Here is a 57,671-nt window from a genome sequence, read left to right as displayed (position 1 = left end):
GGTCAGCAGGACAGCTGCTGCCAGCAAGCACAAGACGCTGGCTGAAATTCTTAACTTATCACGCATCGAAGTCCCACTCCGCTAAACTGGACAAGACATGCGTCGGTTGGATAGGAAGGTTTGGCACCTCTTCTGGCAGGGTAAAACCTGTTGTGACCAAGAGGGTCGGAATGCCATTGTCGATTCCCGCTCGAATATCTGTCAGATAGTTATCACCCACCATGACCACTTCTTCACGCGCCAGTCCTAGATGCTCTATGGCTTTTTCCATAATGATGGCATTAGGCTTGCCGATAAAGGTTGGCTCAACCCGAGTAGCGGCTTCCAAGAGGGCATTGATCGCGCCAGCTCCTGGCTGCAGTCCTCGCTCAGTCGGAATATTGAGATCAGGATTGGTTCCGATAAAGTGAGCACCCTTTTGAATGGCTAAAGTTGCTATTGTTAGCTTCTCATAGTCCACTTCCCAATCCAGACCCACTACCACATAGTCAGGATTTTCTGTATCTTCTATATAGCCAGCTTCTTCAATGGCATGTTTAAGTCCAACATCTCCGATAACATAGACTTTCTTGCCCAGATTTTTCTCCTGCATATAGTCAATGGTAGCTAAAGTAGCTGTGTAAATAGTCTCTAGTGGCGTCTCAATATTGAAATTTTCAGCCAGCATGGTCTGCACTGCTTCTGGCGTGCGTGTAGTATTATTGGTCACAAAAAGGTAGGGAATCTTGCGCTTCTGCAACTCATGTACAAAAGCTTCGCCAGCCGGAATTCGGCTCTTACCCTTATAAATGGTCCCGTCTAAATCAATCAAATATCCTTTATAAGTCATTTCTACTCTTCCTAACTTTCCTGATTAAACTCTTGCCAGGTAACCAAAGCCTGAGCATTCACTTCACCTTCACTGGAAATCTGGTGATTGCTCTGTAAACCTTCTAGGTCATAGCTAGAAGCAATCATACCGCCTGGACGAACTTCTTTGACATACTTGAGATGGATTTTCTTAGGAATATACTTCATGAGGAAATCTGCTCCCATGACCTCAAAAATCCAGTCCAGATACTTGCTATTATTGACATGGCCGTTCATATCTAAGTCGTAAAAGCGCACATGATAGTCCTTGCTGACAGGATTCTCCAAAGCTGGATACTTAGGACCGCGCAGTAATTTCTTGGAAAAATCAGACTGATAAGGAGCGACAATCTCAGGTTCAACTGCGTGAACCTTGCGGCTATCTCGATCCATAAGGACAAAGGTCGCCATCATCTGGATAATGGCCTCACCTGCTTCATCAAAAATCGTAAAGCGACGGTAGCAAAAGAGCCTATTGTAAGTCAAGGCTTCTGTCTCAATAGTGATTTCCTCTGCAAAGCTAGGCAAACGTGTCACATCGATATCGTAATCCGTGATAATCCAAACTAGGTTATACTGATCCAGCATATCCTTGTCACTAACGCCAAGCTCGATTGACTGCATCCCCGATACCTGCAAGGACAGCAAAATGACATCCGGTAGCTTGATATGGCCATTCATATCCGCCATATCGAAAGGAATTTTCATTTTCATTTGATAAGTTAAGCCCATGATTTACTCCAATATAAATTTCTCAGCAACCGTATCGCCCAAAAAGAGGCCTTGTTTGGTCATACGCACAATATTTCTGTCAGGCACTAGCAAGCCCTGGTCAGTCAGTTCAGCCACAATAGCTCCATACTGTTCTTCAAAGGATATGCCAAATTTTTCCTCGAAGCGTTTTTTTGAAACACCTGACTTCTTTCGCAAGCCCAGAAACATCTCTTCTTCCATCTTTTCTTTCAGCGTCAGCACTTCTTCCTGCACACGGGTATTGCCTGCTTCCACCGCCTGCAGATAATGACGAATGGGCCCGTGGTTTTTATAGCGAACACCATCGACATAGCCAGACGCTCCCGCTCCGATACCATAATACTCCGCATTGTCCCAGTACATGAGGTTGTGACGGCTCTCAAAGCCTAGCTTAGAAAAGTTAGAAATCTCATAATGCTCAAAACCCGCCTTTTCCAGCTCAGCTATAATGTATTCAAACATCTCTGCTTCCAAATCTTCCTTGGGTAGAGGCAACTTCCCCCGCCGCATCCGATTCATGAATACCGTATGATTTTCCAAAATCAAGCTGTACAGACTCATGTGAGGAATGTCCAGGGCAATAGCCTTGGCTACATTGGTTTTCACATCTTCCATAGTTTGCTTGGGCAAGGCATAAATCAAGTCAATTGAGATATTGTCAAAGCCCGCTTTTTTGAGATTGGCAATATTCTCATAGATGTCTTTTTCTAAGTGACTGCGGCCAATCTGCTTGAGCATGCGGTCGTTGAAAGTCTGTACGCCCAGAGAAACCCGATTGACAGGCGAGTCTTTGAGTACAGCAATCTTCTCCTGATCTAAGTCCCCAGGATTGGCTTCAATGGTCAGCTCCTCAAGATAAGACAAATCAAGCTTATCCGTCAGCTTTTCCAGTAAAAAAGCCAACTGAGGCGCCGATAGAGCGGTCGGAGTCCCTCCACCGATATAGAGGGTACGGAGCTTTTGGATATCGTACGAATGATACTCCTCAATCAAATGCTCCAGATAAGAATCTACAGGCTGGTTTTTGATAAAAACCTTGGAAAAATCGCAGTAATAACAAATCTGAGTACAAAAAGGAATGTGCACATAAGCAGAGGTTGGTTTGGTTTGCATAGTACTTATTATACCATATATTATAGACAGTTAAGGGAGAAAGTTATCTTATATTTTGCATTAGAAAAAGTAGCAAGCTATTTATTTGCTACTTTTCTAATTACGATGTGAATTTCCTGTTAGCTAAGATATTTCTTTAACTTTCCGTATCTATCCGCCAGCTGGCAGCTGTTTTTCTTTCTTGGATAAACTTACTGTAGATACCTTTTTTAGCTAGTAAATCTTGGTGTTTACCCTGCTCGACAATGTGGCCTTGATCCAGCACCAAAATCTGGTCTGCATGCTCAACCGTCTTGAGTCGGTGGGCAATCATGATAATGGTCTTATTGCGAGTCAAAGCCTGAATAGCCTGCATGAGGGCTTCTTCGTTTTCTGGGTCTACATTGGCTGTTGCTTCATCCAGAATGATAATAGGTGCATCCTTGATAATAGCCCGAGCAATGGAAATGCGCTGACGCTCACCTCCAGAAAGGCTGGCACCTCCTTCACCAATCTTGGTATCATAGCCATCAGGTAGTGAGAGGATAAAGTCATGACAGGCAGCTTTCTTGGCAGCCTCTATTACTTCTTCCTGACTAGCCTCCGGCTTGCCAAAACGAATGTTATTAGCAATGGTATCCTCAAAGAGATAGACGCTTTGGAAGACAAAGCTGAAATTACGAATCAGGCTGTCATAGCTATAATCTCTAACATCATGTCCGTCCAGACTGATACTTCCCTGGTCCACATCCCAGAAGCGGGCAATGAGGTTGCAGAGCGTTGTTTTGCCTGATCCAGAAGGTCCGACCAGGGCAGTTGTCGTTTTTTCAGGAATGATGAGGGAAACCTGATTGATAATCTTTTTATTTCCATAAGAGAAGCTAACGTCTCTCAGCTCAATCCGGCTGCTCTTAGGCTCAATATCCTGACCACTGATGTCCATCGGCTGGATAGCCAAAACTTGATTGACCATATCAACTGACAAATCAACAATGCGCAGGAGAGAAGAGAAAGATCCAACGCCGTCTAGATTTTCATAAATCATAAAACCACTGACAATCATCATAATGGTTACCAGCAGCTCCATACTGCCATTGAGATAAAAGTAGATAGAGAAAAGCCCCATAAAGAGACCGGTCAGCTTGGTCACCATGCCTTGGAGGGCAATGTAAGGTGAGGTCACGAGTGTCATTTTGGTATCTAGCTGACTCTTGCCTTCAATAGCCTTGGACAGCTTCTTGGCAGAACGGTTGACCAGATTGTAGTTCTTAACTTCAGCAATCCCTTGGCTGTACTCTAAAACAACGGCTACTAGGTTCATATCCGCCTGATACTTGTCATCAGAAACCTTGCCAACTTGCCAACGCATGAGGGTATTTGGCAGGAGAAAGAGGACGAGCCCCACCAAGAGAACCAGACCAACCCGCCAGTCATAGAGAAAGACTAAAACGGTGATGAGACCAGTCGTCAGAAAGCCCTGCACAGTCATCATAACCACTCGCGTAGCTACATCAGACAGTCCTTCCAGCGTATTGGTCGTAACACTGGTAATCTTGCCTAAGCTATTTTGATTAAAGTAACCCATGGGCAGATAGCGCATGTGCTCCGCAATTTCAATCCGCTTCTGAGCACAGGTATGATAGCCCGCTTCCGTCTGAAGCATGGTTATTTTCAGGGTAATCCAGACGTTTAGCACAGTGGATACCAACATGATACCCAGAGCCAGCCAGAAGGTCTGCATAGAGAGATTCTTCTCAATCAGTCCCATAAGGACTAAGCCAATTGCTGGAATACGTAGAGCGATAATAAAGGACTTGATGATACCCAGATAAATAGATTGATAAAATTTCTTACGATCTTCTGCCGTACAGAAATCAAAGAATTTCTTCAGTATATTAAGCATGAGTCAGCCCTCCTTCCATCTCACTATTATCCCTAGTAGCAATATGGGCTCGCCACATGGAAGCATAAAGCGGACTTGCTGTCAGCAATTCTTCATGTCGTCCTCTAGCTTCGATCCTGCCATCATTAACTAAAACTATCTGGTCTGCACTCATAATCGTAGACAATCGGTGGGCAATGACAATCAAGGTCCGTCCTTCAATCAGACGAGCTAGACTGGCCTGAATCCGTGCTTCATTTTCCGGATCTGTATAAGCAGTCGCTTCATCCAAAATAAGAATCGGCGCATCCTTAAGCATGGCACGAGCGATAGCAATCCGCTGACGCTCCCCACCAGATAGATGACCACCACCAGATCCGACCTGAGTCTCAAAGCCGTCTTCCAAGTTCATGATAAAGTCATAACAGCCACAGCGACGGGCGATTTCGATGACCTCTTCATCAGAAGCTGCTGGATTGCCCATCAGGATATTGTCCATAATAGTCTCATCAAAGAGATAGTTATCCTGGGTCACGTAAGCAATCTGCCGACTGTAATAGTCTAGTGGAAGCTGGCGAATGTCCAAGCCACCATAGGTAATCTGGCCAGAACTGACATCCCAGAAAGAAGCTAGAAGCTTGGCAATTGTAGACTTACCTGAGCCTGATGGCCCGATCAAAGCATTGATGCTACCAGCCTTAATATCTAGCGAAATGTCGTGCAGTACTTCCTCTTCATCTGTATAGCCAAAGCTGACAGCCGTCATGACCAAATCTCTTCCTTTTGGAAGTTCTCTCAGCTCCTGAGGCCTTTTCAAATCAGGCTTTTCCAGAATATCAATGACTTGACCAAAAATAGTGCCGATTTTCCGTAAATCATCCATGTAACTAGCCACTAAAATCAGTGGAGTCAGAAGACTGAGCGAAAGAATAATCATTAGAATGAAATTGACGGCAGTCAAACTGCCTTGCAGATAGAAATAACAGCCAGCCGGCAGCAAAAAGAGCAAGCCTGATGGCAGAAAAGCAGTCACAATGCCCATCTCTAGATTGAACTTGCGCATCCACTCAATAAAGCAATCTGCTCCTTCTCTAGCAGCCGTCACAAACTTATCATAAGAGAACTTTTCCTTGCCAAAGACCTTGATGACCTCAATCCCATTGATGTATTCCACCGCTGTATCATTGAGCTTTTTGGTCTTGACCAGAGTATTTTGATAGTCCGCTTCGCTATTGACAGCCATCCGTATATAGGCCAGCGCCACGATGGGAATAGTCAGGAGAGACAGCAAGGTCAGCCGCCAATCGATGACTAGCATGGCAATGAGAACAATAATAGGACCAAAAATCCCAGCGGTAAACTCTGGAATCAGGTGTGCCAAGGTCGTTTCGGTCGCATCCACCCGCTCAACGATAATGTTTTTATAACTGCCTGATGACTGACTGAGCACTGTACCCAGAGGCAGCCTAGCTAGCTTGTCTGTCAGGCGACGCCGCATTTCCGCTAGAATCTTAAAAGTAGCCGTATGTGACAGCATGGTGGAAATACCGTGAAATCCCCAGTAGCCAATCCAGGCCAGACCTGCCCACGCTGACTGCTGCAGGTAAAAATCCCAGTTTTTATTGCCAGCCAAGAGCTGATTAATCATTCCACCAATAAAGAAATAAGGCAGAAATCCTGAAATCACAGAGGCAAAGGCAAAGATCAGACTGAGCACAAAATATATCTTATGAAGGGAGACAAAGTCCCAGATCCAAGCAAGAACAGATTTTTTCTTCATAGAATTTCCTTCTTTCTATCAAAAACCTAGCAAACCTCCCCAGTCAAACAAGTCCATGATGGAATGGCAAAATTCCAGCGCCTGCTCTTGGGGCCAGTCTTGAGCCAAGGCCTCAAATACAGCTGTGTAATAAGCCGTCATGCACGATCGCAGAAACTCGTATTTGACCAAATGGCTGATCTTCCCCTCTTTGTAAGCCAGCTCCAAATAGCGATAAGTCTCGTCTGCAGCCAAATGAGGCAGACACATCCTGAAGTCCGCTTGCGAAGATCCCTGAGATTTAAAGAGCAAGAGCTGCATAATATCCTTATGCTCATAGAGAATCCGCATCAGGGACTGGAGATCCTCCAAGCGATGGGCCCACATGGCAGACAGGTGCCCCTCTTCTAGGAAATCATAGTCACGTCTCTTCTGCTCTTGTCCATACTGGTCTAAGGCTGTCAGAGTAGGCTCAAGCAGGGCAACAAAGAGACTGTCCTTACCCTCATAGCGCTTATAAAGAGCCCCAGTCGTCAAGCCAGCCTCGCGACAAATTCTCCGCAGTGAAGCATCCTGATAGCCATAAGCCAAGAACTCACTCCTCGCGCTTTCCAAGATTTTTTCGTTTAACTCATCTGTTTCTTTTTTCATGTTTTTAATTCGATAACACTGTTATCACCTTTCTTCTTTTATTATAAATTCTGACAATTTAACTGTCAAGGAAAAACAAAAGAGACCGAGAAATATTTTCATCGGTCCAGTACTATTCCTTTTCCTCTTGTAAACATAACAAAAGAGGCTGGGACAAAAGTCCTAGCCTCTAAATTGTCTTTGGATTGTCGAGCAAGACGCAGTGGTTGAGTGGGCTCTACTACGCTGATTTCATCAGCTTTTACAGCCCTACTCAACTGTGCGGAGGTGGGACGACGAAATCGAATTCTAACGAATTACCGATTTCTGTCCCACTCTCTCTAGAATTTTATTTTTTATTAGGTGCATAAATCATGCCAGTACAGTCGAAATCTTCTTGTCGGCGAAAGCCGAGCTCTTGATAAAAAGCTAGATTTTTATCTGACAGCTCCGTTGCCAACTGGATTTGGTAAACATCTTTAAATCGTTTCAACGTCTGCTCAAGAAGGCTCCGGCCAATCCTCTGACGCTGATAGTGTGGATACACCAGCAAATCCTGAATAAAGACAATGGTAAGCCCATCTCCGACCGCTCGAATCAAACCAACCAACTTATCTTCATCATAGGCCGCCATGACAAACAAGGACTGATGGAAGGCCTGCTCTAACCGCCGAGGATGATTGGTGTAATTGCTCCACCCCACAGAATCATAGAGGTCTAGTACTGCCCCAAAATATAGCTGTGGATTGCAAACATAACGGATCACACCAAACACCTCCTTCAAACTATGATTGACCTATTCTTATAATTGATCCAAGGCGATTCTCAAATCTTCAATCAAGTCATCCACATTTTCCAGACCGATAGAGAGACGGATTTGATTTGGTGTAATGCCTGCTGCCAGCTGATCTTCTGGCGACATCTGACCGTGAGTTGTCGTAGCTGGATGGACAACCAAGGACTTAGCATCGGCTACATTGGCCAAGTCAGAGAAAATCTCTAGGCTGTCAATAACCTTACGAGCTTCTTTCTCTCCGCCATTGACATTAAAGGTGAAGATAGAGCCCACGCCTTTAGGGAAATACTTTTCTGCCAAAGCATGATAAGGACTATCAGCAAGCTTGGGATAATTGACCTGCTCGACCTTAGGATGCCCTGCTAGGAAATCTACAATCTTCTCCGCATTGGACACATGGCGCTCTACGCGCAAAGAGAGAGTTTCCAACCCCTGCAAGAAGAGAAAGGCATTGAAGGGGGACATGGCAGCGCCTGTATCGCGCAAGAGCTGGGTCCGAACAGCAGTAACAAAGGCTGCTGCTCCGACATCGCGCGTATAACTGATATCATGATAGCTCGGGTCCGGGTCAACAAACTGCGGAAACTTGCCAGAAGCTTCCCAGTCAAAACGACCGCTGTCCACAATCACACCACCGATACTAGTTCCGTGACCGCCGATAAACTTGGTCGCAGAATGCACCGCAATGTCCACTCCGTGAGAGAAGACATTGATCAGATAAGGAGTAGCAAAGGTATTGTCGGAAATCAGCGGAATTTTATGAGCATGAACCAACTCTGCCAAAGCATCAAAATCCGGGATATTAATCAGCGGATTGCCCAAGCTTTCAATCAGAACCAGCTTGGTATTGTCCTGAATGGCCGCTTCTACTTCAGCCAGATTTTCAATATCGACAAAAGTCGTGGTAATGCCATAGCGAGGCAGGGTTTCCTTGAGCAGATTAAAGGTACCACCGTAGATGGTAGAGGCTGCTACTACATGGTCGCCAGCATGGGCCAAAGCTAGAATGGTGTAGGTCACAGCTGCCATACCAGAAGCTGTTGCTAGAGCTCCGACTCCACCTTCCAAAGCCGCAATCCTCTCCTCAAAAGCAGACAGAGTCGGATTGGTAATCCGAGTGTAGATATTGCCCGGCTTACGTAAGGCAAAGAGATCTTCTCCTTCCTGAGTATCGTCAAACACATAGGAAGTTGTCTGGTAAATAGGCAGAGCCCGTGACTTGGTTGTCGGGTCCACTGTCTGTCCGGCATGAAGCTGCAGGGTTTCAAATTTAAATTCACGTGTCATAAGGTCACCTCACTATAGTTATCTGATAAGTCTACCACTAAACGCCCCACTTGACTAATAGAATTTTCTTATCAAAAGAAATAAAGAGAAGCTATATCTTATAGCTTCTCAGATATCATCTCAAAAGTCGCTTGATTGCTGGGCCAGTACAACTGCGACGAAACTTTGTCTAAAGCTACCCACTGAGCTCCCACATGCTCATCAGAAATCTGGATTTCTTTCTGATCTGTCAGAACTAGAAAGAGATTTTTGTGTATAGTCAGATTTTCATCAATCTTTACTGTTAAATCTCCAAGACTCGTCAGGTTTGAACGATGTAAGACCAAGCCAGTCTCCTCTTTTATTTCACGAAGGCAGGCCTCTTCTGGACTCTCACCGCTCTCAATCCCACCAGTAATGGGCTACCAAAAGGAAACAGGATCATCCTCAACTTTCAAGAGCAAGATTTCTCGTTCCTCTGGATGATAGATCCAGGCTTCAATCGACTGCCTCATCATGATTTTTTCTCAATCGGCGCTATGCTGGCCAGCACTTTCTTCAGTCCTACTTCTGGGAAATTAATCTTAAGCTCTTGACTGTTTCCGCTGCCAGAGACTGCCAGAACTGTCCCATCGCCCCATTTCTTATGGTGGGCAATATCTCCGATAGCCCAAGCAACTTCTGGCTTAGATGGCTGGCTCTGACTGCTCTTTCCAAAAGGCAGACTGCCTGTAGAAATGGAACTTGGTGCCGCCTGACGCTTCCGCTCCTGTAGAGCCTGTGCTAGACTCATACCCTGGCCGAATTTGCTAGTATCGCTATTGGTATAACTGACCTTAAAGGAGCTGTTTGATGGCCTAGCTAGTCCCTGATAGTCTAGCAGGTCTGAGCTGATTTCTCTCAAGAAGCGAGTAGGTTGATTATAGTTGGTTTTACCATAAAGCATACGGGAATTGGCATTAGTCAGATAGAGAATCTTCTCTGCTCGGGTAATGCCGACATAGGCCAAACGCCGCTCCTCTTCCAGCTCATCCTCATCTTCAGACGCCCGACTTAGAGGGAAGACATTTTCCTCCATACCAACCAGAAAGACGACTGGAAATTCCAATCCCTTGGCCGCGTGGAGGGTCATCAGAGTCACTTCAGAGCTCTCCTGATCACCATCATCTGTGTCCGCAATCAAGGCTAAGTCATTGAGAAAACGGCTAAGCTTATCAAGGCCAGACTCATCACTAGAATTATCTGGACTTTCATCAAAGTTCTTGGTTACAGACAGGAATTCTTCGATATTTTCAATCCGAGCTTGGCTCTCCAAGGTCGCTTGGGCTACCAAGGCTGCTGCATAACCTGTCTTTTCCAATACAGCCTCTACCAGCTCCGTCACTGTATAATCATCCAAGTGCTCCCGCAAATCAAGAAGCATATTGGCAAAATCATAGACTGCCTGAGCCGCCTTTCCCTTGACCGGCGACAGCAGGATATTGGCCGACGCATCTAGTAAAGAGATTTCCTGACTGGATGCAAAATCTCGAATTTTCTCCATCGTTCCTGGTCCAACACCACGCTTGGGCTCATTGACCACGCGCTCATAACTGATATTATCGCTAGGATTGGCGATGAGATTGAGGTAAGAAATAACATCACGGATTTCCTTGCGGCTGTAGAACTTGGTGCCCCCGACCATGGTGTAGGGAATATTGGACTTGAGCAGGGCTTCCTCCACCGTCCGTGACTGGGCATTGGTCCGGTACAGAACTGCAAAATCCTTATGACTGTAGCCTTCTCGGCTCAGCTGATCAATAGTCCGAGCGACAAAGAGAGCTTCGTCCTGCTCGTCATTAGCCCGATAGTAGACAATTTCCTCACCGTCTTCGTTTTGAGTCCAGAGATTTTTAGGAGGCCGGTTGCGGTTGTTTCGGATGACCTCATTAGCCGCCTGAAGAATGGTCTTAGTCGAGCGATAGTTTTCCTCAAGCAAGACTACCTTAGCTTCAGGATAATCCTTTTCAAAGTCCAAAATATTCTGCATATCGGCTCCCCGCCAGCCATAGATAGACTGGTCAGCATCCCCGACCACACAGATATTCTTAAAGCGAGAAGCTAAGAGCTTGACCAGCTGGTACTGGGCATGGTTGGTATCCTGATATTCGTCCACATGAATGTACTGGTAACGTTGCTGATAGTAGGTCAGGACGTCAGGATTTTGATCAAAAAGTCGCAGGGTCAGCATGATTAAGTCATCAAAGTCCATGGCCTCAGACTGGCGTAATTCCTTTTGATAGGCCGTGTAACACTTGGCCACAATCTCCGTGTACATATCACCAGCTAGATTTGCATAGGCCACCTCATCAATCAGGTCATTCTTAGCATTGGAAATAGTTCCCAGAATGGCGCGCTCGTTCCACTTTTTAGGGTCCAGATTGAGATTTTTGAGAATCCGCTTCATCAGAGTCCGCTGTTCGCCCGGATCAACGATGGTGAAGTTGCGGTTGTAACCAATATGGTCTGCTTCTCGCCGCAGGATTCGCACACACATGGAGTGGAAGGTGGCGATTAAGCAATCTTGGGCCTCTGTTTTAAGTTTTTCAGCCCTTTCTCTCATCTCCCGCGCCGCCTTATTGGTAAAGGTAATAGCAAGGATATTCCAAGGATTGACCATCTTCTCATCAATCAAATAGGCAATACGGTGGGTCAGGACACGGGTCTTACCCGAACCAGCCCCCGCCATTATCAGCAAAGGCCCTTCTGTTGTTTGAACCGCCTCAGCCTGACGGTCATTCATACCGTTTAATAAAGGATGCATTTTTCTTCCTCTTTCAAAGTCAATGTCACTATTATACCAAAAAATACCTCCGAAGGGTGTACAAAGTCAGCAGAATAAAAAGAGAAATAAGCAAGAAAGTTGCAACATTCTCCTAGCTCTCTATATATAAGCTCCTCCTACCAATGTTTATTTGAAAAAAAATCAAAAAAAGGCTATAATGTACTATCTGAAAGGAGTAAGCATGAACAATCCCTCAAAAAACCTCAAACTGGCAGAACAGGGTGCCTTACTAGCTATTGTCACCTATATTCTTCTTTCTACTGCTAAGCTGATTGCAGGCTCTATGCTCCATTCTTCTAGTTTGACTGCTGATGGTTTCAATAACATTTCTGACATCGTCGCTAATATTGCAGTTCTTATTGGTCTGCGAATGGCTCGAAAACCAGCTGATATGGACCATAAGTTTGGTCACTGGAAGATTGAAGACCTGGCAAGCCTAGTCACTTCCCTGATCATGTTTTTTGTTGGACTGGACGTCTTATTTGAAACCGTTCAAAAGATTATTTCCAAACAAGTCACAGCCATCGATCCTCTAGGTGCAATCGTAGGTTTTATTTCAGCCATCATCATGACTGGGGTTTATCTCTTTAATAAAAAACTTGCAAAAAGAGCCAACTCTAAAGCCCTAGAAGCAGCAGCAAAAGATAATTTATCAGATGCTATCACTTCCCTTGGTACTTCAATTGCTATTATAGCGAGCGCCTTGAACTATCCCCTAGTTGACCAGCTGGTAGCCATTATTATTACTTTCTTCATCTTAAAAACTGCTTATGATATTTTTATGGAATCCTCCTTCAGTCTTTCTGATGGATTCGATGAAAGCCTCTTGCAAGATTATAAGCAAGCCATCCTTGAAATTCCTAAAATCACACAAGTTAAGTCCCAGCGAGGTCGCACTTATGGTAGCAATATCTATCTAGATATTATTCTTGAAATGAACCCAGACCTTTCCGTCTATGAAAGTCACGAAATTGCTGATCAAGTTGAAGAGATGTTAATGGAACGATTTGGCATTTTCGATATTGATATTCACATTGAACCCGCTCCCATACCAGAAGATGAAATTCTCGATAATGTCTATAAAAAACTCCTAATGCGTGAACAACTAGTTGACCAAGGAAGTCAGTTAGACAATTTACTTTCTGAAGAATTTTTCTACATTTCCCAAGATGGCCGTCAGCTAAATAAGGCTGAATTCCAGGCTGAAAAATCCTCAGAAAAAAAGATCAAAAATTTTGAACTGATTTCTATCAGCCACAAAACCAAACTTATCCGTTATCAAATTGGCGACGTTCTTCACACAAGCATCTGGAGACGTCATGAAAACTGGCAAAATATCTTCCACCAAGAAACCAGAAAAGGAGATTAAAGATTTCCTAAGTGACATAATCCTAGGCTTTAACTCAGGTTGACTTGGATAAGACCTAAATACCCAAAAAGAAGAGGCCTAAGCCTCTTCTTTTTTGTTTTCTACTTATTCTCAATAAAACCAAACTTCTTTAATGGGGAAATTCTGAATGAAATGACTCCCTGAATCTGCTTGCTTGAAATTAGACCAAACTCTCGACTATCTCTTGTATTCTGTCGATTATCATTTAATATCAAGTAGGAATCCTTCGGAATCTTACGAGTTTTTGAATCAGTCAGCGTCTGCAAGCTAAAGTCATGCGTAAAATAACCTGAGTTACCAGGTGTTGCCAGGTATTTTTCCTTTATACTAGATAAGTAATTCTCAGTTTTAATCTTATTATTCAGATATAGGACGTCATCCATATAGATGAATGAATCATTTCCTTTGGCAATCACTCGTCCTACATATTCCTTACCATCTACTTCGTAAAGAACAAAATCTTCCCTCTGAATCTTTTCTCCTCTAATCGCTAAAACAAAATCATTCTCAGTAAGATAGCGGTTTGAATCTTGTGATTTTATTGTATAGGGAGTAAAAACTAATAGACGCAAGGCAACAAAAATGAAAATTGCTATCACAAGGATCAGCAAATTGCGAATCAAATCTCTCTTAACCATCATCTCTCCTTTTTCACCCTATTATACCATTTTTTACAGAATAAAAAAAGCCAATGATTACAAGAGAATCATTGGTTTTATATATTTGTTTAGCGAACTGTACGAATGCGCATTGTATTTGTACGAACAGCTTCTCCAACTGGTACACCAGCAACGATAACGATATCATCACCAGATTGTACAAGACCTGCTTCAACTGCTTTACGTTCAGCAATTTCAAACATGTCATCAGTTGATGATGGAGTGTCTGTCAACATCGGGATAACACCCCAGTTCAACATCAATCCACGCTCTGTTAATTCGTCAAATGTCAATGCCAAGATATCAGCATTTGGACGGTATTTAGAGATCAAGCGGGCTGTGTGTCCAGTCTTAGTAAGTGTTACAACCAATTTGATATCCATTGAGTTAGTAGCATCTTTAACTGCTGAAGCCATAACTTCTGTTTTAGAGTTACGTTCAAATGAATCTGAGTTCAAACGTCCGTATTCGTTAAGAAGAGTTTGAGCGTTCTTGTCGATTGTAGCCATTGTAGTTACTGACTCAAGTGGGTATTTACCATTTGCAGACTCACCTGAAAGCATTGTTGCATCAGTTCCGTCGATAACAGCGTTAAATACGTCTGAAACTTCTGAACGAGTTGCACGTGGTTTTTCAGTCATTGTTTCAAGCATGTTTGTAGCTGTGATAACAACTTTACCTGCAGCATTCACTTTAGTGATGATCATTTTTTGGTAAACTGGAACCATTTCAAATGGTACTTCAATACCCATGTCACCACGAGCAATCATGATACCGTCAGCCGCTTCAATGATTTCATCCAAGTTGTCGATACCTTGTTGGTTTTCGATTTTAGCGAACAATTGAACGTGACCATTACCAGTTTCTTCACAGATTGCACGAACTTCGTCGACGTCTTTTGCAGTACGTACGAATGAAATCGCGATGAAGTTGATTCCTTGCTCAAGACCGAAGCGGATATCAGCATTGTCGCGCTCAGCAAGTGCTGGGAAAGGAATTTTAGTGTTTGGGATGTTTACACCTTTCTGCTTAGCAATGATACCGTCATTTTCAACGACTACTTCAAATTCACGAGTTGCATCGTCTTTTGCGAAAACACGAAGACCAAGTTTACCATCGTCAACCAAAACTTGGTGACCAACTTCGACATCGTCGTAGATGTCAAGGGCACCAGCAACGTTCAAAGCAATCACTTCGCGAGTTGATTTGATTCCTTGTTTAGTTGCAACACGGATTTTTTCACCAGTTTTGTATGAATATTCTTTTGCGTCACCTTCAAACAATTCTGTACGGATTTCAGGTCCTTTTGTGTCAAGAAGGAAACCAACTTTTTGTCCAGCAATTTCTTCAGCAAGTTTAACAGTCGCCATACGCTCACCTTGTTCTTGGTGGTCACCGTGTGAGAAGTTGAAACGGAAAGTGTTTGCTCCTGCTTCAATCAATTTAGCAATATTTTGAGCTGAAGCTTCAACGTCAAGTTTTTCACCCCAGTATCCGTCTTCACCGAATTTTTTACCACCACGGATTTCAACCGCAGGACCTAATGTTGCAACAATTTTTACGCGTTTGTTCATGATCTTATGAAACTCCTTTTATATATTTGGCCATTCTGACCTTTATAACAAATTAAATAGAAATACTACGATTTAGACTAGACAAAGCAAGATCTGCCTTGTGCGGATTGTTGACGATAATCTTACCATCTTCCGCCAAGCTAAAGAGTGCTCCCTCTTCTGCTGTTCCAAGAATTGGATTTTCAACCATTTTCTCATTGCGGATACCAACGGCTACACCACCGATCCCTTTTTTAAGCAATTCAACAGCATGTGCTCCCATGCGAGAAGCAAGAACACGGTCACGAGCGGTTGGAGAACCACCACGTTGAATGTGACCAAGCTCAGTTACACGAAGGTCACTTGTATCACCAGCAGCTTTTAATTTTTCACCAAATTCATCAGCTGACATAACACCTTCTGCAAGAACAATGATATTGTGCTTCTTACCTTCCTCATATCCATGCTTGATGCTAGCCACAATCTCTTCAAATTTGAAACCTTCTTCAGGAACAATAATCTCATCTGCACCAGTAGCAATACCTGCCCACAGCGCAATATCTCCAGCATTACGTCCCATTACTTCAACAACAAAAGTACGACGGTGACTAGATGAAGTATCACGAATCTTGTCAATCGCATCCATTGCTGTTGTTACTGCTGTATCAAAACCAATTGTAAAATCAGTACCAACGATGTCATTATCAATGGTTCCTGGTACACCAACAGCCGGGAAGCCATGCTCTGTCAAACGCATAGCACCGTGGTAAGAACCGTCACCACCAATAACCACGACACCTTCAATTCCATGCTTTTTCAATTGCTCAATTCCCTTAAGTTGCCCTTCTTTTTGCGCAAACTCAGGATAACGAGCAGAGTGAAGGAAAGTACCACCTCGAGAAATGATATCTCCTACCGATGCAGCTGTTAATGGTTGAATCGAACCAGCAACCATACCTGCATATCCATCATAGATACCAAATACTTCCATTCCTTCAGAAATTGCTTTACGAACTACTGCACGGATGGCAGCATTCATTCCAGGGGCATCTCCACCACTGGTCAAAACAGCAATACGTTTCATTCGTTTATGCTCCTTTTTCTTTTAACATTCTAACTGATTATACCACAATCTTGGGGAAAATTCTTCCTTTTTTAGCGATAAATCGTTTTCATTGTAAATTTTTGTAAATCCTCTTGTAAATCCTTTGATTTTTCCACTTGGAAATGAGGTGTAGCAATTGTTTTACCGTCACTTTCATAATGTAGAACAACAGGAATCGGTCCCGAAAATCGTTGGAGGATTTCTGCAATCTGAATATCATATTCATGGTTTTCTAGCTGAATCCAAAACCGTTCTGAACTAGCTTCTACCGCCTCAGATAAAATCATTTGCAAACGACCATCCCTTTCCTGAATACGCCCCGTTAAAAAATAAATACCTTTTTCTTTTATACGATTCGCTAGTAACTTATAAGTTTCTGGGAACAGGGTCACATCCAGTTTCTTTTTGGTGTCAGTGACCTGCAAAAAAGCCATATTCTCACCATTTTTCGTCCGAATAACTTTGATAGACTGGACTTGAGCAAGAATTTTTGCCCTGCTGTTTTCAGCTAGATCTCCTATCCAAGAAAAGGATTCTGTTGTCGCTTTGGCAATGGTCATTAAAGGGTGATCCGATAAGCCAACACCAAGAATAGATTGCTCCAGCTCAAACTTTTCAGCCTGACTATAATCCTCAGCCTCTGTCCATGAATAACTGCTATCAGCAAAAAGACTTCCCAATTCTTCCACAAAAATGAATAGGTTCGACAAATTAGAGATTATCTTTTGACGGTTAGGCTCAAAACTGTCAAAAAGGCCAATCTGAACCAGAGGAATCAAAGAAGACTCTTTCCGATACTGGGATGGTAAGCGTAGCAGAAAATCCTCAATTCCAGTAAAAGGTCGCTCTTCAATAATCCAGTAAGCTAAATCGCGAGGAAGCCCCTTAATATTTTTCAGACCTAGAAAGATTTGATTTTCCTCAAATTTATCGTGATAAGGGACTGTATTAATGGTCAAGGGAGCAAGCTTAAATCCAAAGCTAAGTGCGTCCGTAATATAGTCACTGCTAGAATAATTTAAGAGAACGTCAAAGAAAACTTCTGGATAATGAGCCTTGAAATAAGCCAACTGAAAGGCTAAGGCAGAGTAAGCATAAGCATGACTGCGGTTAAAGCCATAGCCAGCAAATTTCTCCATGATGGCAAAGACTTCTTTAGCTTTCTTTTCTGAGTGTCCAAGCTTCATTGCGCCTGAGACAAACTCTTCCTCCATCTTATGCATTTCTACGGCATTTTTCTTCCCCATGGCTCGACGCAAGATATCCGCCTTTCCTAGACTGAAGCCGCCAAAGCGCTGGGCAACTTGCATGACCTGTTCCTGGTAGAGCATGATACCATAGGTTGGAGACAGGATATCGTCTAGGCTTTCATCAATTGAAACAACAGCTTCACGACCATGCTTTCTCTTGACAAAATTGTCAATATAATCACTAGCACCAGGTCGATTCAAGGAGGTTGTAGCGACTACTTCTTCAAAACAAACAGGCTGAACTCGCTTGAGTAAACTGATAGCCCCTGGCTGTTCAAATTGAAAAATTCCTTTTGTATCACCAGTAGCGAAAAGTTGTAAGGTTTTTTTATCTTCCAAATCAATGGACTCGATTTGGATGTCTATCTCATATTTCTTTTGGACAGCTTCTTTCATTCGCTGGACAAAGGTTAAATTGCGCAAACCTAGAAAGTCCATCTTGAGAAGTCCATTGCTCTCGACTCCGTGGGCGTCATACTGAGTAATGTACATATCTTCGCCATATTTGAGTGGGATCTGGTCTGTCAAATCATTGTCACTCATAACAACACCTGCAGCATGAATGGAGGTCTGGCGGGGGTTCCCTTCGATTTTTTTAGCGATGTCAAAGGCCTTTTGATACTCTAACTTACTATTGATAATCTGTCGGAATGCAATATTCTTTTCATAGGCCGTATTCAAACTATCACCAAAGCGAATTTTCTTAGTGATGTTGGTCAGCTCATACTCTGCGACACCAAAGCGTTTGAAAACATCACGAATGGCCTGCTTAGCTCCAAAGGTCGAATAAGTCACGATTTGAGCTGCATGCAGTGTCCCATAACGATCACGGACATAACGAATAAATTCTGGTCGGTATACATCTGGAATATCGATATCAATATCAGGCATAGTAAAGCGTTCTAGATTTAGAAAACGTTCAAAAAGCAGATTGTTCTTGACTGGATCAATCCCTGTGATTTCTAAGGCATAAGCCACCAGACTTCCTACTGCAGAACCTCGCCCCATTCCCATGTAATAGCCCTGACTACGTCCAAAACGCAACAAATCCCATACTATGAGGAAATAATCATCAAAGCCCATCTTATGAATAACAGCAAGTTCCTGGTCAAGGCGTTCCTGATAGAGAGAGCTTGTTAAGCCTCGCTTTTTCAGGCCAGCTTCTGAGCGCTCTCGTAGCTCTTCCACTGCTGGACGTTCTGGATTAAAACGTGGCAATTTTAACTCTGTATCGATATCATAATGGACATCCTGGACCAGCCTTTCAAGATTTTCCAAACTCTCTGGAAAGGTCTGCTCAAAAGCGTCCCTAAGTTGCTCGGGTCGCAAAAAATGCTGACCGCTTGGCAAATCTCCTACTTCTCTCAGACTAACATTCTCTCGAATAGCCCTCAGCATCTGCAAGGTTTCCAAGTCTCCTGTATCAAAATAGCGGACAGTATAAAGAGGTATCGTAGGCCTTGAAAAATCTTGAAGAGGAGTCGTTGGAGAAACCCCAATGTAATAATCTCTTCCCAAATCTAAATCATCAATTCCAGGATAAGCAGGAACAATCAGAGCCAAACCTTGCATCAAATGCTGAATATCTGACCACTCTTTTTTGTCAAGCATGATGAGAGTTGAAACCTTCATCAAATTCCGATAACCTTGGCTGTTTATCGCCAACAATCGTAAGGACAAAGGCTGTCCATCTTTGACTAAATTCAAGTCCAAACCTAAAAGCCCCTGAATTCCAGCTGCTTTTGTTTCTTCTAAAAAATGATAGGCTCCGTAGAGATTATCCATATCCATAATCCCTAAGTGACTATAACCAAATTCTTTTGCCTTTTCCACATATTTTTTTATTGAGACGAGGCTGTCCATAAAACTGTATACTGTTTTAGTATCTAACTGTGCAATCACTGGCCTCTCCTTCGCTTGTAATCTTTAGTTTCTATTATACTAGAATTTAAAAAAAGAAGAAACCAATGACAAAAAAAGCCTTAGAGAATCTATGGAATCTCTGAACAAATTTGATTTTTTTTTTAACAAACTATATAATATCTTAAAAGCATATTGATTTTTAGCCCAAATAATACTAATTGTACTGGCAACTAAGAATCAAATCTAATATCAATACCGCATGATGCTGTCTTGTTAGCTTTGTATCTTTTAGGAGGTTTATATGTCAACTTCATCTTTGCTTCGTTTGGAGCATGTTCAAAAGAATTATGGAAAGACTGAAGCTCTTTCTGGTGTTAACTTGGATATCCAACCTGGACGTATTGTTGGTTTGCTAGGACCAAATGGTAGTGGAAAAACAACTATCATCAAACTGATCAATGGTCTTCTGCAACCGACTTCTGGACAGGTTCTTATCAATGGAGAAAAACCTTCTCCTAAAACGAAAAAGGTTGTCTCTTATCTACCAGATACAACTTATCTTGGTGATAATATGAAAATTAAAGAAGTATTTGCTATGTTCAAAGACTTCTATTCTGACTTTGACGAAGAAAAGGCCAACCACCTTTTAGAAGATCTCAATTTAGACGAAAAAAGTCGTTTGAAGAATCTTTCAAAAGGTAATAAAGAAAAGGTTCAATTGATCCTAGTTATGAGTCGAAAGGCTGATCTCTACGTTCTTGATGAACCAATTGGTGGTGTGGATCCGGCAGCCAGAGACTATATTTTGAAGACAATTATTCAAAACCGTTCAGAGAATTCTTCTGTGTTGATCTCTACCCACTTGATTTCCGATATCGAAGATATTCTTGATGATGTCATCTTTATCAAAGATGGGGAAATCTTGTTACAGGAAGATGCTAATGAGCTTCGCAGAAAACATGACAACACTATTGACCATATCTTCCGTGATCAGTTTAGAATTTAAAGGAGAGATTTATGTTTGGGAAATTATTAAAATATGAATTTAAAGCAGCCGGAAAATTATATGGCGTCTTGTTCTTAATTCTGGCTATTGTCTCATCAATATTTGGTCTGATGCTGTCTAACAGTATATCTACTGGAATTACGTCAGATGATGCTGTCTCAGCAGTCTATTCATTCTTTACTATTGTATTCTTTTCAACCTGTACAGCACTTGTTATTTCTAACCTAGTCATTACCATTAGACGTTTCTATCAAAATATTTTTGGTCGTGAAGCATACTTGACTTGGACACTGCCCGCAAATGCCCACCAAATCATCCTTTCAAAAATGACAATGGCAACTATTTGGTATATTGCGAGCGTCTTGGGAATTTTCCTAAGCATCATCTGGATGGCTTTTCTTGTAGCTCTTGGTTCAGGGGTTGATGTCCTCAATAAAATTGGTCTTCTTCTTTCCTACATCCCATTGATTCCTACTCTTCAAATAGCCTTCTATTTGCTTCTAGGTTCGATTTCTTTTGTATTATTCCTATACTTGTCTATTTCTATTGGCCAGCTTTTCCAAAATCATCGCATTTTAATGTCCTTTGTAGCAGCCTTTGTTCTATGGATTATAATAGGAGTACTGAATCGTCAGCTTTATTTCACAAATCCTTTTATCTACGCGATTACCTATGCACAATATGTTGGTTCTTATTCCGAACCGCCTATTCAGTTTTCATTCCTGTCTGCTTATACTTATGAGATTATTAAACTTCTTCTTTTCTATTTTGGGGTTTACTACATTACTCGCACTAAGCTAAACCTTGAATAAAAATCTTAAATCATCAAAAGAACAATCAGAAATTTCTGATTGTTTTTTTACTCTAGTTTTCAGGGGCGCTTATTCGTGTTACAATAAGACTGTATATTTTATTTAAAGGAGTTGCTTTCATGCAAAAAGAAATCAAAGCTTCTGTTACGTCTTCACTAATCTGGGTCATTTTGGGGAGCCTTGGCCTGCTATTTCTGCTTTTGAACCTACCATCTGCTCTCCAAAAGAATGACACCATTGGACTTGTATTCTCTGGAATCTTTGGAATTATTCTTTTGGGGATCGTTATTGCTTTTGGCCACTTGGCTATAAAAGCTCCTCAAAATATCCGAGAAAAATATCAAAGCATTTACGAACGCTATCCTGAGCTTGCAGACCAGCACCAGCTCATCCAAGAAAAGGCACTCGTTAAAGATGATTTTAACTCTCTTTATCTCTACCGAGACGCTCTATTTCTCGTTAAAAAGAGACTTATTATGCCTGTTTACTTAGATGAAATTGAGTCCATCACTTTAAAGATCGAGTGGGTTCATGCTGGAAATGTAAAAACAAAAAATTTCTTCCTTTATACAAAGAAGGGAACAGAGCAGCAAAAGATTGGTTTGGGAATCATCGATCCCAACAAATACCAACACTTGATGGCTTTTTTTGAAAAGTTGCTAGAATTGAAACCTGACCTAGTTTTCCAAAACGAGGTTGAAAGTAAATAATATAAAACAAGTGACCGCATCTTTTATTGATGCCGTCACTTGTTTTTTTTGTATGCAAGTATTAAGTCAAACTTTTTTCAGACCAGCTTGAAATTCGCTTACTTAATCTTATGTTTATTCATCTTTTCTTCAAAAATGCTTGTCATAATGGCGCGCAATTCTTCTCTTTCCTTGTCAGGAAGTTCGCCTTGCTGCTTAGCGACAGCGTATAGTTCAGGATATTGCTTAGCAACTCGCTCAACAGTCTTGGTAGTCGCATGCCCTCTAACAAAGAAAGGAATTCTCTTAATCCATTCCTCAGGCACGAGTGCAAGAATCTTTTTATCAGCTTCCTTATCGGAAATTTCTGCAGTGCTGAGCCCTTGATTAATCTGCTCCTGCTCTTTTTCTGTAAAATCTTTTAATTCCATACGCTAAATCTCCCTCTTCTATTTTCTTAATACTAACTGAAGCACACTACTTACCCTCTACCCACTTATCATTGTCCATGATAAAGGGCTTGGCCAAACCTTCCCCTGTGTAGTCTTTATATTTGGTCTGCAAGTATTTGTAGACATCTTCCTTGGTCGCAAATTTGATTGCCTGATAAGGCTCTTCAAAGGTCAGCTTTTCGATAAATAAATATCCGTCTTTGTCTGGAACCAAGACACCAACATGGCCTACAAAGAGAGAATCACCGTCAAGATTATCGTGAACAATGACAGAGAGCATTCGTGCTTTTTCATTAAACTTGAACTGTTTAAAGTATTCCTCCATCTTCTTAGCATGGACTTTGACATCTTGAGTCGCTTCAGTCTTGACTCTTGAGAAAAGGATATTAAAATCTTCCTTATCCTTGGCATCAAAGAGCTTGCCCTTGTCAATCGAATCATTATCGATAAACAAGAGTTCATCGTCTTTTTTTATTTGAGGGATTTTGATGCTATTTTTCAGCAAAGTATAGGTATTGATCCGACAATTTGTCCCGATAAAATCGCCCTTCTTGGCCTGCCATAGAGGATTGATTTTTTCTACATCATATTCTGTTTTGGTAAACTTAGTGAATTCACCCCTTAATCCGGTCGATCCGACAAGGCCATTGTAGTCATTGACTAGATTGACAAAGTTACCCACACTGTCTTTATCCAAATGAGCTGATAACAAACTCTTCACTTCTTCGACACTCTTTTTATTGTTTAGATTTGAATAGGTAGATTCATTTTGTTTTGCTTTTTGATCTTTTTTGGTACCAGAACAAGCTACCAGCACTAAGGCTAAACCTAAAAAAATGCTGGACAAGATTATTTTGCTGTATTTTTTCATATTTTATTCTTCTCCATTACTTGGATACAATTGACTATTTTGCCTTACAATTTTTCTGATGAGCCTTCAATTTTTTTATGGCCCAATCATAATGGCTGGAAGTAGCACTTACAAAATAGGAACCTAGTACAGTCCCTCCGACCCATTTATAGACATTTTTTGAAAACAATTCTTCATTTGTAAATGTGTCTGCAAAGTCCAAAACATCTTGATGCGATTTCTGTAACATCTTCGTTGCCTCTTCAAGAGAAGTATTTTGATGTTTCTTCCAAAATTCCAGATTCAACTCTCCATAAGTCCTCCAGTTATAAGGTTCAGGAAGAAAGGGCTGCTCTTGACCCTTTTGATTGGAATGCACCCAATTCAACAAGAGCTGATGCCATTCATAGAGATGAATCAAAACATCTCTTAGATTTTTATCTCGTCTCCAATGGGCCTCTTTCTTCTTTTCATCCCCAGAAAAATCAAAGGGCGTATTTAACTCTTGATCAGACAATTTGGAAATGAGAGTTTGTAACTTCTCAAAGTTTTCCTTAGCAGCTAGCATCAAATCTTCTTTAGTTTTCGGTCTTGGCATGAGATTGCACTCCTTTGTGTCTTTTAGCTCTTGGAAATCATTTTGCAAATCATCAGCATTATAAGATTTTCTCAATTTCCTTTGCTATTTTACTCTTTTTCAATTTCCTATATCTGATGTATCTACATAAAACAGCAGGATTCAAGCTGTAGGACAATTGCAGTAGATAGTAATTTATCCACTCTATAAGAGCAAACATCCAAATCGAAAAAGAAATAATGAACGTGGAAACTTCTCCGTGATTCAATAATATCACAAAAATTCCAGTAGCTAGTAAAATAAAATCCAATTCCTTCAATATCTTATAAATCTTTCCAGTATACTTTGCAGCAAATCCTGGATTGGAAATCCTCTTGACTAAAATCCACCAAAAAACGGATCCTTGTATCAAGATAAAAGTTAGGAGAAACAAGGAGAAAGAAACAGAAATGAAGGCTTTAGTAGTGAGAATCCACTTTTTAAGCAGGAAAAAATTCATCCAAAATACTAAAACAGCTGCCAATTCCCCGCTAGCTAGATTAATCAACTTTTTCTTCAGAAGCTCTTTTGATTTCATCTTACACCACCATGAAAAAATTCTAACAATTTTAAAGAAGGAATTTTTAAGACCTTGTTTGTCCGAATTCCTTTGTTTCTACTCCATTACCTTCTAGACGCATCACAATAAACTACAAATCCCTTTGGTAAGATGACAAGTTTCTCGTCATCAGTTTGGCATTGACTCACCAAATCAGCTAAATCTCTGTCTAAGAGATAATTCTCTTTGGACTGATTAAAAACAGCTCGGATTACTTGATAATCATGTTCCCACTCTAAAGCCAGCACATCCGGCTCGATTTCTTCTAGGATAAATTTACCATACTGAATAATGTCCGCAACATCTTTGCGAAGCTGAATCAAGTTCTTCATAAAATTGAGCATATCATTGCTATTAGAAACCCGGTCCCAAGGCATGACCCGTCTACAATCCGGGTCCATACCTCCGCCCAATTCTAGCTCAGTCCCATAATAAATACAAGGCGTCCCTCTTTGTAAAAAGAGAAAGGCGAGTGCAGATTTGACAAGCTGGATATCTCCTTGAGCTGTCGTCAAGATGCGCTCCGTATCATGCGAATCCAAGAGATTAAACATAACCTCAGAAATCTGTTGCTTGTAGTACATGGACTGGCAGTTAATCTCAGCTATAAATTGACTGGTCTTCTTGCTCCTACTCAAAAAGTAGTCCTTGATACTATCCGATAGAGGATAGTTCATGACGGCGTGAAACTCATCACCATTTAGCCAAGGCTGAGAGGTATGCCAAACTTCTCCAAGAATATAAAGATCAGGTTTTTTAGCCAAAACGGCCTTTCGGAAATCTCGCCAGAATTGATGATCAACCTCATTAGCCACATCCAGCCGCCAAGCATCAATATCAAAATGTTCAATCCAATAGGTCGCGACGCTTAAGAGATAGTCTTTGACCTCAGGATTTGCCGTATTTAACTTAGGCATATAGCTGGCAAAGGCAAAGGTATGATAAGGCAATTCTTTTGGATTCACAAGCTTGTCATTCGTCACTGGGAACTCTTGAATATGGAACCAGTCTTTGTAAGCTGAATTTTTACCATGCTTGAGAACATCCTGCCATTGAGCGGATTGATCGCCTATATGATTGAAAACCGCGTCCAGCATGACCTTCATGCCACGCAGATGAGCTTGCTCCACCAGTTGGCGGAAAGTTTCCTTGTCCCCAAAGTGTTGATCAATTTCAAAGTAATCAGTCGTATTGTACTTGTGATTACTTGGAGAATCAAAGATAGGGCAAAGATAAAGTCCTGTAATCCCTAGGTCTTCCAAATAATCCAGATGGTCAATAATCCCCTGTAAATCTCCACCAAAGAAATCCGTAGTTTTAGGCGTGATTGACGAATCCCAATCTAGGGCTCCTTCTGGTGAAAGCTCGGCATTTCCATTGGCAAATCGTTCTGGAAAAATCTGATACCAGACCGTTTTTGAAACCCATTCAGGAACCTGGCAACCATCAATTTCGTGAATATAAGGGAGTTTAAAACCATTGCCTTCGTGATGAAGGTTTTCTGGACTATTGTCAGTGAAACCTTTATCTCCATACAAGATGCTTTGACCTTTTTTATCCTTAAGCTCAAACAGATACTGGATCCTAGCAAAGCGCACAGAGACAGCTACTTGCCAATAATCAAATAAGGCGTCAGAAGTCACCTTGACCATCTCTTTCACACCTTCATAAGAATCTTCAATAAAGATAAAGGGATCCCCATAGTGCAAAACGATTTTCTCTATATCCTCTTTCTTAGTCCTAATTCTGATATGCACTTGACGTTCTTTATAAAGGTAGGCATACTCCGACTCCGGTCTATGATAAATGGCTGTTAATTCCATACTTTTCATCTCCTAGATTTCTATGTTTAAACTCATCGCAATTTTATGCAAACGATTCCATAACTTAGCCCTAGTATACTATTTTAAAAAAATGATTGCAAGCCATTGTTCGATTTGGGGAATAGGAGGTATAGCAGAGAATATTTAAAAGCCTTGGAGACAAGGCTTTTAGTTATCCAAATTTTTAAAAAGATTTCTTACTTTTATAAATCAAGTCACCTAGCCCACTTTTACTGATAGTGACCATTATCGTCCTATAATGAAAATCCTTTATTAGCTAGATGACATTAAAACCTTTCTAAATATACATCATTATCAAAAGAATTCCTGTAGCATTGCCAAGAATATGAGAAAGTGCAGAAATCAAACAATTCCCAGACTTTTTATAAATCAATGCATAGATGATACTATCAACAAAAATCATGAAAATATCATAGCTTACAAGTTCAATACTTCCACTAGAAATATGAGCGATCGCAAACAATAAAGAAGACAGAATGGCACAAAGCCAAAATGGTAGAATTCTCATTGACTTACCAAGAAAGAAACCTCTCCATGCAATCTCTTCCCCCAAGGCTGCGATTACTATTTGAACCATAAGGATTGGTATTTTATCAAAGGATAACATACCATTCGCTCTTCCCAAAACATGAATAGCAAAAGCACCCTTAAATACCATATCGCCAATAAGCAATGTTGCTACAGCAGATCCTACAGGAAGCAAGACCAAAAGAATTACTCCTTGTTTTTTAAGATCATCGAAAAATGATTTAAAGCGCAAGCCCGATTCTATATGTGATTTTTTATCAAAATGTTCAAGAACAAAGAAAAAGAAAATACCAATCAGTACAGTGAGACCTGATAAAGAAAGTTCAGGTATTATCTTTGTCAAAGACAATACTGCCATTAGAAACAAACCAATGATAGTAGTATAAAAATACTTTTTATCTATTTTAGCAGAATTAGTCAAAACAATATTGCTCCTTGATTTAGTAAGACATCATCAATATTTTTGTATCGAACAATATAAATTCCAATTTCCTAATCGGGATCAATAGCTGCAAACCTTACTTTATAACCATTATTTGTATATAGAAATTCTATTTGAAGTGTCATATCAAGTAATTCAGAATAACAGGGCATTTGATAGCTATCGACAACCTTTTATTGATTAGGATTACTAGACTTATAATCCTCGATCCTGATTATATCATCATAATTATCTTCTGTAAATTTATGAGCAATTTCTATAATAGTGCAATTTTGGGAATAAATCAGTGCACGAATTTCTTGAGCATTCATATCATCCAATGAAGCAGTCACTTCATCAACAAGTAAGATCGGCTTAAGTCTGAGCAAGCATCTCGCAATTTCTAATTTCATCATTTGACCACCAGATAAGTTTTGACCATCAAGTTGAGTCTCAAGATTATTCCCCATCTCTTCTAGAAGGTTCACTTTCTGCAAAACATCACGTAAATTACTATCAGAAATTTCCTGAAATAATGTTAAATTATCTCTTAAACTACCATTAAATATATACGGTTTTTGATGTATTAAAGACACCTTGTTATAGGACGGTTCATAACAAGTTCCTTTTTCATTTTCAAAATATAAATTTCCGGAAAATTCAGTATCTTCACCACTTAAAATTTTAAACAGAGTTGATTTTCCACTACCACTTGCTCCTGACAATAAAATCTTTTTTCCAAAAGGAATGTCCAAGAATAATCGTTCAAAAATGAGCTTATCTTCAAATGACTTACTAAGATTTCTACCATAAATCCTCAATTTTTCCTTTGAAGTTTTAATTTCTATTTCTTCATCATCATTACTTCTCATATTTAAAATGAAAACCATCTTATCCCTAATAAACTTAGCTGACTGCAAGCTAGAGGTTCCTTCTAAAAGTTGTTGTAATGGAGAAATTAAATTCATGGATGCAGTCATCATGGCTAGTAAAGTTGTAAGTGTGATAGAAGTTGACTTAATAAAAAACAAACCTATCATTAGTGGAACCACTAAGCCAATTCCTTTTAGAGGACCCGTCCAAAACATGACCAGATTATGACTTGTAAAATATCGGTATTGTTTTTTCTCCGTATTCTTGATTTCGTCCAAAACATGGGATGAAAACTGTTTACTTGCTTGATTACTACGAATTGTATCTATTCCTTTTGTAAAATCTGTAATAGATGTCATACTATTTACTCTCGCTGTACTTAACTCCTCTCCTCTCTTCTGCAACATTTTATTAAATATAAACTGAGGTATAATCATTAAAAATCCCCCGATTGTAAATAACAGACCTACTTGGATATTTTGTGTGAGGAGATATGACACTGAAGCAAGAATAGATAATACGTAGATGGGATAAACTATCAAAGGAACTAAGTATTCCTGCCAAAACATTGGAATATCCTGTGTCAAAAAGGAGTTTAGCTCTTCAGAGGTATAATTTAATCTTTTTTGATAAAAATTTTCAATAGCCTTTTTAGAAATTAGGACATTAAAATCTTCAATTATTGCACGTACTAAGATATTATTTATATACATACATGCATAAACAAATATATATAACAGCACTCCTCCCAGTCCAAATACTAGAACCATCTGAGTATTATTCACGTCAATTTCCCCTGCAATCTGTATGAGAAAAGACGTGAGTAAGCCTTGTAAAGAATAGAGCATAGAAAATAGTATATAGACAAACAATTTTAATTTTGGGATATTCTCTAGAATTGTCTTCATATCATTCAACCTTTAATTCGTAGTTTACTTTATTAGATAAGATAGCGAGTTCAAAATTTTGTATAATATTTTGATGCATTCGTTTGCATTTTTCATCAAAGCTACGTTCGTTAAAAATATCACGCTTTGGACAAGCGCGTATTAATAATTTCATTTACAACCATGCTTCTTCTCCTTTCATTTTTAATGCTTCTATTATATAATGTTAGAAACTTAAGAAGGAGAAATTTCGGAAATCCGAACATGAATAATCGAGAAAAATTTAAAGCTATTCGAAAACAAAGAAAACTTTCCCTGAAAACACTCGGAAAAATTGCTGGCTCTGCAACAAGTATTTCTGACTTTGAAAACGGCCATACTAACCTTTCTAAAGATGTACTCTTTAAACTGTTAGGATTTATGATAGTTGAAATTAATGAATTTTTTGAGTGGAAGGATTTTCAAGATGATGATTTTTACAAAACAATACAACAAATAGAGGATGCTTTGAGTAATAACGATATTCAGACACTCTCTAAAGTAAAAACAGAGCTTTTGGAGTTATCTTCGAAAAAAGAGCAATATATTTATCTTATTATCTCACTCGTTCTTGAGGTTATGATCTGTGAACTACAACAGGAGACAGTTAAACAAGAGGCCATACTTCAGTTGACAGACTACTTTTTTTCATTAGAATATTGGACGAACCTTGACGTAGGATTATTTGGAAATCTCGTCCCATATTTCACAACTGAAGCTCTGCTAGTATTTACTAATACCATTCTAGACAATATTCCTCAATCACCAAAAAATAACCTTGATCGAATCAAAATTGATACAGTCCTAAACTGCCTTTCTGCTTTTATTGAACGAAAAGAGCAAGTAGCAAGTCAAAAACTTTTATGCTTACTGTTCCAAAAGAAATATCCAAACTACTTTTTATTTGAAAAGCTTTATCTACATGAACTTCAGGCTATGTTTGACTATCTATGGGGGAATAGGGAAAAAGCCATAAAAACACATAGTACAATCCTAGAAACAGTTAATATCATTCTCAGTCCCGAAATGATGAACGAATGGGATGATTACTTTAAAAAAATTACTAAGCAAAATTCTAATTTGGGTTAGTGAAGAAATCTTTTTAATTTCCAGCAATTATACTAGTTTTCAAGTTGCAATCTCCTCTGATCTATTCATAATCAGCATAAAATAAATAGGCTACACTAAACTAGACTCCATATAGAAAATGTTTTCCAATAGAATGGAAATTCTATGTCTAATAAAGTGTAGCCTATTCATATCCTATTCACCAACTTTCATAAAGGAGTGGCCTCTGCCACTCCTTTTTGCAAACTATGTATCATCTTATTTATCCAGTTTTATCACCTTATCATAGCGCTTCAAGTCCTCTTCGCTATAGTGATGAATCACTTCTAAGACTGCTTGTGGGAGGGAGAAGAGAAGCTGGCTGATTCTCTCTTGGTTTTTAAGGTCCAGATTGGCCTTGACCTCATCAGCCAGGATAAATTGGCGATTGTGATAGAGAGCACGGGCAATTTCTAGCCGCTGCTTCTCACCGCCTGACAGAGTTTGGTTGCTAGGTATTTTGCCTTGGAGAGCTTTCAAACCGGTTTGCTGCAGGATTTCTTCCATCCTTACAGAATCAAGTTCTTGCCCCAGAGCAATATTTCCCTCTAGACTCAAACCATCAAAGACATGACTGGACTGGAGAATGTAGGCTCCTGCCTGATAAAGTTCACCCGAGCTTAGCTCTTGTCCATGGTAGCGAATCCGACCTTGACTAGGCTTGATTTCTCCATATATGAGGTTCAGTAAGGTTGTTTTCCCAGACCCGCTTTCTCCGATAATGGCAATCTTTTCCCCTTTCTCAATGGTAAGGTCACAAGGGGCTAGGATTTCTTGACCATCACGCTCTACACTAACCTGCTCTAGCTGGATAGGAAAGACGGAACCTTCAAGAACAGAAGGCATCGTCAACTCATCTCCCAGCAAGTTTTGATATTTATCACAGAGAGACTTGGCTGATTTTCTAGTATTTATAAAGTAAGATAGCTCTTGAAATTGGTAGCCAATATTATGCGATACTAGGTAAATCCCAACAAAGCTGGCTGCAGATAGGTAGTTATAATAAGTCATGAAACCACCAATGACAATAGGCGCAACCGAGCAAAAGGCATCAATCCCATTGATAAAGAGACTGTTTAAAGTCCGTTGCTTTTCATAGGCGACTTCTTGCTCTAAAGTCTTGTGTAAATCTTTGGAAAACAGTTTGTAAAATAAGCTTTGTCCTCGATAATGCCGTATGGGACGAGCACCTGCAATCATATTGGTCACTTGAGAGACATAGCTTTGGTTAGCTATGGACTTCTGCTCAGAAATCGCATCCAAGCGTTTGGAACCTATGCTACTACAAAGGACAGGTATCGAATAAAAAATGATAAAGAGCAAACCCAGATAAAAATTAGTCCAGAGAGCATAACAGATAGAGACAGTTGTAAATCCCAAAGAAGAAATGATAATGACAGTAGGCTCAATATAATTATCTTCTAGCTGTTTCACATCATTTTCCAGGTCGGACAAAACCTCTTCATCCGCTATCCGACGGCTATATAAGAAAGTCTGAAAGATAGCCTGCTTAATCCCCGACTTAAAGTCCGTCAGCACTCGTGCATAGTAATAACGTTTCCCCGCCAAACCTAGTAAGAGAATCAAATTCCCCACAATCCCCCAAATCAAGACCTGCCACAGCAAATGCAACTGGTGATTGGTAAAACTAGAGACAATATACTGAATTAAAGCTGGTGTAATGACAGCCTCCAGCCAAGTAATCATAATCGCCACAAAATAGGAGAATAAATACTTTTTAGTTACATAAGATTTAAGCATAGCGTATCAACCTCCTGAAGTTATTTACCAACTTAGATGGGATTTTTTTATCTCTAGACAGGGATATAAGGGCTTAATATTTTGTATAAAATGTGTATGTAACACCAAAAGCCTTTATTATCCTCCTGGAATGAACTTTTTCCATCGGCTAATGACATCCTTTAACGGCTCATCTAGATAGGAATAGGCCTTTTCCTTGATCCAATCAGGAATACCATATGCTGCCTCAGCTATGCTCCCCGTTATTGCAGCAAGAGTATCACTATCGCCACCAAGGGAGATGGCATTTCTTATAGCATCTTCGAAGTCTCTACTTTCCAGAAATGCAATGATTGCCTGAGGAACTGTATCCTGACACGTTTCATTGAAACGATACGTAGGACGGATTTCATCTAGTGATTGAGAAAGGTTATACCCATACTCCTCCTCTATATGCTCCTTGATGAGTCTCTTACATTCTGAAGTGTTATCATTGATTGGTTGCTCATAATCCCCACAGTAGCCTCCAAAGTAATAGCGACACATAAAGATAGCATCCGACGTTGCCATAGCTCCCTTGATGCCCTCTGGATGGTTATGAGTCGCCTCAGCAGAAAGTCGTGCAAGAGATCTTCTAGAAGGCCAGGCTCCTGTTCTGGCACAAAAACCACAGTCCATAACCCAAGCACAGGGAGAAACACGCATAGCAGATCCATTTCCAAAGCTATTGTAAGGATCACGATTGTCACTATTGATCCAACTACTAAACCGAGCACCGTAGCCCGCATCGGGATACATTTTGCCATATTTCTTCATGGCGTCAATAAAGTCATCTTTCTGACCACCATTCATGATTGCTTCTGCGACGGCGCAGGTCATAACAGTATCATCTGTGAAAAAACAATCCTCACGAAATAAGGGAAAATCCTTCGTTTTAATATTGTTCCATTCGTAAACTGAACCTACAATGTCTCCAATAATTGCTCCTAGCATCAGATTCCTCCTTGTGAACTATTGGTTTCGACTGACATTTCTACTTGCCATACTCTTTTACTTTATCAGCATATTCGGTCAAAAGATTCTTTGAATAAATTTTTTCATTACTTGAATTTCTAACTTCTTTCCATAGAATAGAGGCTACTTTTAGTTTATTCGAGTAATTACGATTATTTTCGTCTGCACAGAAATCCTTTAAAAATTGATTCCATTGACAAACCGAATGATCATACTTGGCATAGTCTGAATTTCCATAATAAACTTTTAGCATATCTTGAATGGTAAAACTTAAATCATGTTCTCTTTTTACTTTTCTCCAAGCAGTAGCCATATCAGCAGTAAATTTGAATGGTGAAACATCTGTTAAAGTTGAGAAATATTCTCTAAAGTGTGCGTTAAAGGAGAATCCGCATTCAAGTAAGGACGTATCTAAGGTAACGACTTCTACTCGTTTCTTCTTGCTTTTTATTGATGATTTTTTAATCAAATTCCCCTTAAAGTACTGCTCAATAATATCATTGAGTTCTTGTTTTGTACCTCTATTTTCAAGTCCTAATGACTTGCATATCTGTGAAAGTTCATCACGATACCAATAGTATTTATTAAATTCATCAAAGGATGTGATTTTATCAAACTCAGGTCTGATCTCTATCAATATAACACCTCCTTAAAGTCAATTTAGGTTTTCATCTCAAAATAATGGAGTTTTAGTTTCTTTATTCTGAGGATTAGCTACGTTTCACTAACAAACTCACACACTCAGCGGTTCGGACTTACCGTATCATCTGTAAAAAAGCAGTCTTTCCGAAATAAAGGGAAATCCTTTGTCTTAATATTATCCCACTCATAGACAGAACCTACAATGTCTCCAATAATTGCTCCTAGCATCAGATTCCTCCCTATTGAATATCAGATTTATTAAACATTTCCAATGAATTTCTGTTTAAAAATAGCTCAACCAAATCAATCCACTCTTGAGGCAGATAAGCCGATAAATATCCGTGGTTATAGCCCTTTGCTTCATACAAAATTGTATTTGAATGTAGCTGATGAAATAATTTCGCTGATTCTTTCACACAGTTCAATTCTTTTTCACCATAGATATACAGAACCTGAGCCTTGCTAGCAGAAATCATATCTTTCAGCTTGTAACATCCCATATAGTTTTTGTAAATGGTCACCAATGTTTTGACAGGCGTCCTTGGCAAATCCTCTAAATAATAAGCTTTTATTTCCTCTGGATAAGCCAGTTTAGGATAGAGTTTGTTCATCATGCTTAACTGAAGTTTGCAAGAGAATTTATTGAACATCAGTTTACCAAATAGAGACACTAGAAAAATGCTGATTTTAGCTAACCTTGGTTGAGGAATACAGAGGCTTCCATCTATGATGGCCTTCTCAGCAATTTCACTGTCTAAAGACAAAAGCTCCATGGCAATTTGACCACCAAGTGAAACACCACCGATTGCAAACAATTTCCCACCACAGTTTGCTTTGATATAGTCTAGAATCTCCAAAGCAGAATCTTCAGTAGAAACATAATCAAGTTGATATTCTTCGCCGTGACCATTCAAAGTAGGTAAAATAACACGGTATTTTTCTGACAAGATACGTGCTTGACGAAGGTAATTCCACCAAGAACTGCCACCACCGTGTATTAGTAAGATAGGAGGCAAATTCTTATTACCAAATTCATGGAATTTCATGTTTAAACTCCTTACTGTAGGACTTTCACTAGCTAATTTCCCTTGTTCAATCAGCTTGTACAAGCAGTGATACTGCCTCAACGTGATGCGTCTGTGGAACTCAAAAGGTTCGGGGAGTTCAAAGCTCCAGTGGAGCTTTGAAGCCTCTCGCCCTAAAATGAAAAAGCGAGAGAATTAGTTACGTTTCTCTAACAAACTTACACACTCAGCGGTTCGGACTTACCGTATCATTTCGTCGGTTGCTCTCCTCATTCTACGAGTCCTATCCCATGGGTGGAGCATCTACTTCTACTTCGCTGATACCTCAGCTCGTACAAGCAGTGATACCGCCTCAACATGGTGCGTTTGTGGAAAAAGATCAACCGGTTGGACTTTCTTCAACTCGTATCCTAATTCTTGATAGAGTTTGATATCACGCGCCATGGTTGCAACATTACAAGAGATATAGGCAATGCGGTCTGCTCCTGTTTGGGCGCTTGCCTTGATAAAGCTTTCAGTAAGGCCTTTTCTTGGTGGGTCCACTAGAATAAGACTTGGCTGGATTCCTTCTTTAAGCCAGTTCTTCATGGCATTTTCTGCTGTGTCACAGACATAGTGGGAGTTGGTGATTCCGTTGATTGCCGCATTCTTTTTGCTATTCTCAACTGCTTCTGGAATAACCTCAACACCATATACTTCCTTGACATGCTTCGCAACGGATAATCCAATCGTTCCAATTCCTGAGTAGGCATCAACAACCACATCATCTACTTTTAATCCTGCAAAGTCAATGGCTGTCTGATAAAGCTTTTCAGCCATTTGAGTATTGACCTGGTAAAAGGCTGGTCCAGCGATTTGGAAGTCGTTCCCCAACATTTGGTCAGTAATGTAATCTTGACCATACAATGTCCGCCACTCCTTGCCAAAAATCGCATTGGTATTTTGGTCGTTGATATTTTGTATGACAGACACAATCTCTGGGAATTGCTTGATGACTTGGTCAATCAATTGCTCCACTCGGAAAACTTTCGGACGAGTCGTTACCAAAATGACCATGATTTGTCCTGAATAGTGCCCACGTCGCACAACAAGGTTCCGAATCAAGCCAGATTGTTCCTTTTCATCATAAGGTTTCAAATCAAAACGACGGAGCAAATCTCGAAGAGCTACCACGACTTGGTCAATGACAGGATCTTGGATAAAGAAATCTTCAAGGGGCATAAGGTCATGCGAATTTTTACGGAAAAAACCAGTTTCCAAGACACCATTCACTCGACGAACAGGTACCTGCGCCTTGTTACGATACTTGACTGGATTCACCATACCAAGCGTTTCAGCGACCTCTACATCCGTAATTCCAGCAATCTTGTAGAGACTATCTTTGACTTGCTTGGTTTTAAACTTGAGTTGCTCTGGATAGGCAAGATGCCCCAAATCAGCAATCCCCGTTCGTAGATAAGCGAGGTCTAGGTCTTGATTGCGGTGTGGGGATTGAGTAAGATAGTCCTCAACTTTCCCATAACCAATCTTTTTATTGACCTTGAGGACTCGCATGAGGATTTTCTCAGTCGGTAGAGCATTTTCTACAAAGAAAACCAAGCCATCAACCTTGGCAACTCCTGCTCCCTCATGGGTCAAATCCACAATTTCAACTTCTACAATATCATTTTTCTTTAACATATTTTTCTCTTTCTGCTTTATCGCTCTGCCATTTTTCAAAAAGAAAAGGTAGAAACTTGTCCTACCTTCCATTATATCATAGATATCTATCTCAAGCCCATTTGCTGTAATTTGGCCTTATAGGCTTCAAAGTCGATCAAGAGACCTTGGCCACCGTACATGTCATAGGCATCTTGCCAGTCACCTAAGTCAGGAATGGTGACACGTTCAACTCCACCCGCTGCCCCACTCAAGAGAGACCAGCTATTGGTCAAAGGGAAAGTGTAAGGTAGATTTGTTGAGGTCATTGCATAGACCTTACCCAAAGCCTCTGAGCCTGAAAAGAGTTTCATTGGATTTTTGGATTGCTGGATCACGGCTGCCAATACTTCCTGCTGGCGACGAGTCCGACCGAAGTCACCTTCGTCGTCCTTACGAAAACGCGCATAGTTGAGCAAGGTTCTGCCATCCATCCGCTGCGGACCGACTTTAATGGTTTGATTGGGAACTACTCCATCCTTCATATTGAGGTCATCTGGGACTTCTACTTCCGTTACAGGCTGTCCATCAATCGTTGAAAATTGTGCATTCATCTCAACGCCTTCTGGAAAGAGTGTGTCAATAGCTGTCGCAAAGGTTGAAAAGTCTACCAAGGCATAATATTTGATATTGATATCAAAATTATCCTTGAGCATTTCACGCACCAATTCTGCCCCCTGGTGATTATTTTGCTCACCAATGGTATAGGCTGAATTGAGCTTCTGATCATACTCACCAGGCTGGCTGACACCTTCAATATTAACGAGAGTATCCCGCATGAAGCTGACTAATTTCAGTTTCTTGTCTTTGCCCCCAACATTGAGAACCATGATAGTATCAGTTCTCGTTTCGTCAGAAGTCTGCCCAACACGACCATCTGTCCCTAAAATAAGGATATTGGTTCCATTTGGACTATCTTCGCCATGAAAGACTTCAGCTGTCGGTTTGTTTTCAGCTGGTACTGACCAGACTCCTTTGATAAACATGACAAGCATTCCAGCCAATACGAGAACGATAAAAGTAAGCACCCATTTCAAGACACGACCAAAGGTCCATTTTTTCTTGCGTTTTTTGGGTTTCTTTTCCTCTCCCTCAGGACCTAGTTCAGTCTGACTTGGCTTTTCTATTCGCCGTTTTTTAGGCCTCTCAGCTTTTTCAGACTGTTGCCGATCCTTTCTGCGGTTTGTTCTATTTGGGTAAACAGGTAAAGAGTCTTCCAACTTGTCAGAAACAGGCTTTTCCTCTTCTCTGTAGCTAGGCTCAAAAATTTCTCCCTGAGCCTTACGCATCAGATAGTTATATTCTTCCTGTTCCCGCTCATTTAAGTAATGAAAGTTTTTATATAAATAATCTAAACGTAATTGTTCATGATGGCTCAGATTGTCTTGTTGTTTCGCCATATTTCCCCCGACATTTATGAAATAAGATGGACACTATACTGTCCTAAAATTTTATAAGTAATTCCGATGGCTGTTAATTCTTCCAGAGCAAATTGGAGCAGAGACTCCTGTTCACCATTGACATCAATGATAAAAAAATACTCTCCCAGAGCTGTCTTTAGAGGTCGACTTTCAATCTTGGTCAAATCAATTCCCCGCCAAGCAAAGACAGACAAAGCCTTATAGAGGGCACCTGGTAGATTATCCGGCAAGGTCAAGCCCAAGGTCTTTTTGGGAGCAAGTTTTTCTAAAGCAAACTCCGGTCTCTTACAGCCTAAAACCCAAAAACGTGTGAAATTTTCACTCATTTCTTGGATATCTCTTGCCACAAGTTGCAAGCCATACTCCTCAGCAGCCGTTTCTGGTGCAATAGCAGCATAAGGCTTCTCTGGATGTTTTGCTACTAGACGCGCTGCTGCAGCTGTACTAGCAGTTACTTCCAACTTAGCGTATGGATAATGCTCCTGAATATAAGTCTTAGACTGAGCAAGAGCTTGTGGGTGAGAAAAGATTGTCTCTATCGGCCCATCAGTCTGACAGGCTAGGAGCTGCTGCTTAATTGGTTGAATCAACTCTGCTACAGCTTGAATCTGGGCCTGATGAAAGAGATAGTCCAAAGTCTCGTGAACACTGCCCTCAATCGAATTTTCAACTGGAACAATTGATAGGTCCACTTGATCTCTTTCATAAGCTTTGATGACTTCTGTGATGTTTGGATAGGACTCTAAATGTGCTTCTGGAAAAGCCTTCTGAGCCACTTGATGAGAAAAAGAGCCCTTGGGCCCAAGGTAGCCTACAAGCATCGAATAATCTCCGCAATTTCTTCTGGTGTTTTTCCTGCTACATCAATGATATGCGTAGCAATTTTCTCATAAAGAGGTAAGCGAGCTTCAAAAATTTTCTTAAATTCTTCTCGTGTGTTGTTTAAGTAGAGTGGCCGCTGCATGGCAAGATCATTCTCAATGCGCTGATACAGAGTATCAAAATCCACTCGTAGATAAATATTATATGGATTCTTGTCAAGCAGATCTCGGTTATGCGGATTGACCACAATTCCTCCACCTGGAGAGATGATTTTTGCCTGATTTGCTAATAAACTCTCCAAGGTTGCTGTCTCTATCTTTCGGAATGCCTCTTCACCTTCCTGAGCAAAGAAGTCATTAATAGACATCCCAATCTGATTAACAATCAGCTCATCCATATCATGAAAATTGGGATCCAGAAGGCGACCGACAGTAGTCTTGCCTGCCCCCATAAATCCTAATAGTATTTTAGTCACTTAACAATCCCTCCAAATGAGCAAAAAAGTCCGGATAGCTGGTATTGATTGCTTCTGCCCTCTCAAGCTCCACGTTTCCATCTTTTACTAAAAGTGCTGCAATGGCGGTCATCATACCGATACGATGGTCTCCATATGTATGAACAGAAGCTCCTTTTAAAGACGTTTTTCCTTGGATAATCATTCCATCAGCTGTCGGCTGGATGTCCGCTCCCATACTATTGAGTGCATCAGCTACAACCTGAATCCGGTCAGTCTCTTTAACTTTCAACTCCTCAGCGTCTCGGATCAGGGTTTGTCCCTCAGCTTGAGTCGCTAGCAGAGCAATGATAGGCAACTCATCGATTAAGCGAGGAATTAGTTCCCCACTGATTTCTGTTCCATGCAGGTCCGAGCTTTCAACAGTGATGGTTGCCGACTTGGCTACTTCATCAAGCTCAGACACTGATAACTTGCCTCCCATGGCTTGGATCACATCTAAGATGCCTGTCCGAGTCTCATTGATACCGACATTGGTTAGAGTAATTTTAGAGTTTGGAACAATCAAACCGGCTACAAGCCAGAAAGCTGCACTAGAAATATCTCCAGGAACAACAACTTCCTGAGCTTGCAGTTCTTGTTTACCAACTACTCGGATCTCTTTGCCGTCAACTTTTAGCTGACCGCCAAATTGTAAGAGCATATCTTCCGTATGGTTTCGTGTCAAATCTTTTTCGATAATCAGCGACTCGCCCTGCGCTTGCAGAGCTGCAAAAATGAGGGCTGACTTCACCTGAGCCGAAGCAATAGGCAATTGATACTGAATGGGTTTTAGGTTTTGATTGCCATGAATGGTCAAAGGAGGTAAATCCCGCTCTGTTTGACCAGCAATCTCAACTCCCATCTGTCGCAAAGGTAGGCTGATACGATCCATGGGTCTCTTAGATAAGCTGTCATCTCCTACCATCTGAGCAGAGAAGTTCTGACCAGCCAAAACGCCGGCAATCAAGCGCATAGAGGTACCTGAATTCCCCATATCAAGTGGACGCTGAGGTTCCTGCAAACCATCAAAGCCACAGCCATGGATTTCAACAAGATCCCCCTTATCCTCGATTTGAACTCCCATCTCTCGAAAAACCTGCATAGTTGAGAGGACATCCTCTCCACGCAAAATATCATGAACTTTGGTGACACCCTTGGCCAAGCTCCCAAAAATAATGGAGCGATGGCTGATAGACTTATCACCTGGCACACGCAAACTTCCTCTTAAACCTTTTGCATTTGTCCCTAGTTTCATAGAATACCTCGCACAATTGTTTCCTTTCATTTTAACACAAATAGAGCATGAAAACAAATGAAGATCAGCCTTTTCTAAAGACAAAAAAACACTCTAAATCTATTAGAGTGTTATAGGATTAGGTCTTTTTTTGACTGATTAAATATGTTCTGAAAACTTATCTTGAATAAATTGGGCCGAACGAGCTAATTTAGCTTCTTCCTCTTCTGTCAAAGTCAATTGCAACTGTTCGATAATGCCTGAACGACCAACAAGAGCAGGATAACTTAGATAAGTATCAAGCGGTGCATAGTAATTTGTCACAGGCAGTTCTTCATGGGCATCTGAAATGACAGCCAAAGCCAAACGGATAGCCGCACTAGCAATCCCGTAGGAAGTGTACTTTTTCCCGTAAAAGACGGTGTGACCACCCCTCATTGCTTCTGTAGCAATTTCTTCTAAAACTTCTTCTGAAGTCAGCTTGCTAATAGATTGCCCCTTAACTCGAACTTGGCTCCAAGCGGTAAACTGGGAATTTCCATGCTCGCCCAGATTATAGCCGTAAACGCTACGAGGATCGACTCCAAAACGGACTCCAACTGCTCGCTTCATCCTAGCAGTATCCAGCAAGGTACCTGTCCCAATCACTCTTTCTTTCGGAAGGCCTGTATAATGCTGGTATAGGCTGGTCACAACATCAACTGGGTTCGTGATGGCAATCAAAATCCCTTTAAAGCCTACTTCCTTGATTTTTTTGGAAACTTCAATCACCTCTTTTGAAGTGAAAGGCAACTCTGCAAATCGGTCAGCATTTGGATTGTCTTGTAATTTGATATTCCCCAAGGCTGAAATAATAACATCAGCATCCGCTAAGGCTTCATAAGAATTAACTGTGATATTAGCATGATGATTGAGATTGGCTGCAGCATCTTGAAAGTCTAATGCATCAGCCTTGACCTTAGCTTCATTGGTATCAATCAACACATAATCATCAAAAGCTCCTTGAGCAATCAAACCATGAGCAACCGCAGCTCCAACATTTCCCATCCCAATAATAGCAACTTTTCGTGACATAGAAATTCCTCTCATTTCCTTTTCGTTATGATTCATTATACTCAGAAAGCATCAAAAATCAAGTCTTTGAAGCAAAAAGCCTGTTGACTCAGAAGAGAAAACAGACTGTCAGCTTTTATTTCATCAAATCTTGAATTGGCTCAAAGACAATGCGTTCAATATCAGACAAGTAAACAGAAAGTTGTTGTTGCTTCGTGAAGAACTCCGTCACAATTGCATTGGCTTGGATTTTTTCTCCGAATGACTTCATTTCTTCTTGCAACTCTGGTGTCGGCATTTGGCCTGTCTGCATTAATTGCTGGATTTTTCCTTGGAAAGCAATATAATCATCAAAAAGAGACTTGGCTTCACTATCTGCATCAATAGCTACCTTGCTCTCCAAAACCGCCTTGTACTCAGGTAGCTCACGGAAAGTACGGTTGAGTTCATTAGCTAGATCATAAATATTTGACATAGTATTTCTCCATTTCTTTAATTTAAAAATACCTGATATCTTGTATTTTCTCTTACTATTTTAGCAGATTTTTCTAAATCTTGACGATTTTTAAAGGTGATTTGCAGAATACCGTTGATATCTTCACGGTTTTCCTCGTTGATACGAATGTTGACAACAGAGATCCCTCTCAGTAGTTCTAAGACGCTAAGAATGGCTCCTTCTTCATCAGGCACCTCGACAAAAAGATCGTAAAAGCTATCCACACCAGCTCGTTTATGAATTTCCATCTGTTTGCGACTCTGCCGTCCTCGATCGAAAAATTCCCAGATTGCGGTCTCGTCCTTAGCCTCAATCGCTGCAGCTACCTTGTCTAGCTGTTTTTTAAAATCTTCCAACCGCTCCAAGATAGCTTGAGGATTAGTCAAGAGAATAGAGGTCCACATGCCCGGCTCACTCTCTGCAATCCGCGTCATATCTCGAAAACCACCAGCTGCAAAAGACTGGGTTAGTTCATGCTCTTGGCTATAAGCTGCCGCTTGCTCCATAAGACTGGAGGCTAGGATATGCGGAAAATGGCTGATTTGACTGGTCACTCGGTCGTGCTCGGCAGCATCCACCTGGATAAAGCGGGCATGAAGACCACTCAGCAAGTCTTTCATTTCCTCAAGCGTACCAGGCTTGGTCAGGCTAGAGGGCGTGAAAATATAATAGGCATTTTCAAAGAGGGTGACATGGGCTGCCTTGGCTCCAGTCTTGTGACTTCCGGCCATCGGATGAGCACCGACAAAGCGGACGGGCTTATTCTGCAGATACTTTTCTGCAGCTGCCACAATCTCTGCCTTGGTCGATCCAGCATCTGAGATGATAACATTTTCCTTCAGGTCTAGCTCCGCTAGATCTTTGATAAATGCTATGGTCTGCTTGATGGGCACAGCCAGAATAATCACATCAGCCAATGGAGCAAAGGCGGCAAAATCATCCGTTACCCGGTCTACCATTCCACGTTCCAGGGCGACTCTGCGCGATTCTTCACTTCGATTATAGCCAAGAATCTCTATCTCAGGATGAGCTCTCCTGATACCCAGAGCCAAAGAAGCTCCAATCAGTCCCAGACCTGCGATATAGACTGTTTTTCTCTCCATGCCTTCTCCTTACTTCTAAAAGTTCTTGACAAATTCCCGGTGGCGAGCTACCGCATCCTTTAGTTCTTCCAGATTGTCCGAAGAGAACTTCTCCAGAACTTCGGTGGCTAAAACTGTTGCCACCACGCTTTCCATGACAACACCCGCCGCTGGCAGAGCCGTAGGATCACTCCGCTCCACTGTCGCCTTATAGGGCTCGTGGGTCTCAATATCCACACTCATCAGTGGCTTGTAAAGGGTTGGAATAGGCTTCATAACACCTCGCACCACGATTGGCTGACCATTGGTCATACCACCCTCAAAACCACCTAGATTATTGGTTCTGCGAGTGAAGCCATCCTCCTCGGACCAGAGGATTTCATCCATGACTTGACTGCCCTTGAGACGGCCGGCTTCAAAGCCCACGCCAAACTCGACTCCCTTGAAAGCATTGATAGACACGACTCCCTGAGCAATCTTGGCATCCAGCTTCTTGTCCCATTGGACATAGGAGCCCAGACCGATCGGCACACCGCCAATGACTGTCTCAATGACACCACCGATGGTATCACCGTCTTTCTTAATCTGGTCAATGTAGGCCTTGATTTCTTCTTCGCGCTCGGGATTGACAATGGAAACCTCTGACTGGGCAGCTCTTTCCTTGATTTCTGTTACAGTTAGATTGTCCGGCACATCAATATCAATGCCTCCAAAAGTTACGATATGGCTGGCTACCTCTACACCGATTTCTTCCAGCAAGCGCTTGGCTACTGCTCCGACTGCTACACGCATAGTCGTTTCACGGGCAGAAGAACGCTCTAGGGAATTTCGCAAATCGTCAAAGCGGTATTTCATACCACCGACCAAGTCCGCATGACCAGGGCGTGGTTTGGTAATCTTACGTAGCCCTTTTTTCTTTTCATCCACATCAGCCACACTCATAATCTCCAACCACTTCTGATGATCCAGATTTGTGACATTGAGAGTGATTGGACCGCCCATGGTCAGTCCATGGCGAACCCCGGACGTAATCTCAACTTGGTCGCTTTCAATCTTCATGCGGGCTCCACGGCCGTACCCACCCTGACGGCGCTTGAGCTCAGCATTGATGTATTCAGCGGTCAGAGGAAGACCAGCTGGCACTCCCTCAATAATAGCTGTCAGACGTGGTCCGTGGGATTCTCCTGCTGTTAAGTATCTCATACATTTTCTCCTATTCTGGGATGGAAAAGCTGGACAGCCCGTTTGTTTTCATCTAGACTCCCCAATTGTCTCAGCTTCCATCAAGCACTTATTTCTTTAGAAATTCTTTCATCTCTTCCAGCGGAATCTGGTGAATGCTTGCTGAACCTAGCTCGGGCACCAGTACTAGCTTGATAGAGTTGCCTCTAGCCTTCTTATCATGGGTCAAGGCCTGATAAAGAGCATTCTCATCCCAAGGCTGGTAATCCACCGGCAAGCCAAACTTCTGACACATATGGATGATGCTTTCAGTAATCCCAGCTGGCATAAGGCCTTGCTTTTCAGCGACACGAGAAACCTGTACCATGCCAATTGCAACAGCTTCACCGTGCATGACCCGACCATAGCCTGCTGTCGCTTCAATAGCGTGCCCAATGGTATGGCCGAAGTTCAGATAGAGGCGGACGCCATTATCCAGCTCGTCCTCGACCACAATCTTACGCTTGACATCGCAGGAATGGTAAATGATGCTCTCCGCATGCTCTAAAATCGACTCTGGACTGCCATCCATTTCTGAAAGCTCCTCCCAGAGTTCCTTGTCCTCAATCAAGCCGTACTTGATAACCTCGCCCATACCTTCGATCAATTCACGTTGCCCCAAGGTCTGCAAGACTTGAGGGTCAATCAGAACTCCGTCAGGCTGGGTAAAAGTGCCGACCATATTCTTGGCCCAAGGCGTATTGACACCTGTCTTACCGCCAATAGAGGAATCCACTTGAGCTGTCAGACTGGTCGGAATCTGAACGAAATGAATGCCTCTCATGTAGGTCGAAGCGACAAAACCTGCCAAATCACCAACAACTCCGCCACCCAAGGCTACAATACCGTCGCTACGAGTCAAACCAACCTTTGCCAAAAATTCATAGGCTTTATTAACAGTTGTTAGATTTTTACTAGCTTCACCTTCAAGAAAATCAAAGGTAAAGACCTCAAAGCCAGTAGCTTTCAAACTCAATTTAACCTTCTCTGCGTAGAGTCTAGCCACCCGATTATCCGTGATAATTACTAGTTTCTGAGGCTGCCAAAGCTGACTCAGCCAATTTCCAGCCTGAGATAAAGTCCCATTTTCGATGAAGATATCATAGAGATGATAAGGAAGATTTACATTCAGTTTCATACGCGCCTCCTTTATATATGAAAATGGACACCCAAAGCCTACAAAGTCCAAGAATGTCCCATACTATCTACTATAAATTATATTTCCAATTTTTCTATCAAGGCTTTTTTGATTTCTTCAGATGGCATTTTTTTACCAGTCATCAGTTCAAATGCCTTTTCAGCCTGATAAAGCAACATCCCCAGACCATTTACAGTCTGTAGGCCTTGTTCCCTAGCCAAGAGCAAAAATGGTGTTTCAGCTGGACAATAGGTCATATCTGCCACTAGCAGTCCCTTAGGGAAAACAAAATCGCTTGGAATAGGTAGTGATTTCCCATCCATACCCATGCCTGTTGCATTGATAAACAAATCTGATTGATTGACAGCATCAGTAAGAGCTGCTAAGTCTTCAACAGCCAGTAATTGAATGGGATGACCAAGACGACGAGACATCTGTCCCATTCTCTCTTGATGTCCTGCCAATCTATCTCTGAGGTCAAAGACACAGACCTTTCCTACACCATCCAGCATAGCCTGACCAATAATAGCTGAAGCTGCACCTCCAGCCCCAAGGATTGTCAGATTTTTCCCCTTGATATGAAAGTTAGACAAACTTCTGAAAAAACCAAAACCATCTGTATTGTATCCGATAAGTCGACCATTTTGATTGACAATCGTATTGACCGCACCGATAAGCAAGGCTGACTCATCAAGCTCATCTAGATAAGTAATCACCTCTTGCTTATAAGGCATAGAAATATTGGCTCCCAACATCTGATGAAGTCGAATATTTTCAACAGCCTGACCTAGACCTTCTCTTTCCACTTCAAAAGCCAGATAAACTGCATTGGTATCCGTAAGGTCATAAGCCATATTATGAATAAAAGGCGAAATGCTGTGCTTGATTGGCTTAGCTATGACAGCAGCCAAACGAGTATGTCCATCAATTTTCATTTAAAATATCCCGAATTTTTTTCATGTTGCTCAAAGAAATCTGACCTGGTGCTGTTGCTTCGTCTAAACTAGCAAAAGACCAAGCAGAACCCGTCAAATCAGATGCAATTCGTGAGATGCGTCCAACCCTTCCCATAGAAATGGTTACATATTCCTGCTCAGGATTTAAAGTCTTAAAGCCACGAGTATAGTTCATCAAGTCCAAAACATCCTGACCACTATTAGCCATCACTGATACTTTGACAGCCTTAGGTGTTAAGCTAGTCAGCTCAGACAAGATTTCCATCATGTTTTCAGGGGTTTCCTCAAAGTTATGATAACTCAAGACCAGGTTTGGAAATTCCAGCATTTCATCGATTTTGTCCTTGTGGGAGAAATACTCAAAGTCCACATAATCTGGTTGATAAAGCTGGGCTACTTTTTTTATCATTTCCACATACTCGTCATCAGATAGCTGAATATGACCACCTTCATCCTTGGTCCGAAGTGTAAAAATCAGTTCACGGCCAGCAAATTTTTCAAAAATAGCTGGTGCAACCTTTAAGATTTCTTCTTTATCCAAGAAATCTGCTCTCCACTCGATTAAATCCGCATCTACAAAACGTTGCGCGTCGATCTGTTGAGCTTCTTCTAAATTTCTAGGGGTGACAGAGACAACTAACTTCATTCTTCTACCTTAATCGTAAAAACTTTTAAGTAATTACTACTTTCGTCTTTCTTATTATAACTAAAGTCTGCTGGCAAACCATATTCTTTGATATAACGATGGTGCTTTCCTGCAAAACCTTTTTCAATTTCTTTTTTAAATTTAGCACGCGTCACATTGGACGCATTGGTACTGGCAATCAGCACTCCCTTTGGATTTAAAATTTCCAGTGATTCTTTGATAAGCTTATGGTAATCTTTCGCGACAGAAAAAGTCTGCTTTTTATTACGGGCAAAGCTTGGTGGATCTAGCACTATGACATCATAGCTGAGACCATGTCGCTTGGCATATTTGAAATAATCAAAAACGTCCATAACCACAAACCTATGATTGTCTAAAGTCAGACCATTGGCTTGAAAATGAGCTTCGGACAGTTCCCGACTACGTTTTGCCAAATCAACTGAGGTCGTCTGGCTAGCACCTCCCATAGCAGCTGCAACAGAAAAAGCAGCTGTGTAGGAAAACATATTTAACAAGCTTTTGCCAGTGGCCAAACCGTCAACAAGACTGGCCCTAACCTCATGCTGATCTAGAAAAATCCCAGTCATAAGACCATCATTCAGAAATACTTGATAAGCCACACCATTTTCTAAAACCGTAAAGACCTCTGGTGCTTCAGCTCCATAGACGTGGGCTGACTCGTAGTCCAGCCCCTTAAAACGAATTTTTTCATAAGCTCCCATTAACTCTGGAAAGGCTTCTTGAAAAGCTTGAAGGATTTCTTCCTTTAAAGAAAAGACAAAAGGATTGTACCAAGAAAAGAGAGCATAGTCTCCGTACTGGTCAACAGTCAATCCTGCAAAACCGTCGCCTTCTTGATTAAAGAGGCGGTATGCAGTTATATCCTCTGCCAGACGATAGACACGCCGTTTTTCCTGTGCTTTCTCAAATAAGGAAATAAAAAAATCTCTATCAAAATCTACTTTTTGCTTAGAAACGAGCCAGCCAAGTCCCTTGTTCTGCTTTGAAATATAACCACATCCCAGAAACTTTCCTTGGCTTGATACCAGCTCCACAGCTTGATGATCAAAAGATAGCTCTGGAAAGTCTTCTTTTTCTAAAAGCAGGGCACCCTGCCGAATCTTTTCTTCCTTATAACGAGAAACCGTAAGCTTTTTCATATTCTAAATTATATCAAATATTGAGAAATATTTCAAAAAAATTACGTAAAGCAGGCCCGTAGTAACATTAGCTCCCTCTATCTCCTACTTCTTTTACCTCTTAACCAGCTCACCTCAGAAAATTATGACTAACTGTTAATTTAGGCAAAGCTTATACTTTTCGTTCACCCTATAAAACAAAATGTGATATACTTAATACGATACAGAAAAATTTAGGAAATAAGACAAGGAAGTACTTTTGTGAAAAAAATGACTAGGAAATTACTCAATTTCATGAGTACCAGACTAGGTTTTGTCTTGACCTTGCTTTGCTTCTACTGGTTAAAAACCATGTGGGCATACACTGTCGACTTTAATTTGGATATCCAAGGATTTTATCAGGCCTTCTTAGCCTTTGTAAATCCTATACCCTTAGGCTTATTATTTATTGGCTTAGCGCTTTATTTCAAAAGAAGCGCCATATTCTATGGATTTTCAATTTTTGTTTATATTTTGCTCTTTATCTGGCTGTTTTCAAATGCCGTATACTACCGCGAATTTAGTGACTTTGTAACCGTCAATACCATGATGGCTTCCAGCAGTGTTTCTGCTGGTTTGGGTGAAGCCGCCCTCGGCCTATTTAGACCATGGGATATCATCTATCTGATTGATTTCCCGATCCTAGGCTACCTCATGTATAAAAAGCTCATCAGGGTTGACCATCGTCCATTTAATAAGAGAGCTAGCTTTGCCATCACAGCACTTTCTACTATGCTCTTTACAGCCAATCTCTTTTTGGCGGAAATTGACCGTCCTCAGCTCCTGACCCGTGGTTTCTCAAACTACTATGTCGTTCGGGCACTGGGACTTCCAGCCTTTCTAGGCTACAGCGGAAATCAAACCTATCAAGCCAACAAAGAGCGCTCCAAAGCATCTGCTGAAGATTTGAAGCCTGTAGAAGAATACATTCAGAATCACTATGCAGAACCTAACAAGGATTACTTTGGTATTGCCAAAGGTCGCAATGTTATCTATGTCCATCTAGAAAGCTTCCAGCAGTTCCTGATCGACTATAAGCTACAGGCAGATGGAAAAGCGTACGAGGTGACCCCTTTCCTCAACTCCCTCTACCACTCTAATTCGACTCTGGCTTTCTCAAATGTCTTCAACCAGGTTAAGGCTGGTAAGACTTCTGATGCTGAAACCATGATTGAAACTGGGCTCTTCGGTCTCAACCAAGGCTCCTTCATGGTTAACTACGGTGGTACTAATACCCAGCAAGCTGCACCTTTTATTCTTTCCAAAAATGGCGACTATACTTCTGCTGTTTTCCATGGTAATGCTGGAAGCTTCTGGAACCGCAATACAGCCTATAAACAATGGGGTTATAACTATTTCTTCGACGCGTCTTACTTTACTAAGCAGGACGACACTAACTCCTTCCAGTACGGCTTAAATGACAAGATTATGCTGAAAGATTCCATCAAATACCTGGAGCGCCTACAGCAGCCTTTCTATGTTAAATATATCACGGTTTCCAACCACTATCCTTACACGACTAGCTTGATTGGTGACGAGATTGGATTCCCTCTGGCTAAGACCAAGGATGAGACCATCAATGGCTACTTTGCTACTGCCAACTATTTAGATTCTTCTGTCAAGGCCTTGTTTGATTATCTCAAAAAATCCGGCCTCTATGACAACTCTATTATCGTTCTCTATGGAGACCATTTTGGAATTTCCCAAACCCGTAATCCTAACTTGGCCCCTCTTGTAGGAAAGACTTCTGAGACTTGGTCCAACTACGACAATGCCATGATGCAGCGCGTCCCTTACATGGTCGTAATTCCTGGCATGGACAAAGGAAAGATAATTGATACCTACGGTGGTCAAGTAGATATGCTGCCAACATTAGAGCATTTGCTGGGTATTGACTCTAAAAACTTCCTTCAGGTCGGCCAGGATATGCTATCAACTCAGCATCAGCAAATTACAGCTTTCCGATCCAGCAATAACTTTGTCACACCAAAATACACTAGCTTCAACGGACGGACCTACTACACTCAAACCGGTGAGGAAATTACCAATCCAGACGAAACCATCAAGAAAGAACTGGATGATATTCGTAATGCTGCCAATACCCAGCTGAAGATTAGTGACGCTATTCAAACCGGTGACTTGATTCGCTTCTACAAGGGTAATGACTTGGGCAAGGTAGATGTCAAGAAATACTCCTACAACCACTCTTTCAAAGCATTGAAGAAAATCGAGGAAGAAAAAGGAGACCAATCAACCAGTCTCTATAGCCAACGCAAGGGCGAATCGACTATTGATCTCTTTGATGCTCCAAGCTATCGAGCGCTTCACCCAGAACAATTTGAAAGCACCAGCTCCTCAGAAGACAGTTCTGAATCCAGCAGCGACAGCTCAAGCAGCTCAAGTTCTTCTAGTAAGCAGTGATAGATACTGAAAAAAACCACCTAATAGGTGGTTTTTTTTTGGATAGATATGAAAGAGAACAACTAAATATATTATATAAATAATAAATAAGTATCTTGGGTTCATGAAAATTTTCAAAATGAAGGAAGCTACCTTATAGCATAGACGAGTTACACGATCAATCATTGAATTTCAATCCACGCTCCCGTGAAGGGAGCGACGAATATCAAATGCAGGAGGCCTACTATGGCAGAAATTTCAATCCACGCTCCCGTGAAGGGAGCGACACAAGGGCAACGCAACAAAGCCCTATAAAATCCACGCTCCCGTGAAGGGAGCGACTAGACAACGCATCAATCAAGAGTGCTGCTATTATTTCAATCCACGCTCCCGTGAAGGGAGCGACTGTAGGAGATACAGTATTCGGTATCGGACACATTATTTCAATCCACGCTCCCGTGAAGGGAGCGACTGTTTTTATTATGCCTAGATTATAGACTTTATTATAATTTCAATCCACGCTCCCGTGAAGGGAGCGACATCTCTGTTGCCAAGGCTGAGTATGCCTTAGTTTATTTCAATCCACGCTCCCGTGAAGGGAGCGACGCTATCCGCTTTCATCTGACTTTCTCCTATTTGGTATTTCAATCCACGCTCCCGTGAAGGGAGCGACTTAGTTTTTTAACAAAGTTCTTACCGTTCACTTGATTTCAATCCACGCTCCCGTGAAGGGAGCGACGACAATGCAGGTAAAACAGAAGCTCTTGCAGACCAATTTCAATCCACGCTCCCGTGAAGGGAGCGACTAGATTGTTCGTTTGATGTTGTTTTAGATGTGTTTATTTCAATCCACGCTCCCGTGAAGGGAGCGACGAGGGAAAAGCCTTTATTATCCGCTACCATGCAATATTTCAATCCACGCTCCCGTGAAGGGAGCGACGTCAATGTCAAATCCTGAGCCTAAAACTTCGTTTTATTTCAATCCACGCTCCCGTGAAGGGAGCGACGACGCTATCATTACCGAAAAAGTCAACAAAGCCGTATTTCAATCCACGCTCCCGTGAAGGGAGCGACCTAAGAAAATGATTCAAGCAATGGTTGAAGCTCTTATTTCAATCCACGCTCCCGTGAAGGGAGCGACGGATCACGATTGAAACTTTAAAAGTTTATAGAAAATTTCAATCCACGCTCCCGTGAAGGGAGCGACGCTAATTCAACTCCTGCAGCATTAATACCGCGCAAATTTCAATCCACGCTCCCGTGAAGGGAGCGACTCAGCAACCGTAGCCGTACTGATAAATGACAAATTTCAATCCACGCTCCCGTGAAGGGAGCGACATATCCTACAAACGACAAAATGATACAATTTACGATTTCAATCCACGCTCCCGTGAAGGGAGCGACTTTTTTTACTTGTTTCGCTCCCCATGTTCCATCAATTTCAATCCACGCTCCCGTGAAGGGAGCGACCAACATTGGCGTATCAGCATTGATTGGTTTAAGTTTTATTTCAATCCACGCTCCCGTGAAGGGAGGGACACGAAGCCTGTTACTCCACAAGCATTGAAAATCATTATTTCAATCCACGCTCCCGTGAAGGGAGCGACGTAACTCACGGGCAGATGAGGGGCTGAAGTATTGGATTTCAATCCACGCTCCCGTGAAGGGAGCGACCTTCCACATTTTTATTTGCGGTTGTCTCCTGCTTTATTGGATTTCAATCCACGCTCCCGTGAAGGGAGCGACAGCGCGTAATTGCACTGTTTTAGGTAAAAATTATTTTTCAAGGAGAGATAACTCCTCTATATTTTTGAATTTTTACCTTATTTTTGTTTGTTTTTCGCGCGAATGCCCTACTTTTTTATGAGTAACCACTATTCGCACTAAGTAATTTAAAGGAGTAGTACGCCTATATCAGGATCATAACTTGTATCACGTCCAATTGTTTCTAGGCGATTTTGCCAGTTTTTTCCTAGCAAATAAAAACGAATACTGTCAGACTCAGTGTCAATTATACTCAAAAGCTTAGCTTTTATTTCTACAAATTCTGCAGGAGTTACTGAGCATTCAAAAACTGAATTCTGAACGCGTTGCCCATAATCAACACATAATTTTGACACATGACGTAGTCTTTTCCTGCCTTGCGCAGTTTCAGTATTCACATCATATGTTACTAATACCATCATTAACTAGCTCCTATATCAAAAATGGTGGATAGGATTCCAATTCTCCACGGATTGTCTTGGCCAATAACTGTGCTTGGACATAAGGCAGTAACATCAATTTCACTTTTTCTTTAGTAAAAGGATGTTCTACTTCCTGATGTTTCCGTTTTTGCCAGGTTTCAATAAAGATTGCACGCCCTTTTTCAGTTAATATGACACTTCCATTTTCCTTAAAGTCAAAATGTTTTTTTGTCAGCTGACCTTTATTTATCAAAGAAAAGACAAAACGATCTACAATATAAGCTCGAAATTCTTCAACCAAGTCTAATGCCAAGCTAGCACGACCTGGCCTATCTGTATGGAAGAAGCCAACATAACTATCCAGCCCCACTGCTTCCAAAGCAGACTGGCATTCATACGTTAACAAACTATAGCCAAATGATAACAGAGCATTGACACAATCTAACGGAGGGCGTCTAGTCCGTCCATTAAACTGAAAAGTCTCCTTATCAGTTAATACTAAATCATTAAAAATACGAAAATATTGGTTTGCTGCCTGGCCCTCTATTCCTAAAAGAGAATCCTTGTTTTCAGCTGCTTGAAGCTGTTCCAAGGCCCAAGTCAATTCCGTATTCACTTCTTCAAATAGTTGGCTATCAATCCGATCTCGATGGTCACGCTTAAAACGTAGTAAATATTTTCTAGAATTTGAAATTTTAGCAAGAATAAAATGTTTTGCATACTCTAGAGATTGTTCTTCATCAGCCAAACGATAATGCTGCCTTCTTAGCAAAACATTCCCATTTGTTTGCCCAACAAAGCGTCCACAGAAACGGCCCTGAGGAGTATGAAAAGACAAATTAATTTGATTTTCTGCACACAATTGAATCAAAGAAGGTGATGCTCCAAGATAAGAAAAGCAAACAATGCCATCAATAATTCGATATGGGAAGCGATTGATAACTTTTCCTTCTTGCTTGATAACGATATTATCTCTTTCACGCGTTAAATAAAAATTATCTTGAGTCAAATATAGAGTATTAAGTAGCTTTTTCATAAGCTATCCTCACTTTTTATTGCTTGAAAAATGTAATTGTCAACATTTCGCGCCTTTTTGCTCAAACGCGGCATGCAAATATCAACTAAGGAGCATAACTGACAGTTTTTAAAATATTCAGCTTTTGGAATAAGCTTTTTGTCATAATATTCATGCATTTGGCAAGCCAACTCGGCTACTTCTTTTCGTAAATCAGAAGTAATTTCTATTCGTTTCTTTTGATTTACGCTATGGTAATAAAGATAGCCATACTCGATTGCGCACCCAAGAGTTTCTTCAAGACAAATCGTTTGAGCAACCAGCTGAACAATATCGCGAGTATCACTTTTAGGTTTCCCACGCTTATACTCAACAATAATAGGAAGCCATTTGCCACGTTTCCCCTTTAGAGAAACCCCCTTTTCATCCTTATGAAATTCAACCACATCCAATATCCCATAAAGACCAAGCTCTTTTGATGAGACATGCATAGCCCGCGAGGTAATGACATCCTTTCGCTTTTCTTTAATATAAGGATTGTCCGCCTTTTGATGCAAAATCTGCCCATGAGCTGTCGCTTCGTTTTCTGCCCACTGCTGCTCAATATGAATCAAACTCCATTGGCGCTTGCAGAATTGGAAATGCTGAATACCAGACAACATCAAATAGTCATTTTCAGCATAAGCCATATTACAGTCCTTCTAAGATATCAACTTTCAATCCTTTAGCTTCGTATTCTGCCAATTTCTCTTGATTAAGACGGATAGCATAGTCTTCATAACTATCCTTATCCTGTTTTTCTTTGTCAAATTCAAACAAATCAAAAACACGCGCACTGGAAACATTGCCTAATTTATTAGAATGAGTGAACCAAAAAACTTCCCTCACTCGCATAGAACCTTCAGGGCGAGCGGATGACGCATCGTTTTCAAACAGACTGATAAGTGCTTTCTTAATTACCTCAGCATCTTCATCAGAAAATCCCGTTTTTTCAGCAAAATTTGGGTTAATCGAACCTTTGATAACATATACACCATAATCTACGAAATGCTTAGTTCCCATCGTGTCAGACGAACGACCACTTTCGTTTTTTGCTTCCATACCGTTGGTACTTCTAGTAATCTGTAGACTAGAAATCACAATTGGTTCCAAAGATTTAGCCATATTCAACGAAACTGGACCACGAACACCGATTGACTTTTTAAGATAAGTAAATACTTGACCGAAGGAACGCACATCTATCCATAATTGATTAGCTTTTTCTTCAATTTCAGCATCTGAATCTTTTGAAGTGAATTGACTAGAGAAACGTTTTTCAAGAGAGTGAAACTCGTCCTCAATGCGATCACCTGCTTGTACAAAAGTAGGATAACCAAAATCTTGCATTCGATTCCTAATTTTACGTTTAATGGCTACATCTGAAATCAAGCCATGACCCTTAGCGTCCGTTCTTGGCATATTACCAGATAAAGGATCACCATTAACATTTGCCTCACGTACCTCAATTGTCACCATAAAATCAATTTTGTGTTCCAACATAACCTATCCCTCGTTTTCTTTAGTTTGTTTAGTGTAATAAAATTGTTTTTCAGCATAGTAGCCAAAGATAAACTTATAATCTAATGGTTGTGTAAACTCTTTATTACCATATAATGGAGTCAAAAGTTGAATAATTTCTTTTCTTTCTTTCTCCAATTTATGCCAAATACCAGGTCTATTCAATTTCAAAACTTCCTCATAAGGCTTAATTTTATTTTCTAAATGATTCATCATCTTGGCTGGTTGACCTGTATAAGCATTCCAGTAACGCTCAGCATTCGTGATGCGTTCTTGGCTACTGCCATCTAGAGCATAGCGTTGCGATTCGAACAGCTCATAAATTGCAAGTAAGCGTCCAAATAGATAAGAACGATCTGTTTCTCGATGGTCTAACATTGGTGTGAACTCCCTTCCATATTGTTTTTGTAAAACCGCTAAACTAATTTGTTGTACTTGATACCAGTGCTTAGAATACTTTTGTCTTTGTCTAATGTTATCTTCTAATTTTTTTACAATAGTATTTGGTATTGACCTTCCATCAATCAAAGCTGTTACTAATTGCTGATATTGATCGCTTTTAAAACTGCCATTGTCCAATTCCAAATAACGTTCTTTGTCAACACCGTAGGCAGAGTTGATTATTTCATTAAAAGTAGGTGTTCTTAATTTATAATTTCCAGATTTAGTTTTTGCCTCCCAAGAATAGTTTTCCTGCCAGGTTTCCAGATTTTTCAATAACTGGGAAACTTGAACTTGACGGAAATATTTTAAAGCAATACGACCATTACTTGTTTTATTTAGTATTGCAACGTAGTAAGTTGCATCATTGCTAAACAACTTTTGACCCTTAATAAACGAAGACCCTATTTTCTTGTTTTCTTCGTTCGGTTTGATGAAAATATGACTATCTCTTTCGTCCTCAGCATCTTCAAACAATTCATTAAACACCGGCTTAACAATATTCAATTGGCTCTCATTCGCTAAATCATCACTAAACCAATTGATGAGATATTGTGACGATTCAAGCCAGGTACTACTGTTCTTATTTTCTAGCAAGTACTTAATCATTAAATGAATTTTTTCTGAAGTTTCATAGCCAACACTGAAGACATCTTCCCGCTCCTTGAAGCGCCCTTTATAGGCCTCTCCTTTATTGCTCACTGAAATAATTTTAGCATTCCCCATGAGTCCTCGATGCTTATTGGTAATTTGTTCCGTTCGTCCGCTAATATTACATTTTCCCAAATTATCCAGATTAGCTGTTACAAATGAGATATATGATTGATGTAATTCCTTGTAGCTAGTCACCGATTCATCTTTAAAACCGTGAAATTGTACAATCGAAAATTCTAAAAAACAAGCCGATAAATCAATCGTTTTGCCTTTTCCATCTGAGTCAGGATAAGTGATTTTTAAAATATCTCTTTGATAAGACTCACCGAATAAAGAATGAAGAATATCACTTAAAAAATTTGGTTGGAGAATAAAACTCTGAATCTTTGTCAAAAATTCTTTGACCTCACCCTCATCACAATAATCAATCCAATTAGTCAATTGTTCATGAAAATTATCATATTGTGATTGATTCACCTCTGATACATAATAAGAAAACTTGTCTACAAGAGGATGTGGATCAGGATTGCTACCAGATCTTGCTACAGAATTTGCAGTCACAGGAAATATAATCGTTTGATTATCAGCCATGACCTCTGCCTTATAGAAACTCCCATCCTGATCTAATTTAACTGAAATAATATTTTTACCATTTGACTTCAAACTAGTATGATAAAGGGGAAGCAAAACAGGATTGTCCCCATTTTGTTGGTCAACTAATCCAATTTCTTCCGCTTTTTCATAAGCTTTTAAGAGAGAAGTAAAAAAATCCATTATTCTTCTCCTTTCTCCATAGCATCGTATTCCTTAAGTTCATCATCAACGTACTTAATCTGGCCAGGTGTCTTAAAGGCATAACTAGACAAAGTATTTACAATTTCACACTCAGACTGAGGCTTAAACTTAATCAACCCATTCTCCATCACTGTTTTTGTAAAATAAGATTTTAATGGTGTCGTTTCGTCTTTTGGATAAGCAAAAGAATGGAACATAATACCTAAATCAATAGTAACGCCATCATAGTAAGAAGGGGTGTTTTCATACTCTTCCTGACTAATTTCATCGACTAAACCAAAACATTCCGTCGTACCAAGGAAAATATTCCGTCGTCCACCCTTTCGAATCGAGCGTTCCATAATAGCTTCATGTTTGTTAGGTAACCTATCTTGCATCAAGTCTTCACGATTTTCATTCCAAATGAA

General features: G+C 40.8%; 51 protein-coding genes, 1 pseudogene and 1 CRISPR repeat array (2 of these 53 cut by a window edge). Of the genes and pseudogenes, 6 read left to right on the top strand and 46 right to left on the bottom strand.

All coding sequences use genetic code 11. The annotated features are described in order from the left end of the window. The 11 genes and pseudogenes from O3640_RS06270 to pcrA all read right to left on the bottom strand — a co-directional run. Nucleotides 1-66: the beginning of a TIGR01906 family membrane protein gene (locus O3640_RS06270; RefSeq protein WP_143877614.1), read on the bottom strand. The gene continues 555 nt to the left of window position 1, outside the view; only the first 66 of its 621 coding nucleotides appear in the window; the start codon lies at nt 64-66; its stop codon lies off the left edge, out of view. After that, entirely contained in the window at nt 59-829 is a 771-nt protein-coding gene (locus O3640_RS06265; RefSeq protein ID WP_143877615.1) for a TIGR01457 family HAD-type hydrolase, read from the bottom strand. The genes O3640_RS06270 and O3640_RS06265 overlap by 8 nt, the downstream gene beginning before the upstream one ends. Before the next feature lie 11 nt (nt 830-840). Beyond that, nucleotides 841-1,581: an acyl-[acyl-carrier-protein] thioesterase gene (locus O3640_RS06260; RefSeq protein ID WP_143877616.1), complete on the bottom strand. Its 741-nt coding sequence runs from the start codon at nt 1,579-1,581 to the stop codon at nt 841-843. Nucleotides 1,582-1,584: 3 nt separating this feature from the next. After that, the gene (gene hemW / locus O3640_RS06255) at nt 1,585-2,715 is read right to left on the bottom strand and encodes a radical SAM family heme chaperone HemW (RefSeq protein ID WP_227221356.1); all 1,131 of its coding nucleotides are present in this window, start codon (nt 2,713-2,715) and stop codon (nt 1,585-1,587) included. A gap of 136 nt (nt 2,716-2,851) precedes the next feature. Next, a complete protein-coding gene (locus O3640_RS06250) occupies nt 2,852-4,597 on the bottom strand; it encodes an ABC transporter ATP-binding protein (RefSeq protein WP_293905671.1) in 1,746 nt (581 codons plus the stop codon). Beyond that, entirely contained in the window at nt 4,590-6,356 is a 1,767-nt protein-coding gene (locus O3640_RS06245) for an ABC transporter ATP-binding protein (RefSeq protein ID WP_268709879.1), read from the bottom strand. Before O3640_RS06245 ends, O3640_RS06250 begins: the two co-directional genes overlap by 8 nt. A gap of 18 nt (nt 6,357-6,374) precedes the next feature. Further along, entirely contained in the window at nt 6,375-6,986 is a 612-nt protein-coding gene (locus O3640_RS06240) for a TetR/AcrR family transcriptional regulator (RefSeq protein ID WP_143877619.1), read from the bottom strand. 328 nt (nt 6,987-7,314) lie between these two features. After that, nucleotides 7,315-7,731 carry a GNAT family N-acetyltransferase gene (locus O3640_RS06235; protein WP_268709878.1) on the bottom strand — a complete coding sequence of 139 codons (417 nt, stop codon included), beginning with the start codon at nt 7,729-7,731 and terminating at the stop codon, nt 7,315-7,317. A gap of 36 nt (nt 7,732-7,767) precedes the next feature. Continuing rightward, entirely contained in the window at nt 7,768-9,048 is a 1,281-nt protein-coding gene (locus tag O3640_RS06230; protein ID WP_008809271.1) for an O-acetylhomoserine aminocarboxypropyltransferase/cysteine synthase family protein, read from the bottom strand. Nucleotides 9,049-9,146: 98 nt separating this feature from the next. After that, nucleotides 9,147-9,545 (bottom strand): annotated as a pseudogene (locus tag O3640_RS06225) (NUDIX pyrophosphatase). After that, nucleotides 9,542-11,830: a DNA helicase PcrA gene (pcrA, locus tag O3640_RS06220; protein WP_371586801.1), complete on the bottom strand. Its 2,289-nt coding sequence runs from the start codon at nt 11,828-11,830 to the stop codon at nt 9,542-9,544. Before pcrA ends, O3640_RS06225 begins: the two are co-directional and overlap by 4 nt. A 202-nt stretch (nt 11,831-12,032) precedes the next feature. Here pcrA and O3640_RS06215 point away from each other — a divergent pair, with 202 nt between their 5' ends. Further along, nucleotides 12,033-13,220: a cation diffusion facilitator family transporter gene (locus O3640_RS06215; protein WP_082307584.1), complete on the top strand. Its 1,188-nt coding sequence runs from the start codon at nt 12,033-12,035 to the stop codon at nt 13,218-13,220. A gap of 101 nt (nt 13,221-13,321) precedes the next feature. Here the strand turns inward: O3640_RS06215 and lepB are convergent, their stop codons facing one another. From lepB to O3640_RS06195, 4 genes are all read right to left on the bottom strand, one after another. After that, nucleotides 13,322-13,879: a signal peptidase I gene (lepB, locus tag O3640_RS06210; protein ID WP_082307583.1), complete on the bottom strand. Its 558-nt coding sequence runs from the start codon at nt 13,877-13,879 to the stop codon at nt 13,322-13,324. Between the two features lie 89 nt (nt 13,880-13,968). Further along, complete coding sequence (gene pyk, locus O3640_RS06205; protein WP_045635229.1) at nt 13,969-15,474, bottom strand: pyruvate kinase; 1,506 nt, start codon at nt 15,472-15,474, stop codon at nt 13,969-13,971. Nucleotides 15,475-15,526: 52 nt separating this feature from the next. Continuing rightward, nucleotides 15,527-16,537, bottom strand: coding sequence for a 6-phosphofructokinase (gene pfkA, locus O3640_RS06200; RefSeq protein WP_008809277.1), 1,011 nt, complete (start codon nt 16,535-16,537; stop codon nt 15,527-15,529). A 71-nt stretch (nt 16,538-16,608) separates the two neighbouring features. Then, nucleotides 16,609-19,710 (bottom strand): DNA polymerase III subunit alpha, encoded by a 3,102-nt coding sequence (locus O3640_RS06195; protein ID WP_082307582.1) that lies wholly within the window; start codon nt 19,708-19,710, stop codon nt 16,609-16,611. A 262-nt stretch (nt 19,711-19,972) separates the two neighbouring features. On the opposite strand from O3640_RS06195, the gene O3640_RS06190 reads away from it, so the two are divergent. The 3 genes from O3640_RS06190 (at nt 19,973) to O3640_RS06180 (ending at nt 22,199) form a co-directional block, all read left to right on the top strand. Beyond that, on the top strand, nt 19,973-20,677 hold the full coding sequence (locus O3640_RS06190; RefSeq protein ID WP_060553478.1) for an ABC transporter ATP-binding protein: 705 nt from the start codon (nt 19,973-19,975) through the stop codon (nt 20,675-20,677). An 11-nt stretch (nt 20,678-20,688) separates the two neighbouring features. Continuing rightward, the gene (locus tag O3640_RS06185) at nt 20,689-21,489 is read left to right on the top strand and encodes a hypothetical protein (protein ID WP_048775159.1); all 801 of its coding nucleotides are present in this window, start codon (nt 20,689-20,691) and stop codon (nt 21,487-21,489) included. A gap of 119 nt (nt 21,490-21,608) precedes the next feature. Then, nucleotides 21,609-22,199 carry a hypothetical protein gene (locus O3640_RS06180; protein WP_227221362.1) on the top strand — a complete coding sequence of 197 codons (591 nt, stop codon included), beginning with the start codon at nt 21,609-21,611 and terminating at the stop codon, nt 22,197-22,199. A 98-nt stretch (nt 22,200-22,297) separates the two neighbouring features. On the opposite strand, the gene O3640_RS06175 is transcribed toward O3640_RS06180, so the two are convergent. The 7 genes from O3640_RS06175 to O3640_RS06145 form a co-directional block, all read right to left on the bottom strand. After that, nucleotides 22,298-22,609: a hypothetical protein gene (locus O3640_RS06175; RefSeq protein WP_061584870.1), complete on the bottom strand. Its 312-nt coding sequence runs from the start codon at nt 22,607-22,609 to the stop codon at nt 22,298-22,300. Nucleotides 22,610-22,655: 46 nt separating this feature from the next. Then, nucleotides 22,656-23,501, bottom strand: a complete 846-nt coding sequence (locus tag O3640_RS06170) for a DUF4300 family protein (RefSeq protein WP_048778704.1) — start codon at nt 23,499-23,501, stop codon at nt 22,656-22,658. Between the two features lie 34 nt (nt 23,502-23,535). Further along, nucleotides 23,536-24,078 carry a ClbS/DfsB family four-helix bundle protein gene (locus O3640_RS06165; RefSeq protein ID WP_061584946.1) on the bottom strand — a complete coding sequence of 181 codons (543 nt, stop codon included), beginning with the start codon at nt 24,076-24,078 and terminating at the stop codon, nt 23,536-23,538. Nucleotides 24,079-24,136: 58 nt separating this feature from the next. After that, nucleotides 24,137-24,634 (bottom strand): hypothetical protein, encoded by a 498-nt coding sequence (locus O3640_RS06160; RefSeq protein ID WP_227955621.1) that lies wholly within the window; start codon nt 24,632-24,634, stop codon nt 24,137-24,139. 86 nt (nt 24,635-24,720) lie between these two features. Beyond that, the gene (locus O3640_RS06155; protein ID WP_223349916.1) at nt 24,721-26,478 is read right to left on the bottom strand and encodes a glycoside hydrolase family 13 protein; all 1,758 of its coding nucleotides are present in this window, start codon (nt 26,476-26,478) and stop codon (nt 24,721-24,723) included. 298 nt (nt 26,479-26,776) lie between these two features. Next, a complete protein-coding gene (locus tag O3640_RS06150; protein ID WP_227221364.1) occupies nt 26,777-27,448 on the bottom strand; it encodes a CPBP family intramembrane glutamic endopeptidase in 672 nt (223 codons plus the stop codon). A 194-nt stretch (nt 27,449-27,642) separates the two neighbouring features. Then, the gene (locus tag O3640_RS06145) at nt 27,643-29,229 is read right to left on the bottom strand and encodes an ABC transporter ATP-binding protein (protein WP_227221365.1); all 1,587 of its coding nucleotides are present in this window, start codon (nt 29,227-29,229) and stop codon (nt 27,643-27,645) included. Nucleotides 29,230-29,472: 243 nt separating this feature from the next. On the opposite strand from O3640_RS06145, the gene O3640_RS06140 reads away from it, so the two are divergent. After that, the gene (locus tag O3640_RS06140) at nt 29,473-30,336 is read left to right on the top strand and encodes an Rgg/GadR/MutR family transcriptional regulator (RefSeq protein WP_227221366.1); all 864 of its coding nucleotides are present in this window, start codon (nt 29,473-29,475) and stop codon (nt 30,334-30,336) included. A 237-nt stretch (nt 30,337-30,573) separates the two neighbouring features. Here the strand turns inward: O3640_RS06140 and O3640_RS06135 are convergent, their stop codons facing one another. From O3640_RS06135 to O3640_RS06050, 18 genes are all read right to left on the bottom strand, one after another. Then, nucleotides 30,574-32,115, bottom strand: coding sequence for an ABC transporter ATP-binding protein (locus tag O3640_RS06135; protein WP_227955626.1), 1,542 nt, complete (start codon nt 32,113-32,115; stop codon nt 30,574-30,576). A 117-nt stretch (nt 32,116-32,232) separates the two neighbouring features. Then, nucleotides 32,233-33,087, bottom strand: coding sequence for an ADP-ribosylglycohydrolase family protein (locus O3640_RS06130; RefSeq protein WP_048778689.1), 855 nt, complete (start codon nt 33,085-33,087; stop codon nt 32,233-32,235). A gap of 40 nt (nt 33,088-33,127) precedes the next feature. Further along, entirely contained in the window at nt 33,128-33,745 is a 618-nt protein-coding gene (locus O3640_RS06125; RefSeq protein WP_048778687.1) for an SAP domain-containing protein, read from the bottom strand. A gap of 104 nt (nt 33,746-33,849) precedes the next feature. Continuing rightward, on the bottom strand, nt 33,850-33,978 hold the full coding sequence (locus tag O3640_RS06120; protein ID WP_082756380.1) for an ADP-ribosylglycohydrolase: 129 nt from the start codon (nt 33,976-33,978) through the stop codon (nt 33,850-33,852). Between the two features lie 11 nt (nt 33,979-33,989). Further along, a complete protein-coding gene (locus O3640_RS06115; protein ID WP_060970421.1) occupies nt 33,990-34,796 on the bottom strand; it encodes an alpha/beta fold hydrolase in 807 nt (268 codons plus the stop codon). Nucleotides 34,797-35,084: 288 nt separating this feature from the next. Then, nucleotides 35,085-36,455 (bottom strand): 23S rRNA (uracil(1939)-C(5))-methyltransferase RlmD, encoded by a 1,371-nt coding sequence (gene rlmD, locus O3640_RS06110; protein ID WP_020992604.1) that lies wholly within the window; start codon nt 36,453-36,455, stop codon nt 35,085-35,087. Nucleotides 36,456-36,541: 86 nt separating this feature from the next. Then, nucleotides 36,542-37,873, bottom strand: coding sequence for an LCP family protein (locus O3640_RS06105; RefSeq protein WP_008809300.1), 1,332 nt, complete (start codon nt 37,871-37,873; stop codon nt 36,542-36,544). A gap of 14 nt (nt 37,874-37,887) precedes the next feature. Next, nucleotides 37,888-38,715, bottom strand: coding sequence for a prephenate dehydratase (gene pheA / locus O3640_RS06100; RefSeq protein WP_008809301.1), 828 nt, complete (start codon nt 38,713-38,715; stop codon nt 37,888-37,890). Then, nucleotides 38,706-39,191 carry a shikimate kinase gene (locus tag O3640_RS06095; RefSeq protein WP_008809302.1) on the bottom strand — a complete coding sequence of 162 codons (486 nt, stop codon included), beginning with the start codon at nt 39,189-39,191 and terminating at the stop codon, nt 38,706-38,708. Before O3640_RS06095 ends, pheA begins: the two co-directional genes overlap by 10 nt. Further along, nucleotides 39,184-40,467, bottom strand: coding sequence for a 3-phosphoshikimate 1-carboxyvinyltransferase (gene aroA, locus O3640_RS06090; RefSeq protein ID WP_227221369.1), 1,284 nt, complete (start codon nt 40,465-40,467; stop codon nt 39,184-39,186). Before aroA ends, O3640_RS06095 begins: the two co-directional genes overlap by 8 nt. 138 nt (nt 40,468-40,605) lie before the next feature. Then, entirely contained in the window at nt 40,606-41,520 is a 915-nt protein-coding gene (locus O3640_RS06085; RefSeq protein WP_227221370.1) for an L-lactate dehydrogenase, read from the bottom strand. Nucleotides 41,521-41,635: 115 nt separating this feature from the next. Then, nucleotides 41,636-41,974, bottom strand: a complete 339-nt coding sequence (locus O3640_RS06080; RefSeq protein ID WP_060553442.1) for a YlbF/YmcA family competence regulator — start codon at nt 41,972-41,974, stop codon at nt 41,636-41,638. Between the two features lie 17 nt (nt 41,975-41,991). Further along, nucleotides 41,992-43,098 carry a prephenate dehydrogenase gene (locus tag O3640_RS06075; protein WP_227955628.1) on the bottom strand — a complete coding sequence of 369 codons (1,107 nt, stop codon included), beginning with the start codon at nt 43,096-43,098 and terminating at the stop codon, nt 41,992-41,994. 15 nt (nt 43,099-43,113) lie between these two features. After that, entirely contained in the window at nt 43,114-44,280 is a 1,167-nt protein-coding gene (gene aroC, locus O3640_RS06070; RefSeq protein WP_105026557.1) for a chorismate synthase, read from the bottom strand. An 88-nt stretch (nt 44,281-44,368) separates the two neighbouring features. Continuing rightward, nucleotides 44,369-45,436 (bottom strand): 3-dehydroquinate synthase, encoded by a 1,068-nt coding sequence (gene aroB / locus O3640_RS06065; RefSeq protein ID WP_371586799.1) that lies wholly within the window; start codon nt 45,434-45,436, stop codon nt 44,369-44,371. 77 nt (nt 45,437-45,513) lie between these two features. Beyond that, the gene (locus tag O3640_RS06060) at nt 45,514-46,371 is read right to left on the bottom strand and encodes a shikimate dehydrogenase (RefSeq protein ID WP_227221373.1); all 858 of its coding nucleotides are present in this window, start codon (nt 46,369-46,371) and stop codon (nt 45,514-45,516) included. After that, complete coding sequence (gene aroD, locus O3640_RS06055) at nt 46,361-47,038, bottom strand: type I 3-dehydroquinate dehydratase (RefSeq protein ID WP_227221374.1); 678 nt, start codon at nt 47,036-47,038, stop codon at nt 46,361-46,363. Before aroD ends, O3640_RS06060 begins: the two co-directional genes overlap by 11 nt. Next, the gene (locus O3640_RS06050; protein ID WP_227221375.1) at nt 47,035-48,198 is read right to left on the bottom strand and encodes a class I SAM-dependent rRNA methyltransferase; all 1,164 of its coding nucleotides are present in this window, start codon (nt 48,196-48,198) and stop codon (nt 47,035-47,037) included. Before O3640_RS06050 ends, aroD begins: the two co-directional genes overlap by 4 nt. 240 nt (nt 48,199-48,438) lie before the next feature. Here O3640_RS06050 and O3640_RS06045 point away from each other — a divergent pair, with 240 nt between their 5' ends. Continuing rightward, on the top strand, nt 48,439-50,637 hold the full coding sequence (locus O3640_RS06045; protein WP_061601440.1) for an LTA synthase family protein: 2,199 nt from the start codon (nt 48,439-48,441) through the stop codon (nt 50,635-50,637). A gap of 168 nt (nt 50,638-50,805) precedes the next feature. Then, nucleotides 50,806-52,362: direct repeats of the CRISPR family, unit length 32 nt; unit sequence ATTTCAATCCACGCTCCCGTGAAGGGAGCGAC. Between the two features lie 146 nt (nt 52,363-52,508). Here the strand turns inward: O3640_RS06045 and cas2 are convergent. The 6 genes in view from cas2 to cas5c are tightly spaced (at most 10 nt apart) and all read right to left on the bottom strand, a layout consistent with a single transcriptional unit that may run on beyond the window. Next, a complete protein-coding gene (cas2, locus tag O3640_RS06040) occupies nt 52,509-52,802 on the bottom strand; it encodes a CRISPR-associated endonuclease Cas2 (protein WP_227221376.1) in 294 nt (97 codons plus the stop codon). A 10-nt stretch (nt 52,803-52,812) separates the two neighbouring features. Further along, nucleotides 52,813-53,838 (bottom strand): type I-C CRISPR-associated endonuclease Cas1c, encoded by a 1,026-nt coding sequence (gene cas1c, locus O3640_RS06035; RefSeq protein WP_227221377.1) that lies wholly within the window; start codon nt 53,836-53,838, stop codon nt 52,813-52,815. Next, on the bottom strand, nt 53,835-54,506 hold the full coding sequence (cas4, locus tag O3640_RS06030; RefSeq protein ID WP_227221378.1) for a CRISPR-associated protein Cas4: 672 nt from the start codon (nt 54,504-54,506) through the stop codon (nt 53,835-53,837). The genes cas1c and cas4 overlap by 4 nt, the downstream gene beginning before the upstream one ends. 1 nt (nt 54,507) lies before the next feature. Further along, the gene (gene cas7c, locus O3640_RS06025; protein WP_227221379.1) at nt 54,508-55,356 is read right to left on the bottom strand and encodes a type I-C CRISPR-associated protein Cas7/Csd2; all 849 of its coding nucleotides are present in this window, start codon (nt 55,354-55,356) and stop codon (nt 54,508-54,510) included. Nucleotides 55,357-55,359: 3 nt separating this feature from the next. After that, the gene (cas8c, locus tag O3640_RS06020; protein ID WP_268723220.1) at nt 55,360-57,243 is read right to left on the bottom strand and encodes a type I-C CRISPR-associated protein Cas8c/Csd1; all 1,884 of its coding nucleotides are present in this window, start codon (nt 57,241-57,243) and stop codon (nt 55,360-55,362) included. Continuing rightward, on the bottom strand, nt 57,243-57,671 hold the 3' portion of the coding sequence (gene cas5c / locus O3640_RS06015; protein WP_227221381.1) for a type I-C CRISPR-associated protein Cas5c. It continues 300 nt past the right edge of the window; 429 of the gene's 729 nt are visible here — the last part of the coding sequence; its start codon lies off the right edge, out of view — the gene reads right to left on this strand; the stop codon is at nt 57,243-57,245. The genes cas8c and cas5c overlap by 1 nt, the downstream gene beginning before the upstream one ends.

This window comes from Streptococcus sp. 27098_8_75, assembly GCF_041432475.1.
Classification (GTDB): Bacteria; Bacillota; Bacilli; order Lactobacillales; family Streptococcaceae; genus Streptococcus; species Streptococcus gordonii.
This window is presented reverse-complemented; position numbering and strand designations above follow the sequence as displayed.

Bases quoted from the DNA above. Each gene is read 5' to 3' on its own strand.
- O3640_RS06120 (WP_082756380.1), bottom strand. From the start codon at position 33,978: ATGCTAGGAGCAATTATTGGAGACATTGTAGGTTCTGTCTATGAGTGG.
- aroC (WP_105026557.1), bottom strand. From the start codon at position 44,280: ATGAGATACTTAACAGCAGGAGAATCCCACGGACCACGTCTGACAGCT.
- pheA (WP_008809301.1), bottom strand. From the start codon at position 38,715: ATGCTTGTAGGCTACCTTGGGCCCAAGGGCTCTTTTTCTCATCAAGTG.
- O3640_RS06245 (WP_268709879.1), bottom strand. From the start codon at position 6,356: ATGAAGAAAAAATCTGTTCTTGCTTGGATCTGGGACTTTGTCTCCCTT.
- aroB (WP_371586799.1), bottom strand. From the start codon at position 45,436: ATGAAACTGAATGTAAATCTTCCTTATCATCTCTATGATATCTTCATC.
- lepB (WP_082307583.1), bottom strand. From the start codon at position 13,879: ATGGTTAAGAGAGATTTGATTCGCAATTTGCTGATCCTTGTGATAGCA.
- pcrA (WP_371586801.1), bottom strand. From the start codon at position 11,830: ATGCATCCTTTATTAAACGGTATGAATGACCGTCAGGCTGAGGCGGTT.
- O3640_RS06190 (WP_060553478.1), top strand. From the start codon at position 19,973: ATGTCAACTTCATCTTTGCTTCGTTTGGAGCATGTTCAAAAGAATTAT.
- O3640_RS06175 (WP_061584870.1), bottom strand. From the start codon at position 22,609: ATGGAATTAAAAGATTTTACAGAAAAAGAGCAGGAGCAGATTAATCAA.
- O3640_RS06155 (WP_223349916.1), bottom strand. From the start codon at position 26,478: ATGGAATTAACAGCCATTTATCATAGACCGGAGTCGGAGTATGCCTAC.
- aroD (WP_227221374.1), bottom strand. From the start codon at position 47,038: ATGAAGTTAGTTGTCTCTGTCACCCCTAGAAATTTAGAAGAAGCTCAA.
- O3640_RS06105 (WP_008809300.1), bottom strand. From the start codon at position 37,873: ATGGCGAAACAACAAGACAATCTGAGCCATCATGAACAATTACGTTTA.
- O3640_RS06260 (WP_143877616.1), bottom strand. From the start codon at position 1,581: ATGGGCTTAACTTATCAAATGAAAATGAAAATTCCTTTCGATATGGCG.
- O3640_RS06085 (WP_227221370.1), bottom strand. From the start codon at position 41,520: ATGTCACGAAAAGTTGCTATTATTGGGATGGGAAATGTTGGAGCTGCG.
- cas1c (WP_227221377.1), bottom strand. From the start codon at position 53,838: ATGAAAAAGCTACTTAATACTCTATATTTGACTCAAGATAATTTTTAT.
- cas8c (WP_268723220.1), bottom strand. From the start codon at position 57,243: ATGGATTTTTTTACTTCTCTCTTAAAAGCTTATGAAAAAGCGGAAGAA.
- O3640_RS06165 (WP_061584946.1), bottom strand. From the start codon at position 24,078: ATGCCAAGACCGAAAACTAAAGAAGATTTGATGCTAGCTGCTAAGGAA.
- O3640_RS06250 (WP_293905671.1), bottom strand. From the start codon at position 4,597: ATGCTTAATATACTGAAGAAATTCTTTGATTTCTGTACGGCAGAAGAT.
- O3640_RS06080 (WP_060553442.1), bottom strand. From the start codon at position 41,974: ATGTCAAATATTTATGATCTAGCTAATGAACTCAACCGTACTTTCCGT.
- O3640_RS06240 (WP_143877619.1), bottom strand. From the start codon at position 6,986: ATGAAAAAAGAAACAGATGAGTTAAACGAAAAAATCTTGGAAAGCGCG.
- O3640_RS06230 (WP_008809271.1), bottom strand. From the start codon at position 9,048: ATGACACGTGAATTTAAATTTGAAACCCTGCAGCTTCATGCCGGACAG.
- pfkA (WP_008809277.1), bottom strand. From the start codon at position 16,537: ATGAAACGTATTGCTGTTTTGACCAGTGGTGGAGATGCCCCTGGAATG.
- O3640_RS06215 (WP_082307584.1), top strand. From the start codon at position 12,033: ATGAACAATCCCTCAAAAAACCTCAAACTGGCAGAACAGGGTGCCTTA.
- cas4 (WP_227221378.1), bottom strand. From the start codon at position 54,506: ATGGCTTATGCTGAAAATGACTATTTGATGTTGTCTGGTATTCAGCAT.
- O3640_RS06050 (WP_227221375.1), bottom strand. From the start codon at position 48,198: ATGAAAAAGCTTACGGTTTCTCGTTATAAGGAAGAAAAGATTCGGCAG.
- O3640_RS06075 (WP_227955628.1), bottom strand. From the start codon at position 43,098: ATGGAGAGAAAAACAGTCTATATCGCAGGTCTGGGACTGATTGGAGCT.
- aroA (WP_227221369.1), bottom strand. From the start codon at position 40,467: ATGAAACTAGGGACAAATGCAAAAGGTTTAAGAGGAAGTTTGCGTGTG.
- O3640_RS06160 (WP_227955621.1), bottom strand. From the start codon at position 24,634: ATGAAATCAAAAGAGCTTCTGAAGAAAAAGTTGATTAATCTAGCTAGC.
- O3640_RS06140 (WP_227221366.1), top strand. From the start codon at position 29,473: ATGAATAATCGAGAAAAATTTAAAGCTATTCGAAAACAAAGAAAACTT.
- O3640_RS06185 (WP_048775159.1), top strand. From the start codon at position 20,689: ATGTTTGGGAAATTATTAAAATATGAATTTAAAGCAGCCGGAAAATTA.
- O3640_RS06060 (WP_227221373.1), bottom strand. From the start codon at position 46,371: ATGAAAATTGATGGACATACTCGTTTGGCTGCTGTCATAGCTAAGCCA.
- cas2 (WP_227221376.1), bottom strand. From the start codon at position 52,802: ATGATGGTATTAGTAACATATGATGTGAATACTGAAACTGCGCAAGGC.
- O3640_RS06115 (WP_060970421.1), bottom strand. From the start codon at position 34,796: ATGAAATTCCATGAATTTGGTAATAAGAATTTGCCTCCTATCTTACTA.
- rlmD (WP_020992604.1), bottom strand. From the start codon at position 36,455: ATGTTAAAGAAAAATGATATTGTAGAAGTTGAAATTGTGGATTTGACC.
- O3640_RS06180 (WP_227221362.1), top strand. From the start codon at position 21,609: ATGCAAAAAGAAATCAAAGCTTCTGTTACGTCTTCACTAATCTGGGTC.
- O3640_RS06145 (WP_227221365.1), bottom strand. From the start codon at position 29,229: ATGAAGACAATTCTAGAGAATATCCCAAAATTAAAATTGTTTGTCTAT.
- O3640_RS06170 (WP_048778704.1), bottom strand. From the start codon at position 23,501: ATGAAAAAATACAGCAAAATAATCTTGTCCAGCATTTTTTTAGGTTTA.
- hemW (WP_227221356.1), bottom strand. From the start codon at position 2,715: ATGCAAACCAAACCAACCTCTGCTTATGTGCACATTCCTTTTTGTACT.
- O3640_RS06130 (WP_048778689.1), bottom strand. From the start codon at position 33,087: ATGCTAGGAGCAATTATTGGAGACATTGTAGGTTCAGTTTACGAATGG.
- cas7c (WP_227221379.1), bottom strand. From the start codon at position 55,356: ATGTTGGAACACAAAATTGATTTTATGGTGACAATTGAGGTACGTGAG.
- pyk (WP_045635229.1), bottom strand. From the start codon at position 15,474: ATGAACAAACGCGTAAAAATTGTTGCAACATTAGGTCCTGCGGTTGAA.
- O3640_RS06135 (WP_227955626.1), bottom strand. From the start codon at position 32,115: ATGCTTAAATCTTATGTAACTAAAAAGTATTTATTCTCCTATTTTGTG.
- O3640_RS06265 (WP_143877615.1), bottom strand. From the start codon at position 829: ATGACTTATAAAGGATATTTGATTGATTTAGACGGGACCATTTATAAG.